The following is a 52,342-nucleotide window of genomic DNA, read 5'->3' on the forward strand; positions in this document are numbered from 1 at the left end:
CCCAAATCGAAGCACTACTGGGCTGGACACCGGAAAGCTGGCAGAGTGTGGAAGATTGGGCCACCCGCATGCACCCGGATGACCAGGGCTGGGTCGTGGATTTCTGTGTCGCTCAATCCAAGTCAGGCATTGATCACGAAGCTGACTATCGGGCACTGCACAAAGATGGTCACTACGTCTGGATTCGGGATGTGGTGCATGTTTCCCGCGATGAGAATGGAGAGGTCGAAGCGCTGATCGGTTTCATGTTCGACATCAGCGAGCGCAAGAAAACCGAAGAAAAAGTCGTGGCCTTGCAAAAAAAGCTCGAGGAATATTCATTCCAGGACGGCCTCACCGGCGTAGCGAATCGCCGAATGTTTGATTCATTCATGGACGAGGCCTGGCATAGTGCCCTGAGAAACCATCAACCTCTCTCGGTGCTGCTTTTGGATATCGATAACTTCAAGCAATACAACGATCTTCATGGTCACTTGCAAGGGGATGAGTGCCTTAAACGTATAGCCAAAGTGCTCATGGGTGCTGCAACGCGTTCTAAGGACTTTGTTGCCCGTTTTGGTGGCGAGGAGTTTGTCATCATTCTGCCGGAAACCAATCCTGCGGCAGCACTGAAAGTTGCCGAGCGGTGCCACCAACATCTCCTGCGAGAACAGATTGCCCATGGGAACAATAGCGCAAGCCAGCTGGTCACGCTAAGCATCGGCGTCGGCACAATCACACCGGCCCGAAATGATTCACTCAATGACTTTCTGGAGCTTGTGGATCAGCGCCTGTACGAGGCGAAACACCAAGGCAGGAACCGCATCGTGGCAGCTTGAGGCTATCACTCCGCCAAGGTAGGAGTCAGTGTCTAATTCCTTGTAACACCGGGATACGCCTTCCTCGCCTCTGGCCGCCGGAGGCTTGCGAAGGCGTCAATCTCCCACGGCCGCATGGCCATCAGCAAGCTGACTCCGAAACGCTGTTCTAATGGCAGAGCCAGGTCTTCCTCATGGCAATGACGAAACTCAAGGGCCAGACGTTTCAGTTTCTGTTGCACGGATTCGTTCGATTGGGGCGACAGCATACCGCTTACAAAAAGCCGCATCTCACCCGGCTGGTGGAATCGACATTTCAGGAAATCCTGCTGAACTTCCGTTTCAAAAAACCGCTGGATTGGCCCCCGGGGTTGCCAGGCGAAGTCGTGGCTGACCAGTAATTTGATTCGGTTACCGGGCAACAACTCCACCAGTCCCATGCGATCAAGCCGGGCCAGATAGCGGATTAACTCCGGCTCCTCTATCTGATAGTTCTGGAGTATCTCGCCAAACTGCCAGCGGTTCATGGCACACACCGCCACCAGCAACAGGCGCAGGTCAGACACCAGCTCCCGTTCCTGTTCTTCGCTCAGCTGTTCAACCCGGGGCTCGGGGGCCAGCTTGCGGACCAGATCGGTGATCTCCATCCCCATCAGTCCACATACCTGGTCCAGGCGCTTCAAGGAGAACTGACGATCTGAAAACAACCGTTTCACACTCGCCTCTGACAACGCCAGCGCCTGTGCCACATCCTGGTAGGTCAGCCCGTGTGCCCTGAGTTGGCGTTTCAATTCACTGACAATCGCGCTGGTTTGCGCCATAACCGTCCCCTTTCTTACCAGCCACTCAGCCAAACGTATCAATATACAATACCCAATGTATAGGGCAGTACTACCTTTATAGAAAACCTCGCCCGCCCTCCCTGGTTCACGCACAGTGGAGCCGTTCCAACAACAACGTCATCAGGAGTTAATCATGGACAGCGAACTCAAAAGCAATTCCGCCGGGTGGGTATTCTTTGTGAAGGTCTCCTTTGCTATCGCGCTTTTTGCGGCCGCCGCCGGCGTGGTGCTGGCACCGGTGGATCTGGTGCTCAAAGGCTACATGGCCATCAGCGCCCTGTTTCTTGTCAGCACCACCATCACGCTTTCAAAAACCATCCGCGACGAACACGAGCACCAGCGCATCGTCAACCGCATCTCCGAGGCACGCACCCATCAACTGCTGAAAGAATACGGGGAGTAACACCATGAGCATCTGGCGCAAACTGGACACCCTGTTCCGGGCATCGGCCCAGGAGCCGGTAGCAAAACTGGTGGATGCCAACGGTATCCGGATATTCGAACAGGAGCTGCGCGATGCAGAACAGGCCATCGCCCGCTCCAAGCGGGAACTCGCCTGCCTGATGGCGGAAAAAACCCGGCTGGCCAGGGACAACGAACACCTGAGGGCCACCATCGATAAACGGGAGCATCAGGTAACCGAAGCGCTGGAGAAGAACGAGGAAGAGCTGGCGCTGGAGCTGGCCAACCTGATCGCCGAAGATGAACCACTTCTTGAGCGCCAGCAACAGCAGCACGACAAACTGCAGCAGCAGGAAAACCGGTTGCGCAAACAGCTGCGGGACTCTGGCCGGGCGCTCAAGCATTTCCACAGTGAACTCCGGCTGGCCAGGGCCAACCGCCACGCAGAGCAGGTTAACCGCCAACTCCGCGGACACGCACGGGGGCTGAGCAGTCACATGGAAGACCTCAATCAATCCGTTTCCCGCATTCAGGCAAGACAGGCCGAAGCGGAGGATATCGAGGCGGCGTTGACAGAGCTGGACCGGGAACAGGAGGACGAAACCCTGGACTCGAAACTGAAAGCCGCCGGCATCAGCAACGGAAAGAGCAGTGGCGAACAGGTTCTCGCGAGGATTCGTTCGCGGTCCTCTGCAAACGCCAAAGGATGACCTCACCTCGCCACCGACAAGAACCCTATAAGCAGAAGCTCATCACTTCTGCTTATAGCTAACCTTCAATAAAATTCATTTGCCTCATCATTGCCCGCTTCCTAGGATGGAGACATCCAAAAACCAGAACAAGAACCTGTCTCCGGGATGAAGCGCCATGACGTTCAGATCTGTCCTAATCGCCAACCGCGGTGAAATCGCCATTCGCATTGCCCGCGCCTGCGGCGAGCTAAACATACGAACCGTCAGCGTGTTTGCTGAGGACGATTCAAACGGCCTGCATACCCGCCAGTCAGACGAATCCGTGCCCCTGAAAGGCCGTGGTGTGAAAGCCTATCTGGACATGGAACAACTGATTACCGTGGCCAAGGCCCACGAGTGCGACGCCATTCACCCCGGTTACGGATTTCTGGCGGAAAACGCCGAGTTCGCTCGCCAATGTGAGCAGGCAGGGTTGGTGTTCATCGGACCGGCGCCGGATGTGCTGGAATTGTTCGGTAATAAATCCTCTGCCAGGGCCCTGGCAGAGCGCTGTCAGGTGCCCTTGGTCAACGGTATCAACAGCCCGGTTAGCCAAGAGGCGGCAGAAGCCTTTCTGGCCCAGCATGGCACCCTGATGCTCAAGGCGGTTGCCGGTGGCGGCGGGCGCGGCATTCGCGCGGTGACCAGCAAGGGCGAGTTGGAACAAGCCTTCAGCCGCTGCCGATCTGAAGCACAAGCTGCCTTTGGCAATGGTGATCTGTATGTTGAACAACTGATTGCCCGCGCCCGCCATATTGAAATCCAGATTCTTGGGGATGGCACCGGCGCCGTCTCCCACCTGTGGGAACGGGACTGCAGCATCCAGCGGCGCAACCAGAAACTCATCGAACTGGCCCCGAGTCCGGGCCTCGACCCGGTGCTCCGGGACGAAATGATCAACTGTGCCCTGGTCATGGCAAAAGCGGTCAACTACCGAGGGCTCGGCACCTTCGAGTTTCTGGTGGACGAAGATCAACCCGGTCGGTTCTACTTCATGGAAGCCAACCCGAGGGTTCAGGTAGAGCATACCGTCACCGAGGAAGTCACCGGCATTGACCTGGTCCAGACCCAGCTGAAGCTTCTATCTGGCCAAACCTTATCTGAACTGGCCCTGGACACCCCGCCGGCCGTGCGCGGCGTGGCCATTCAGGCCCGGATCAACGCCGAAACCCTTCGTTCCGATGGCACCACCATGCCCGCAGCGGGCACGCTCACGGCCTATGAGCCGCCAACAGGGCCCGGCTTGCGGGTGGATGGTTCAGGTTATACGGGCTACGCCATCAATCCCGCCTATGACTCCCTGCTCGCGAAGCTGATCGCCCACGGCCCGGACTACCCATCGGCTCTTCGACGGCTTTATCGTGCTCTGTGTGAATTCCGACTGGACGGCGTGGCCAACAACATCGGACTGCTACAAAACCTGCTGCACCACCCGGCCGTCAAAGCCTGGCAAGTCAACACTCGATTCGTGGAAAACCAGCTTTCAGAGCTTGCCCCCTCAAAGTCTGAAGGCAAGCACCCGAGGCGTCACTTCGACAGAACAGAAGCGACGCACGACACAAAACTGAACACACCATCATTACCTGCCGGTGCCATCAGCATCGCAGCGCCCAGTGCAGGCACGCTCGTGAGTGTTGAGGTCCGGGAAGGCGACACCATTGCAGCGGGCCAAACCGTTGCCGTTCTCGAAGCGATGAAGATGGAATTCATCGTGCAAGCCGTGCAATCCGGTATCGTTCAAACCCTCCTCGCGGTGTCAGGCTCAACGGTAACTGAGGGTGAAGCTTTGCTGATCCTGGAACCCTCAGAGGTCAGCGATGACACCATTCAAACCGAGCAGACCATCGACCTCGATTACATCCGGGCTGATCTGGCGGAGGTCTTCCAGCGCCACGATGCGTTAACCGATGAGCATCGTCCCGACGCGGTCGCAAAGCGCCGCCGTACCAGTCAGCGAACCGCCCGGGAGAACGTCGAGGATCTGCTCGACCCAGACAGCTACAACGAATACGGGGCACTGGCGCTGGCTGCCCAACGGCGTCGCCGGTCGGTGGATACACTGATTGAACTAAGCCCCGCGGACGGGCTGATCACCGCCATCGGCACCGTCAACGCCGAGCGCTTCGGCGCCGCAGCCGCCGGTTGCGCCACAATGGCTTACGATTACACCGTGTTTGCCGGCACCCAGGGACTGGCAAACCACCGGAAAACGGACCGACTACTTGCCCTGGCAGAACAGTGGCGAATTCCGCTGGTGCTGTTTGCCGAGGGTGGCGGCGGTCGCCCATCCGATACCGACACTAACGGCGTGTCACACCTGGATTGTCATAGCTTTGTCAGCATGGCTCGGCTCTCGGGCAAGGTGCCAACCGTCGGGATTGTTTCCGGCCGTTGCTTTGCCGGCAACGCGGCCCTGCTGGGATGTTGCGACACCATTATCGCTACCCGGAATGCCAACCTGGGCATGGCCGGCCCGGCAATGATAGAAGGCGGCGGTCTGGGTCGATATGCCCCCGAGGAGATCGGGCCGGTCTCCGTGATGGGCCCCAATGGCGTGATTGATGTGGTGGTCGAAGACGAGGCCGAAGCTGTCGCCGTGGCCAAGCAGTATCTGTCTTATTTCCAGGGCTCCCTCGCGGAATGGACCTGCGCAGATCAGCGCAGGCTTCGCCATCTGATTCCCGAGAACCGCATGCGCGTTTACGACATCCGGGAAGTCATCCAAACGCTCGCTGATGACGACAGCGTTCTGGAGCTCCGCCGCCAATTCGCGCCTGGGTTAATTACCGCGTTCATTCGAATTGAGGGCCGCCCCATGGGCCTGATAGCCAACAACCCCATGCATCTGGGAGGCGCCGTCGATGCCGCAGCGGGCGATAAGGCAAGCCGTTTTATGGAACTCTGTAACGCTCATAACCTGCCTATTCTGTCGTTGTGTGATACCCCGGGGTTTATGGTTGGGCCAGAGGCGGAAACACAGGCAACCGTGCGTCGCGTCTCCAACATGTTCCTGGCCGCAGCCAAACTATCGGTGCCCTTCTACACCGTGGTTCTGCGCAAGGCTTACGGACTTGGCGCACAAGCCATGGCCGCCGGCAGCCTGCTGACGCCCTTTTTCACGGCCGCGTGGCCAAGCGGAGAATTCGGCCCCATGGGACTGGAAGGGGCGGTACGCCTGGGATTTGCCAAGGAGCTGGCAGCCCAACCAGATGATGCGGCTCGAGAAAAGATGTTCGACTACCTGGTCGCCAAGGCTTACGAACAGGGCAAAGCCATCAACGTCGCCAGTTATCTGGAAATCGATGCGGTCATAGATCCGTTGGAAACTCGGGCCTGGCTGGTGCGAGGGCTCTCGGCTGCAGGGCATTAATGACCAACGCCACGAAGGCACAGAGAAGCAGCTGAGCGCAACTTTATAACACCTCAGTACGGCATTCAGCCGCAAAACTCGCGCTAACCGCTCAGAACCGACTTCTTCCCCGCAGCAGCACCTGCAGGTCATCAATGCTGTCATCGCCATCCAGGGGAAACGCCAGGTCGAAGTGCAGCATTCTCTGCACTTCAACTCTGCTGGATGCCAGCCTCAAACCAACCCCAATATCCCTCAGCACACCGCTGTCCGGCCCGTTACTCTGGCCGTCAGAAAACCAGGCGCGGCCAGCATCAACGAACACCACCCCGCCCATCCGAAACAACTTGAAAGGATGCCAGTCGGGGAAGTACCGGCGCTCGAGTGTCCACAAAACCCTGCGGTCACCTTGCTGGTATTCGCTGGGATAGCCACGCAGCCCGTTTTCACCTCCTATCAACAGTTGTTGGTCGGCGGTCAGGTTGCGAGCGGCGGTAAAGGCAAGACTCGTGTACCAGCCGTTCCAACGAACGGACCCACCGTGAAAGTACTCCAGGCTGAGGGTGCCAAGGAGGTTTTCGACGCGGTCTTGATCAAGCCGATAGGTGCCGCTCTGATTCAGGCCATAGCTGGCGTAGTTGGTTTCCGTCGCCAGCAACGAGTCCTGAAAACTCATGTTCAGGACAACCCGATCTTCCGTTGCCCCCAACCCGGTGCCTGAATAACCCAATTCCGTGCGCCACAAGAAACCATCCCGAACGTCTTCAACCCGCTGTAAACGGGTCAGGTTGGTCATCTCGCGAAAACGGTTCTGGCGGTAATCAAAACCAATCCATGGATAGCTCAGGGTTCGATCATCCGGCAACACATCCAGAGCAGGCTGATCAGGTAACGGCTGAAATCCGAACGCCTCGTAGCGATAACCCGCGAGCAGGCGAAGTTGCCGCTCGTTGCGCTCAGCCAGGCGCCAGCCGCCATCAACACTGAAATACTCCCGGCTACGGCGGTAATCGGCAATGGCTTCTGCCCCCACGTAGCGGGATTCCTCCCGGACATCATCCACTACAGCCAAGCCAAAGCGCCAGTTGGTGCGCTCGCTAAAAAATGGCCGTTCCAGATAGGCGCTCCGCCCCCTCCCATCACTGCGGTCATCGTAGGAAAAACCCGCCTGCCAGTGAGAGCCAGCGACATTGGGATCGTCCACAAACAAACTGGTCTCGGAGCGATCCGGATCCTTGGTGTAGGAAATTCCCAGGCTCTTGCCGGAACCCAGGAAGTTCGGATCGGAGATGCCCGCATTGGTGGTATTCTCGCCACCGGATCTGGTCAACCCCAGGGTTGGCAGTAGTGTCCAGGTATCCCGCGCCAGAACACTCACCTCCACCTCATCCCCACAAAGGCGGGTAACCCCCACCCAGGCCGCTGTCAGATATTCCCGCTGCCGCAAGACCCGCTCAGACTCTTCCAAGAGCGCTTGCGAATAAAGATCACCCTCAACAAATATCAACTGAGACCGTAAGGCAGATTCCCAGGTCGATGTGTTGAGCGCATTAAGCGTGCGGTACAGGAAATTGTCCTGCTTTGGGTCGGTGGTATCGAAAATCGGACGCTGGATAATACGAATACTGCCAATTCGGGCGCCGGCAGGAATCACCAGATCACTCTGGCGCGCCAACTGATCACGAGGCTTGTCCAGATCAATCGTTTCCGGCTGAACATTGCTGACAACGCACGACTCGTCGGGCAGCTCTGCCCCCAACACAGACCCCGACAGGATCATTCCGGACACCAACAGACTGTTCCGGCACACCATCGCTGTTTTGCTTCCTGCCCAAACTGTCATATTCCGCCAACGACACCGCCAACCTGGCGCAAATTAATAAAAGGATTCATCCAAAGCTATGACAGGATAGAACAACAATCACAAAAAGAGGCCAGACCATGATTGGTTTTCCCATCGCCCTGATCTTTGCCAACGGCTTCGAATGGTACGCCCACAAGTACATCCTGCATGGCACGCCCAGGCCTGGGCAGCCGCGCTACAGCCCCATCCCCAAATCCATGAAGAGCCACTGGCAGCACCACAAAATCGTGCGCACCACCGATTACCAGGATGATGGTTACGCGGAAGGCCTGAGCAACTGGCGCACCCGGGATGAAGTTATTTCTTTGCTCAAGCTCACCGCCATTACCTCCCTGGCGATGCCGGTGGCCCCGTTTTTTACCCTGGGCACCTACTATGCTGCTGCTCGTTATTTTTACGTGCACCGGCGCTCTCACCTGGAACCGGAGTGGGGTAAAAAAGCGATTCCCTGGCACTACGACCATCACATGAACACCAACCAGGATGCCAACTGGTGCGTAACACGCCCCTGGTTCGACTACATCATGGGCACCCGGGTAATCGCCAACGAGGCCATGGCCGAGTCTAACCCGCTGGGCATTCGTTTACCCGAGATCGTTGAAAAGCCACTGAACCAAGCCTGCCGAAGGCTCTTTCCAAAGAGCTTCGAAAGGTTGAATCAAGGGCAGCTCGTTTAACTCTTTGTGGCCAATCTCCGGATATCGTCGTACTCCCGAACCTTAATTGCGGTTCGGGAGTTTTCGGCCCCGGTAAACTCGATTAGCTCATTCACCATCGCCTCGGCAACTGTCTCCGCCTCGATGGCCCGATACTTATGCAGTGGTCCAATCAATGCGCGGTTGGCCAGCGGCATTACGGCCATCCCCAACGCTTCACCGGTACGGTGTTCCTTCCTGTCGCCCAGCAACAAGCTTGGGTGGTAAATGGCAAGATAATCGAACCCAAGACCTCGCACCGCATCCTCCAGCTCGCCTTTCACGCGATTGTAGAAAACCGTGGACCGAGACGAGGCCCCGATGGCAGACATTAGGATCAATCGGTTCACGCCCGCCGCCTTGGCTAGTTTGGCCGCCCTATAGGCGTAATCGTAATCCACCTTACGGAAGGCTTCTTGCGAGCCCGCTTTCTTGATCGTGGTTCCCAGGCAGCAGATCAGGGCATCAACCTTGAAAATAGCAGCACGGGACTCCAGGGTCTCAAAGTCGACCACATGCTCCGCCAGCTTCGGGCTATCAATACCCAGTGAACGGCGCACCGGCACCACCACGGATGATACCCCCGAGCGCTTCAGCAGCTTTTCCACCACCAGGCGACCGGTCAGGCCTGTGGCTCCCAATACCAGAACGTTCATGACACACCCCTGAAAATTGATTAGGCTCACCGTAACACCTGAATCCACTTTGTGCAGTTAAATGGAAGCCCATGCTGAAAATCTCCAACGCCGTTGAACTGGCGGACTGGGAAATTGAAATCACCCAGATACGCGCGCAAGGCGCCGGCGGGCAAAACGTCAACAAGGTGGCATCCGCCGTTCACCTCCGCTTCGACATCCTCAACTCCAGCTTGCCGCCTTTCTACAAGGAACGGCTGATGGCATTATCAGATCAGCGCATCAGTAAAGACGGCATCATCGTGATCAAAGCCCAGTCTTTCCGAACTCTTGAACTGAACAAGGAGGATGCGCTGGAGCGACTGAAAGAGCTCATTCAGGAAGCGGTAAAACAAAAGAAGGCCCGGCGCCCAACCAAGCCTACCAAGGGGTCGCAAAGGCGGCGAGTGGACAGCAAAACGAAAAAGGGCAAAACCAAGGCACTCAGGGGAAAAGTTCAGCTTTGACAGCCTGTTTTACCCACAACATCTGTGGATAACTTTGTTAGGAACGAAAGGATAGGCAGTGCAAACCCTTTAACCACAAGGGCTGGTGGAATGCGTAGGTTATTTGATCAACCGGTTCATCCGCCCGCTTTAAGTGATCAATTTATCCACAGCACAGCAACGGAAGAGCGATGGCATTGCCCTACTTTATTGGCTGCCCTCAATGGCAAGATCCGAACTGGAACAACCAACTGCCACCCGGCGGCACGCCCCTGGCGCGATATGCCCGTGTATTCAACACCGTTGAGGGCAACACCACCTTTTACGCCAGCCCCAGCCGAGAACAGTGTCAGCTATGGCGGCAGCAGGTTCCGGACAACTTTAGATTCCTGTTCAAACTGCCCAAAGCCATCACCCACGAACGTTTCCTGAACGGCGCCGGCGATGAACTGGACGCCTTTCTGTCGCTGATTGAGCCGCTGAATGATGTGCTTGGCCCCATGTTGCTGCAACTCCCAGCGGGCTTCGGCCCGGAGCGGCTGGATCAACTCTGGCGCTTTCTGGATACCGCACCGGGGTTTCTGGACTGGACCGTAGAAGTTCGGCACCCTGCGTTTTTTGCCAAGGGTGAGGAGGAGCGGGCCCTGAATCAAGGCTTACGGGCCCGCAAGCTTGCCCGGGTTGTACTGGATAGCCGGGCTCTGTTCTCCGCAGCGCCCGGCTGTGAATCAACCGTCGATGCCCAGCGCAAGAAGCCCCGGGTTCCGGTGCATATCCTGCCCAGCGATGCTCCGCCGGTGATTCGCTACATAGGGCACCCAAACCTGGAGGCCAACCGGGCATTTCTTACACCCTGGGTCCAGCGAGTGGCAACCTGGGTAGCGGCTGGCATTCAGCCCTATGTCTTCATGCACATGCCCGACAACGGCCACGCCGTGGCACTGGCCTCACTCTGGACCGAGCTTCTGCGGGAAAAGCTTCCGGAGCTGGAGCCTCTGCCAGTGAACGTTTCAACGCCGCAAATCGGGCTGTTCTGACCAAACGCCGACTATGCAGCTACCGCAGTGTCCAGAGCCGGCTCACCAAGGGGTGGCTCGTCCGCCAGCAGCACATCCCGGAACGAGAGGTAATAAGCACCGGTAAGCACTGCCCCCCAAACTATGGCCGCAAGAATCATCGCCACTACCCAGAAACTCATTGATGCCGTTGACGCACTGATCGTGAACAGGGGGAAGAAAAAGAGCTGGCTCAGCGCCATCACATTCACGGCGAAGAAAATCAGCACGAACAGGTTCTTGAAACTCGCCCGAAAACTGTGACCAATCGCCGCAAAGACGCCTTCACGAGCAATCACGATCAACGGCACGACATAGCAGAAGAGCGCAGCGAACAGGGTCACAGCCGCCACCACCGAGAGGAACACGAACAGGGCACGCAACATGAAGTTTTGGGTTCCCAAGCCGAAACTCATGGCGTCACCGTAGTAGCCGGTGCCGAAAAGCGCACGCTCAAGATCTGCTGTACCCACAATCCAGTAACCCACCAATGCCATAGCCAAGGCGACCAAAGCCATCATCAGCAACATAAGCACAAGGTGAACGATACTGTGCCCCCCAAACGCAGCAAACAAACTGGTGAATCGAGGACGCCCTTCAGCTGCAGAGTGAAAAACGGCGATCATCCCGGCGTTCAGTACCAGTGTCAGAACCGCGATCGCAGAAACGATCAGAACCATCGTAAAAAGACTGCCTCGAAACATCAGCTCGAACGAAACCAGCTGAATCAGCACTGGCGCAACAATCACCAGCAGGTATGCCGGCAGAATCACACCCCAGTTGTCACGGAGCAGTTTTATAGACCCTGAAATCCAGTTCAGTGGCGGCCCCGCTTTTACTTTGCGCGGTGAAACAGAAACGGGTTGGTAGGAATTACTTTCATCGTGAGTTTGCACAGCAGGAAGTCCTTAATTTGCTTTCCAGAAATGATGACCAGCAAGCTGATCTGTCCAAGGCTCGGCACCCTAACAGATCATGTCCTTGATCTGTGTCCAATATCGCCCCGTGCACGCGTGAGACATTGTCCATTCCCGCCGTCTGCATGTATGGGACAGCGCAAATCCACTATGCTTCACTCAAACAACACGTTATCCGACTACAAGGAGAAGAATATGTTCAGCCTGGAAAATCGAGTCGCTCTGGTGACCGGCGGCGAGCATGGTATCGGTAAAGGTATTGCTGAGGTGCTGCACAAAGCCGGCGCCAAGATCGTGATTGGCGGTATTGATGAAGCAGCCGGCCAGCAAGTAGCCAAGGAACTTGGTGGGCTGTTTATCAAACTGGATGTTACCCGACAGAGCGACTGCCAGGACGCCATTGCCGAGATTGAAAAGCAGTACGGGCAGCTGGACATATTGTGCTCAAACGCCGGCATTTTCCCGCAGGCCAACCTGGATGAGATGACCGAAGCCCAGTGGGATCAGGTACACAACGTCAACCTGAAAGGCACGTTCTTCATCGTACAGGCCGCCATGACACACATGAAGAAACGGAGTTACGGCCGCATCGTGCTGACATCCTCCATCACCGGCCCGGTCACTGGCTTCCCGGGCTGGAGCCATTACGGTGCCAGCAAGGCAGGCCAACTGGGGTTCATGCGCAGCGCTGCCCTGGAAGTGGCCAATAGCGGCATCACCATCAACGCGGTGATGCCCGGTAACGTGCTGACAGAAGGTCTTCAGGCGCAGGGAGAGGAATACCTCAACCAGATGCGTGCCGCCATTCCCACCCATACATTGGGAACCCCGGAAGACATCGGCCACGCCGCCTGCTTCCTGGCCTCCGAGGAGGCCCGCTACATCACCGGACAGCAAATCATTGTTGATGGTGGGCAGGTGCTGCCGGAATCTCCGGATGCGATTCCGGGTTGACGTTCGAGGCACACAACGCCGACAACTCTGATTGCCTGACATAAAGCCCATCGGGAGTCCCCGGCGGATTCCCGGTGCACCATAAGCGCGCTCCCCCCCCCAAAACCGCACCGATTCCACGCAAATCTGCTACTCCGTGCCTCCCTTAGCACCAGGGTTTGTGCACTTTGCACAAGCCCAGAATGGTGGGTGCCCACTTTTATGCCCGCAAACCACAAATGGCATAAACGTTGCGAACACCCCGAGAGTTAATAGACAACTCGGAGTGAACCTCATGGCAACCCAAACAAGCTCACAAGAACAGGACTACCCGCTTGGCCCGGTACCACTGGATAAACGAAAAAGTGTCTGGTCTATGGGATTGGTGCTTCTCGGCTTTACCTTCTTCACCGCCACCATGTGGGCCGGCGGCAGTGTCGGGGTCGCCTTTGACTTTCCTACCATGTTGATGGTGCTCGCCGCCGGTAATTTGCTGCTAGGAATTTATGCCGCCATGCTTGGCTATATCGCGGCAAAAACCGGGTTGAACACCGCCTTGATGAGCCGGTTTACCTTTGGTGAGCTGGGCAGCAAACTCTCCGACTTCATTCTTGGCTTCACCCAGATTGGCTGGTACGCCTGGGGAACGGCCACCATGGCGATACTTCTGGTCAAGCTGACAGGCATGCCCGAGGGCATGACCACGCCTTTGATGATTCTGTTCGGTTTTGCTTTCTGCGTAACGGCATTTATCGGCTATCGGGGTCTGGAATGGCTATCTCGGGTGGCGGTACCCGCCATGATCATTCTGGTCGCCGTGAGTATGACGATTGCCACATCGGATGCCGGCGGGCTTAGCGGTTTGCTGTCCATCACGCCAGCCAGCGAGATGACAGTAGCGGCTGCCATTACCCTGGTATTCGGCACCTTTGTCAGTGGCGGAACACAGGCCACCAACTGGACCCGCTTCGCCAAATCAGGCAAAACGGCCGTCATTGCCACACTATTGGCATTCTTCCTGGGTAACGGCCTGATGACCCTGATCGGCGCCTTTGGTGCCCTGGTTTATCAACAGGCAGACATTGTCGACATTATGGTGGCGCAAGGACTGGCAACGCTGGGTATCCTGATGCTGTTCCTTAACCTGTGGACCACCCAGGACAACACCGTCTATAACTTTGCCGTGGCCGGCTGCAACCTGGTCCGCACCCGCCGCCGAAAACTGGTCACTGTTGTGGGCGCCGGCATAGGCACGGTTCTGGCCGTGATGGGCATGTATCAGTGGCTGATTCCCTTTCTTGTACTGCTGGGTACGTTTATCCCGCCCATCGGCGGTGTCATCATGGCCAGTTACTTTATTGGCTATAAACGCCAATACCCGGATCTGGCTACCGCATCACTACCTGCGTTCAACATACCAGGCCTTGCCGCTTACGCAATCGGCTCCGCCGCTGCCTATAGCTCACCCTGGATTGCACCAATCGTCGGCGTACTCGTAGCCGCTTTGAGTTACAGCGTGATTCTGGTGGTCGGCCAGGCAGTACGTGAACGGCGGGCACTGGTTATGGGAACCGCCTGATGGCACTCCGCTGCAACGACATTCCGGAACTTCCGGGGCTCGACGCAATTCGGCTGCGAGGTGGCAGTGCAGCCGCCACCAACCCGGTACGCTGGCCCTACCTCGCGGAGAATCGCTCCTTCAAAGACTGGGTTAAAGGTGGCGAACTGGTATTTGTAACCGGCATCAGCCGCCATCGCAGCCCACAGAATCTGGCGGAATGCCTCTACGAGGGCAAACAGTGCAACGTAGCCGGGCTGGTGGTTCTTACCGGGGATGCGTACATTGGTCAGCTACCCAAAACACTGTGCGCACTGGCCGACGATCTGGCACTGCCATTGTTTGAGCAGCCCTATTCTTTGCCGATGGTTGAAGTGACTGAAGTCATCGGCAGGGCTATTGTGATGTCAGAACATACCGGCACTGAATCATTTGATGCCGACAACCTGGCCAGCTCGACCGACCTCATAGAGGCGTGGATCCAGTGCCTCGGTAACCAAAGCGCCATGGCAAAGTTGCTGGGCTGCCATCGGAATACCATTCGCAACCGAATAAACCAACTCACCGACAGCCTATCGCGGGAAACTGACAAAGCAGACGTTTTCAAATCCAGGCTATTGGCCCATCTGCTTTTAAAGCCTGCACCATCTGCGCAGCAGAATCAGGAGACGAAATGACCGAATCACTGAATGCTATCGTTAATGCCCGCTTACCGGGCAAGGATGGCCTGCATAAACTCACCATTGCCGATGGTCGTTTTACAGACATACACCCAGTACCTGTACAAACTCCCGCCGGAAACAACGAACTTGATGCTGCCGGCAACCTGGTTACCCCGGCATTCGTTGAGCCTCACATTCACCTTGATGCTGCCATGACCGCAGGTGAACCAAGATGGAACCAGAGCGGGACCCTGTTTGAAGGCATCGAGTGTTGGGCCGAGCGCAAGGCGATGTTGTCCCGTGAAGATGTCATCAACCGGGCCACCGAAGCCCTCAAACTGTTTGCTGCCCACGGTATTCAGTATGTTCGTACGCATGTCGACGTTACCGACCCCAGCCTGACAGCCCTCAAAGCCATGCTGGAAGTTCGCGAGCAGACAGCCGGATTTGTTGATCTTCAAATCGTGGCGTTTCCACAGGAGGGCATTCTCTCCTTCAGGAATGGTCGAGAACTGATGGAAGAGGCTGTGCGGTTGGGCGCCGATGTGGTGGGCGGCATCCCCCACTTCGAGTTCACCCGGGATTACGGCGTTGAGTCAGTGCGCTGGCTGATGGAACTGGCCCACAAGAACGACCGACTGGTGGACGTGCACTGCGATGAAATCGACGACTCGGAATCCCGGTTTCTGGAGGTGCTCGCCGCCGAAGCCCTGCGCCTGGACTACGGCTCAAGGGTAACGGCCAGCCACACCTGTGCCATGGGTTCGTACAACGATGCCTATTGCAGCCGCCTGTTCCGCCTGCTGAAAAAATCCGGCCTGCGGTTCCTGTCCATGCCTACCGAAAGCCTTCACCTGCAAGGCCGTTTCGACGGCTACCCGAAACGCCGCGGCCTGACCCGCGTACCGGAACTGCTCGACGCTGGCCTGAAAGTCGCCTTCGGCCAGGATTCCATCCGCGACCCCTGGTACCCCATCGGCAATGGCAACATGCTGCGCACTCTTGATGTCGGTCTGCATGCCTGCCACATGCTCGGTATGAGCCAGATCGAGCGATCCCTGGAACTGATTACCGACAACGGTGCCGCTGCGCTGGATCTGAAAGAGTACGGTATCGCCAAAGGACTGCCGGCACGGTGCATTGTTCAGCAGGGTCAAACGCCTTATGAGGTTTTGATGGGACAACAACCGGTACTGGCGACTATTCGGGATGGGAAATTGCTGATCAAGAGGGATATCATCAAGTACGATACTGACCTGTGCCTTTGAGGAGAATGCCAATGATTGACGAGGATACCCTGACCGCCCTGAAAACCGCGTTCACCTTCATGCCCCAGCCGGTCGAGATCAACCGCTATGAATACGGCGACGATGCCGACCGCATACTGGCTCAGGTGAACTTCGTGCGTGAGGTTCTGGTCAGCCATGGCATTGACCCGGAGGAAGTGGCCGGTGAAATTAATCCGGACACTTCCCCCAACTCCTGTTACTGAGGGTAGTATGCCAAGGCTGTTTTTCGGGCTTGAGATTCCCGAGGCCATCAAGACAAGCCTCCTGCAAGTCAAAACACAGGTGGCGGGAGCCCGTTGGCAAAGCCGCGGGCAACTGCACCTGACCCTGGCGTTCATCGGCCAGGTAGAAGAGCAGCAAGTCGCCCTGGCCTGTGACCTGGCAAGGGGCGTCACCCAATCGCCCTTTGAGTTTAATGTGCAGGGGCTGGGCTGCTTCGGTTCCCCGGAGAAACCCAAGATCTTATGGGCTGGCGTATCGCCTGAGTATGAGCTCAGAGAACTCCAGATCAACCTGGCAAACAAGTTGACCGCCAATGGGTTCACACTCGAAAACCCGAACTTCAAACCACACATCACACTAAGCCGTTTTCGGCACCCGGCCGGGCCGGTTTCCTCGCTGCTTGAGAGCCACCAAGGCACCGCGTTTGGATTGATGCCGGTTCAAGACTTCGTACTTTATGAGAGCACGCCAGGGCCAAGAGGCTCCGTTTATACCGTTGTTAAGCGGTTTGCATTGCAACCCTGACGCTCTTACTGCCCTCAGCGCCGGGGCCTGACCAGAAACCAACTGGCCAGCACCAGCGCCCCAAACAGGGTATAGACCAGAATAAAAACCCAGTCCGGCGCGTTGTAGTACAGAATGGTTTCCAGCCAGTGCTGAATGAACGAACCCTCATAACCACCCTGCCCGGCCTTCGCCCGCAATTCCATTTCCCAGATCGTCAGTGGGCACAGCACGCCAAGCCAGGCCTGAAGCACGACAATAACAATGACCACAAGATGGCTCAGCCGGAACCAGATATTTCGAACCCAATTCCACTGGCGAAAGTAGCCGACCAGGGTAGCCACCAGGCCAAGAATGACGAACGCCACCAGTAAGGTATGGAAGAGCAGTAATAAGTCTGCGAAGATCTGGAACCAATTGGCATCCATAGGCGCCCCGGTTTCTGCGAATGGCCTCAAAGGTCTAGGTTGTCATAACAACAGGACTCTAGAATACCCTTCTGAAAAGCATCATCCGAGGATGAATCCATGATGGATGTCGTCAATCTGTATAACCGGCTTAGCCGTCTGCCTATGGGCAAAACCCTGTTCAGCCGCGCGGTCTGCCAGACCGCACCGTACTTCTCCAGCATTTCACCAACGGTGGAGACCCTTGCCCCGGGCCTTTGCGTGGTCACCATGAAAAAACGCCGAAAGGTCACCAATCACCTGAAAACCGTTCATGCGATTGCCATGTGCAACATGGCCGAACTGGCCGGTGGCCTGTTAACCGACGCTTCCATTCCCAAAGGCGCACGCTGGATTCCCTCGGGCATGACCGTCCGATACCTCAAAAAAGCCAAGACCGATCTGATAGCCACCGCCGATGGCTCCGGCATTGACTGGTCGCAGGAAGGAACCATACAAGTGCCCGTCTCTGTGACGGACACAAACGGTGCTGAAGTATTTCATGCGCTGATTGACATGAACGTCAAACTGTCAGCCTAATGGCGTGTATGGCTCAGACAATAACCGGAACAAGGATGCAAACATGGGAAGCCCAAAGCTGGTCGGCATTGTGCTATTGGTGGTAGGCGTTGTCCTGCTCTACTTTGGCTACCAGTCCAGCCAGGCTGTTGGCAATCAGGTTGCTGAAGCGCTGACAGGACGCTTTACCGATGAAACCATGTGGCACCTGATAGGTGGTGCAGCGGCAACTGCAGCCGGAGCCTTTCTGACGTTTATGAAGAAATAGCGAATTCCTTAGTCAGGAATACCCTTCCAGACTCCCTGGTTGGATAGGCCGGCACTGTGACAGCGGTGCCGAACAACCTAGTGTGTATTACCTAATTCCCTCCCATAAACTTCTTACGCCTGCTTACCAAGCCAATCCAAGAACAACATCGCTTCCGTGAGCGCAGTAACCCATGGACATCTATTGATACAACGGAGTGTTGTTCTATGCGCACTATTGCAAGAAAGAAAACCCTTACCCTTCTGTTCTCCCTCGTTCTGATCGCCGCCTGTACCGCAACCATCAAGCCCGAGTGGACCGCCCTGTATAACCACAAAGCCAACGTCGAACCTGATCGCCTGACCTGGCTGGAGGATCTTTCGGTCAACAGTTTTGGTGATGTGATGGTTGCTGGTACAACCATTCGCACCGGTCTCGCCAATCGAGTGCAGGATATTCTGCTTGTCCGTTATTCCGATAACGGCCAGCGACTCTGGGCGGTCGATTTCGATCTGGCCACCGGTGATTACCGCAGTGACGACAGCGCCCTTGCCATGGTTATTGATGGCCAGGACAACGTGTACATCCTCGCCAATCAGTTCAAGGTTCTCGATGAAAATACGTCGTCCGCCGGCGCCTGGCTGATCAGTGCTGATGCCAATGGCAACGAACGCTGGCGCTATAAGCTCAGTGACAGCAGCGAAATGCGCGCGTTGGCTCTTAACAATGACAAGCTTTACGTAACCGGGCCCAACACCCAGGTATTCAACCTGGAAGGCACGCCGCTTCTGGGCGTCGAGCATCCGGAGCATACCGCGCACTCGGTAACCGCCAGTGCCAACGGTAATTTCGTCATTGCCAGCGGCCAGGCTGTCAGCCTGTTCAACGCAAACGGAGAGCAACTTTGGCAGCAAACCGGTGTAACCGGTGAGTACCCGGCCGGCGAAGTCATCTTCACCATGAATGGCGACATCGTGGCCACCAATCTGTTGGCAGACAACGGCGGTGCTCGCATCACCCGCTACACGCCGGCAGGCGACAAGCTATGGACCAGAACCTTCGGCGCGGCTTACAAGAGTTACGGCTTGCCCGGACCAGCCCTGGTGTTTGAGGACTATCGTGGCGACCTGCTGCTGACGTCTTCCAACTCTGATGGTCACCGTATCGTTAAACTCGACAGTGCCGGCAGGACCGTCTGGAATAAAACATCGCGCAACGGGATTATTAAAGATGCGGCCTTGAAAGGATCTGACCTGTTTGTCGTCGGTGGCGGCTTCAACGCCAAGTACGAAAGCGATGGCAGCCGCGTGGCGGAATCAAGAGTAGACCGGAATGTGCAGATTACCACCGGCAGCGTTGCCATTGATGGCAACAAGCTTTACGCCGGCTACAGTGCCGAGAGCAACGGTAGCTTTGCACTCCACCTGTCACAGTATCTTGATCGGTAAGGCCATCGGGGCCAGGATAGCCGGCTGGCACACAGCCGGCTATCACGAAAGGCTTTGGCGGTTACGATATGGACACACGGCAGCTAGCTCAGCTGGCCGGAATAAACCTGCCGTAGCCCATCTCCCGCCCTAACTCGGGAACCAACTGTTCGTCATCCACCGCCAGCTTGCCGTTGATCAGCACGGTTTTCACGATTCCGGGGTTTCGGTTAACCAGGCGTTGAAGGTCGAAATTCTCCATGTCGCCCCAGTGCACCTGCTCGAGATTTTGATCAAACCCTGATGGATCCAGCACCACCAGATCCGCCCGGTCACCCTCGCGGATTTTGCCCGCGTCAATGCCAAACCAGTCGGCCTGGTCGCCGGTCAGGCGATGCACCGCCTGCTCCATGGTCATGATCGAGTCGCCTTCCTCGATGGATTCGTGCACCAATTTCAACATGCGTAGCGGCAGGTTGTAGAACGCCATATTGCGGATATGAGCGCCGGCGTCGCTGAAGGTAATCAGCGAGCGAGGGTCTTTGACGATGCGCTTGAGCACCTGTTTCCGGTGGTTACCCACGGTGGTGTACCAGCGGATCTTCTTACCGAATTCCACCACCAGATCCAGGAACAGATCGACCACGTGTACACCACGGGCCTTGGCCACTTCCTCGAAGTTCTTGCCGATCAGGGATTGATCCGGGCAGTCGATGATCATGGCGTCACCAAAGTCTCGCTGCCACACCCTTGGGCTCAGTTTTTCGCCATAGAACTTACGGAACTTACGCCGGTACGCTTCGTCTTTCAGGAGTTCGTTGCGCTCAACCGCGTCTTTCAGGTCCAGGGCCATTTCGCCGGCGCCGAACTCTTCAAAAAACACCACATCGATGCCGTCGGCATACACGGTGAACGGCGTGGGCAACACCTGCCAGCGGAAATCCCCTCGCAACGCATTGGTAAACACAGAGGTCAGGCGGGTCAGGTTGGTGAGGTAGGCACTGCCTTTAAGATCCATCTGGCTGATCAACGTGGTCTTCAGGGGCCGGCGCAACCAACCCAGGCATTCGCGCACATACTGCAGAATCTGTAGCGGCGTGGCGGCATTCGGCGCCCCCTGATGCACCCGGTTGTACTGGCGCACCAGCTTATTCAGGCGCGCCACCTCTTTCCATTTGGCGTAGGTGCTGGGCAAACTCTTGGACCACTCCCGGTCGCCGTCTACTTTGTCCCATTTAAGGCACATGGTAGACAGCCCCAGGAAGCCTTCATCCAGGGCCTCTTTGAGTAACCGTTCCATGGTTTGCATTTCTTCTTCGGTGGGCTGAATCGCCAGGTCGGTAGCCCGGCTGAGCCCCATCACCCCCACTCGCAGGTCGCTGTGCCCCAGAAAACTGATCACGTTGGGACCCAGTGGCACTTGCTGGATATGCTCAACCCATTGCTTTGGGGTCGACCAGGTTTTGTGTTCCTTCAGAATCGGCAGCACCCGCTCCCGTGGTACGGTTTCCACCCGGGTAAAAATATCCGATGCGTCCTCATATTCGCTACAAATCATGCTCAGGGAACAACTGCCCACCAGCACCGTGGTCACACCATGGCGCACCGATTCCGACAGGCTGGGGCTGACCAGCAGCTCGGCATCGTAATGGGTATGGGTATCCAGGAATCCCGGCGTCACCCACTTGCCAGAGGCATCAATCACGCGGTCAGCCTCAGCATGATCGATGGCTTCACCAGTGACCCTGGCAACACGGCCATCCTTGATCGCCAGATTGCGGATGGAAGACGGGGCGCCGGTGCCGTCAAAGTACCGGCCACCTTCAATGATGAAGTCGTACTGAGCCATAGCGGTGTTCCCTTTCACTGATCTTGTTATTGTCAGGGCAGTAGCCAGACACCAATGTACCGCAGTGTCTGGTCCGGAACTACTCAGGATAGCTCAGTAACACACGATTACTTCGCCATCAAACCAACATAGGCTGCGGTGAAGGCGGTTTCCTGGAAGGCTTTCAAACCGGTCTCCTCAAAATGAATCGGCAGTGGGTTGGCGGCCAGCGTAGATTTGATCAACGCAGGAGGGAGCAATCTGACTTCCAGATCCGGGTCTGCAATCAGCTGTATCGTCGCCTCCAGTTTGAAACTGATGGCACCGCCAGCAAACTTGCCTTTGGGCATGCGTTCCTTGATTGCAACACGGGTAACCCCATGCTCGGCCATCAGCTCCGCGAACGCCGCCTGGAACTGCTTCAGGTCTTCGCGAGTGTGGTTTTTAACCAGCGATAGCCTGCGCACTTTGCATTCCGGCAAGCTGATCAGCCCCCGATCCAGTTTCAGCAAACACAGCACTGCGTCGCTCGCGGTAAGTTCAACGCCACAAATAATCATAATATTGCTCTCTTTGCTCGCCGCACCTTCAGCCACAGCACTTTTTGAACTTCAGACCACTACCGCAACTGCACGGGTCGTTACGAGACGGCGTTTTCGTGGTGACGACAGTCGCAACCTTGTTCAGAAGTACCGTCAGCTCGGCGATGGATTCAACCGCTCCCTCGCGGTCGTCTACCGTGATGTTGGCGTGCAGCCCGGCCTCGGCCACCTGGGCTTCGATCTCTTGCTTGCGTGCCTCACTGGTTACCACCAGCGTTAGCGGAAATTTCTTGCTGCCGCTTTTCTGACTGGCCTTGGTTTTGAACCCGCCGTAATCGGTATGGTGCTGGCGAGCATCTTGCCGGCCTTTATAAAAGAACTTGTCTGACATGCTGACATCCTGATGAACGGAAGAGAGCCCGGAAGCCTGGAGAACGCCTGCAGCCGCTGGGCGGAGACGTTTTAGCACGCTTGTGGCGCCGAATATATAGGCAGAAGCGGAAGTCACTCAGTTAAAGCGGCAAATCCAGTGAAGAAGCCCTGCGGACGCTGTGTGAATGCATCAGCCCAAGAGCCGCTCTTTCGCCTCATTGATGCGTGCCGCCAGATAGTTACTACCTCCACGGTCCGGATGCATTTTCTGCATCATCCGGCGGTGGGCCTGGACAATCTCTTCCTCACTAGCGCCGGGCTCCAGGCCAAGGATATCCAGCGCTTCGGCCTCGGTAAGCGGGCCGCCCGCCCGGGAGGGTTCACCGGATTCACCGCCAGCGGGATCGCCCTGATCATCCGCCCGCCAGGAGTCGCCAAACCGGCGGTCCAGGTAGGTTTCCAGCAATCGGGCAGAGTCTTCATCTTCAGCCCGGCAAAATCGTAACAACTCCAGAAACTCGCTCTCGCTCAGATCCGACAGCGCTCGCCCAGCCATCGGCCCTTTCAGAACCTTGCCGCTCATGGACCCGGAATCGTGGTCCAGACTCATCTCCAGGATATCGCTACTCACCCGGGATTGATTTCCGGTTTTCGCCTGGGCACCGCCGGGCAGGTTGCCGGCCAGCAATGAAGGCAACACCCGGCGCAACAATGGATAAAGGAAGGCCAGTAACGCGAAAAGAAAGTGCAGTCGGCCGGTAACCGCCATCACCAACACCAACCCGATCCCGGCAATCAACGCCAGTTTGATAACCGCCGGTTTGCGTTGACTGGCCGGCTGGCTGCGCAGCCAGACCCACGCAACAACCGTTAAAACAATAACCAACAGCGTTAGTGGCACTCAGATACCCCGGGATTGGTCAGTGGATTCAGCAAGCGCTATCGGATTTGCTGGGTCAGGCGCTTCACTTCCGGAGAGCTACGGCTGGAAAAATCCTCCAGGGCTTTTGCTCCCCCGGAAGCATAGACCGCAACGGCCGCCATAAGATCCTTAAGCACCTGCGGGCTGTTCCGGTCGAAAGGCACATAGGCGCCACCAGACAACTTGCTGACCTGCTGGAAAACGGCTTTGGCATGAGGGTCGTGCCCTTCATGGAACATGAATACCGGCGTTCGCAACAGGCCCAGCTCGCCTGCGCTGTGGCAAAGCTCATCCACAGACTCCTCGCAACAATCTCCGATAAACACCACGGCTTTGACCGCTTTGGCCCGAGTTTCCTTCACTGCATGGGTCAGCACCCGGCCGATCTGGGTACGGCCACCCAGGCAGGACACGCCGTTCATCAAGTTCAGCAGCTGGCCAGTTTCATTCACAAACCCGGTCGCCTTGAACTCACCAAAGCCACGGTAATAACACAGCTGAATGGCCAGGCCTCCCAAATCCTTGGTGGCCATAAACAGTTCACTCTGTAAGTGGCAGGCCTGGTCCCAGGTTGCTTCACGGCTGGCGGTGGCATCCAGGGCGAAAATCAGACGGCCCTGGCCACCTCCCTTCGCGGGCAGCGTGCGAACCTGGTGGATAAACTGGTCGATGGCCTGTTTATCGGATTTGGTACGTAGCTCTTTGTCAGTCATCAGCGTCCGCCACCTCCCATGCAAAACTAGAACGAGCTGGACATCACCTCTTGCAGATCACGCTTGAGTTCTTCCGCCGGGGTAATCCACAACTCACCCTCCCCACCGGGGAAGACGCCCACTTCCAGGCCGTCTCGGGTTAAACCCGGCACCCATTTTTTGAAGAAGTCCGGTAGCGACACCGCTTTCGGTGAAAGGTCACCGGAATCCTTGGCGTAATCCGCCGCGAACTCAGTTCCCGGCCAAACCGGTAGATACCCAACACCGTCCTCTTCCGAAACAATTTTCAGAAACTGATTGTCGGCATTGATCAAAATCCAGATTTCGCGCTCCTCGGCGACGGCATCCAGAAAGTAGTCGTACCGTTCCTCGCCATCCATCTCAAGAATCTGGGCCAAGGGGTTATCGCTCATGAGAACTCCATTATAGGGAACCAATCCCGGTTTCACCGCCCGAAGCGGCCATGCGTAAACTGAAGCCTATCAGGAAAGACAACAAGTTGCCTGAACAGGCGCTATGGTTAGTGTACAGCCCGAACGATGGCAGGCCCTATGCTACTCCGCGAATCCAGTGCCCAAACCAGAAATCGCCCCGTAACAGCGCAAGTAGTTGCGACAGCCATACTGTTATTCCCGCTCACGTTGCCCGGCCCGGCCAACGCTACCAGCAGTCTCTACCTGCAGTATCGTCATTACCAGCCATACAGCTGGCCCGTTAACGAGCCCGCCGCCAAAGACGTCAGCCGTTCCCAGCGCGGGCTGGGCTGGCAACACAAGGGCACAACCTCCTCCTTGGGCCTCGACTACGATTACCAGCCGCTGCGCATACGCACTGGCACTCCGGCCCATAACGGCCACCTGCACCGGCTGACATTCGGGGGCGAGTGGCAACACAACCTTTATCACCTGGAGACTCAAGTGGGCGTCGCAGGCACCTCCAATATGTTCAAACATCAGGACTTCCACCGCCAGGTACTCAATGGCCGCCTCGCTGTATTCAGAGCCTGGCACGAGGGCTCAGACCTGAGCGTGGGTGTTGGCGGTGATCATCGCTTCGGTTCGTTCCGCTGGCTGCCGCGGTTGAGATGGGCGCAGTCCACAGATAACGGCCACTGGTTGATGGATTTGCCCGTTTTGCTGCAATGGCAAAACGCCAATCATCGCTGGACCATCCGGATGGAGCGCGCGGGCGACCGGTGGGCCACACTCGACAAGTCCCGCGAGGTTGAAAGCGCGCTGTATCTTCGGGAATGGCGGGCGGAACTGAGCTACCGGCTCGACTTTGGCCATGATTCTTGGCCGGCGGTTGTGCTGGGGTTTGGCGCCAGTGTCGATACCCGCGTTCGATACCAGGATCTGGACGCGGGTACCCGGGATATTCGCCTCGGCGATAGTGTCTTCGGCCGAGTTATGCTCAGCTGGTAGGCATTAAAGCTTTGCCAGGGCATCAACCACCGGCGTGTCGCCTGAAACCACATCGAACACCCGGTTATCGGTGTTATCCGAGTCCAGCACGGCCAGCAGCACCCGGGCCACATCCTGGCGGGGAATCTCTGCGAAAGAGGCCAGTCGTTCACTCACCGCTACCTTGCCGGTGCCGTCTTCGTTGGTCAGTCGCCCAGGCCGCACAATGGTGTAATTCAGGCCGCTGTTCTTCAGGTGTTCATCGGCATTTCGCTTGGCCCGAAGATAGTGCTGGAGTTTCTCCGGCCCCTTCTCGGGCTCTTCGGCACGCATACTGCTCACCATGATAAAACGCTTTATCCCCATGGCCTTGGCCGTATCCACCAGGCGGATAGCACCGTCCTGATCCACATCGATGGTTTTATCCGGGCCGGTGTGGGGGCCAGAACCCGCCGTGAAGATGACTGCATCGCAGCCGCGCATGGCCTCGCTGCAGTCGTGCTCCAGATCCCCCAATACGGTTTCGGTGGCACCCAGCTTCTGCAGTTCCGGCCCCTGATCAGGATGCCGAACCAACGCACGGGCCTCGTGATCGCTGTTTGCCATCTCCTGCAACAGGTGTTGCCCGATTTGCCCGTTGGCTCCGGCTATAAACACATGCATGTAGACCTCCTGTTTCGCTGTTCAGCGTATGTATCCTTTATAGCTGAGTGCACACCCAACGCAATTCAAGGCAGTAAAACGCTTTTGCTTTGAAGCATCATTAAAAATGAATAACACCAGAAGTGAACCAAAAAGCCACTTACACACTATTCTACTACCCGAATATTCTTTTTAACGGGAACGGAGCTTCCGCATGATTACAGTCCACCACCTCAACAATTCCCGCTCACAACGGGTTCTCTGGATGCTCGAAGAACTGGGCGTGCCTTACGAAATCCAGCGTTACGAGCGCGATGCTGAAACCATGCTGGCCCCCGCCAGCCTGAAGAAGGTACACCCGCTGGGAAAATCGCCGGTGATTACCGACGGTGATCTGGTGGTGGCAGAATCCGGCGCCATCATTGAATACCTGGCCCACACCTACGGCAAAGACACCATGCTGCCCCAAAACGGCGGCCAACAATGGTTGGATTACACCTACTGGATGCATTACGCCGAAGGCTCACTGATGCCGCCGCTGGTTATGCGCCTGGTGTTCGAAAAGGTCAAAACCAGCCCGATGCCGTTTTTCATCCGGCCGGTGGCGAAAGGCATCGCCGACAAGACAAACCAGATATTCATCGGCCCTATGATCAAAACCCATCTGGACTTTGTGGAAGCACACCTGGCGAAGAACACCTGGTTCCTGGGGGACGAACTGAGCGCAGCCGATATCCAGATGAGCTTCCCGCTGGAAGCCTCAGTGGCACGCGGTATTGTGGGTGCAAGCCGCCCCCATATCTCTGCCTGGGTGGCGCGAGTACATGCCCGGCCGGCGTACCAGCAGGCCCTTGAGAAAGGCGGCGAGTACGACTTCGCCTGAGGATAGCGGCGAGGGCCAGCGGCCCTCGCCTTAACAAATAAGGGCCGGTGCTCAGCCCGCCAGCGCAGCCCGCACTTTCTTGCTCAACTGCCCCATATCCACCCGGCCCGTCACTTTCGGGCGCAGCTCGTTCATCACATTCCCCATATCCTGCATACCCTGGGCACCCGTTGTGCTGATCGCCTCAGCAATCAGCCCGTCCAGCTCTTCCTCGGATAACGCTGCGGGCATGAACTCCTCAATAATCACCATTTCCGCCCGTTCCTTGTCCGCCAGCTCACCCCGGCCGGCGTCATCGTACTGGCTGGCGGCGTCCCGGCGCTGTTTTAGCATCTTGTCCAACACCTTCAGCACATCGTCGTCACTCAGCTCACGGCGCTCATCAATTTCAATCTGCTTGATGGCAGACTGGGCCATACGCAGAGTAACCAGCCGGTCCTTGTCTTTGCTGCGCATTGCGTCTTTCACCGCATTGCCGAGCTGTTCCTTGAGAGATGCTTGTGCCATGGTTGGGCTCCTGTTTGAAGGAAAAAAGAGTGTGGGCATAATATCAAAGAACCAGCCCTGGGCCCTCAAAACCAACTCGACAACCACAGCCTTGGAGTTTCAATGCCCTATCAGTTCGAAGATCTCAAAAACGCGTTTCCCACCGAGTGGCGGGATTACATTGAACACAGTTTTGTGCAGCAGCTGGGCAATGGTTCGCTCGCGCCGGAAGCTTTCCAGCATTACCTGAAACAGGACTACCTGTTCCTGATCCAGTTTGCCCGGGCCTATGCCCTGGCGGCTTACAAAAGCCCAACCCTGGCTGACCTGTTGCAAGCCAAAGACGGGTTGCTGGCCATTCTGGATACCGAGCTGGGGTTACACATCAGCTATTGCAAAGAGTGGGGAATCTCAGAGCAGGAGCTGAACAACCTGCCCGAAGCCCGCGCCACCCTCGCCTACACCCGCTACGTGCTGGATACAGGCAATCGCGGCGACCTGCTGGACCTGCACGTGGCCCTGTCACCCTGCATGGTCGGCTACGGCGAGATCGCCAACTGGCTGAACCAGAGCGCAGAAACCCTGCGTGGCGAAGCCAACCCCTACGATGCCTGGATCGCCATGTACGAAAGTGACGAATTCCAGGGCGCCATGCAAGCGGAAATCCGCTGGCTGGATGAACGCCTGGCCGACGTCACCCCTAGCCGGTTTGAACAACTGTCCCATATCTTCCGGGATGCCACCCGCCTGGAAATCGACTTCTGGGATATGGGACTGAACCTGAGTGACTAGGTTTGCGCCCACTACTCCACCGTGACGGTGATTTTCTCAGACATCACAGGCGGCTCATGGGGAATATGCAGGTGATCACCAACCAAAAGCTGGAGTGTGTATTCCCCCGGCTCTAACTCCAGAGTGGTCTGGGTTTGGCCTCCCCCAAAATGAATATGCCGTTCATCCGCTGGGATCGGTTTGTCCATCGGGGGCAGGTCATCCACATTAACCAGCAGATGGTGGTGCCCGGTTTTCTCGCGCTCCACGCCCGCCGGCGCAACACCCAGGCCCTCCAGGCCAAACCTTACCGTCACCGGAGAGCTCACCGTTTGCCCGTCGAGCGGCGTCACAAAATACACCGCCGCCCCGTCAGGCGCGGGCGTTGCCCCATGGGCACCGGCGACCAGCGAAGCGGCAAGGATCAAACCGAACGTGACACGCTGTGTCCTGATCATGGCGTTCATAACCTATTCCTTCAGTGAGTGAACCACTTCCTAAGAGTAGGCTAATTTTCCGGGTAGGGAAAAACTCAACCAGCCTACCTCTTAAACCAGCAGTACACCCGCATGGGAGGAATGTTCAGCAGTTCCAGCGAACAGCTGGCATGGGCCCCCATGATCGGATCCATAACCCCGGCCACTTCCCGGCGGAACTGATAAGCGATAAACCGCCCACCTTCGGCCAGGTTGTCATTCACTGCCTCTGCCACGCGCTTGGCGGCCGCCGCCGGCATCTTCGAGAATGGAATGCCGGAGATAATCACATCCGGTTGTTCCATGTCATAAAAACCCAGGATGTCAGCGAGATCCTCAGCACTGCCCAGATGGTTGTTAAAGCGGGAGTCGGTGATGTCAGCAAGCAAGTCGTGGAAGAAGGGGCTCAGCTCAATTGACAGCAACCGTGCGTCCGCCCCCATATGACGAAGGAATGTGCGCGTGGTGCCGCCGGTACCGGGCCCCAGCTCCACTACCCGTCTGGCCACTGGCAGATCAGAAACCTCAACAATTCGTTGCTCCAGAAATCTCGAACTGGGTATGACGGAGCCAACCTGACGCGGCTCCCGCAGAAATCCACGAAAGAATGCCGCAGGGTTTGTTCTCCGGCCTGAAGCGACATTCGGCTCACCACTTCCCCCATCCATAGCATGGCTCCCATATGGCCACCTGAACTGTTCTTCGAGTATAGCAGTGAGATTCCCATCCGATGCATTGGATAAAAGGTTGGCAAAGAGCGGCGTTATCATTGCTGGCAGCGAATCTCACCGAAAAATAAATCTTTTCAGGATTTGAAAAACTTTGCTATGCAACCACCATTAATTAGCGTACTGTCTATTTCGTTGGAAACATTTAGCAAAGCATTTCACGAATAAGACCTTTTGTGTTGTTAAACATCTTGTCCTGTTTTTGGTCCTGCACGTTTTTTATTTCCCGCATATCGCTGATCAAAGATCACAACGATCTTTTGATTGCATCTTATTGATTAAATTCAGGATAATTATTATGTCTACCATTAAAGGCAACGTTAAGTTTTTCAATGAAGCAAAAGGTTTTGGCTTTATTACTCGTGAAGGCGGCGCAGACGTTTTCGTTCACTACAGCTCTATTCAGGGCGGCGGGTTCAAGACTCTGGCCGAAGGCCAGGAAGTTGAATTCACAGTGACCGACGGCCAGAAAGGCCCGCAGGCAGAAAACGTTATTGGCCTGTAAATAACAGCCAATACGTAATAAAAAAGGCAGCCTCGGCTGCCTTTTTTGCTGTACTAAACCGGACATATTAACTTTGACAGCCTGCCCGGGTTATCGCGAGATCATCAACTACTCTTCAGATTGATCTGCTTAGTGCCGGTAGAGGTCAGTTGCCCACTTTTACCTTTACCCACATGCTCAACACGCCCACCAGACTTTAAAAAGGCAGCAGTTTGCGCCTCAATCTCGGCAGAAGTTAAAGTAGCTTTCACGGCTTTTTTACTCATGATATTTTCCACATTATGTCTTGGCTTATTCGCCGGTATCAGCACCCCAGTCTATCTGAAATTAAAAAATAATGTTGGACTGATTAATTAAATGGGATTTGCACAGGCACCTGACACGTATAATATGATTCAAACCGGCGAGCCCAACCCATGACCATCAACCGTGAACGCCTTGCTGCCCTTGCCGCAGAACCCCATTGCCATGGGGGAAGGTATCGAAACCTGGAGCCGGTGCCCCGCCACGGCCTGGGGGATTTCCTGCGCTGGCAACTGGCGCCAGGTCGCCGCTTCCCGCAGGGTAAACGCTTCACGCTGCTGCGCCCGGATAGCCACTTGCTGGCAAAGCCACCCCGAAAACCACAATTGGTCTGGCTGGGGCACTCGTCTTTCCTGTTCCAGTATCAGGGCCTGAACGTGCTGACCGACCCGGTGTTGTCAGACCGTGCCAGCCCTTTCCAGTTGATCGGGCCAAAGCGGCACACACCGCCGGCCCTGACCGTGGCAGACATGCCGCCTATCCACCTGGTATTGATCTCACACAATCACTACGACCACCTGGACGAAGCAACCGTGCGCCAGTTGCACCGGCGCTTCGGGACACACCTGCGCTTTTGTATTCCCATGGGCTTACGCCCCTGGTTTGAAAAACGCGGCATCCATAACCTGGTGGAACTGGGTTGGTGGCAGTCTGAGCGAATAGCCGACGATCAGGAGGTGTTCTGCCTGCCCGCCCAGCACTTCAGCGGCCGCACCGCGACGGACACCAACACTACGCTCTGGTGTAGCTGGCTTCTGGAAATCGACGGTTTCCGTCTCTATTTCGCCGGGGACACCGGCTACGGCGGGATATTCAGGCGTATCGGCGAACTGTTCTCGCCCGTTGATCTGGCACTGCTACCTATCGGCGCTTACGACCCGCGCTGGTTCATGGCTCCGGTGCACGTGGCACCGGAAGAGGCGGTCAGGATTCATCAGGACATTGGCGCCCGCCAATCCGTCGCCATGCATTGGGGCACCTTCGTACTCACTGATGAGCCCATGGATGAGCCACCACGGCGGCTGCGGCTGGCGCTGGAAAGACAGGGTTTGGGTGACTCGGAGTTTCGGGTAATGCAACATGGAGAAGTCTGGTCGCCAACGTAGTCCCCTCTATGAACCGGCGTCAGCCCTCTGGCGTTTCCGTTCAGCATTCAGCAACGCCCGCTTTCTCTCCAGGCCCCAGCGATACCCGCCAAGCCCGCCATCACCCCGCAACACCCTGTGACAGGGAATCAGTACGCCTATCCGGTTTTTGCCGCAGGCAGAGGCCACGGCCCGCACCGCTTTGGGCTTGTCGATCTTCGCGGCCAATTCGCTGTAGCTAAGCACATCGCCTTCCCGAATGCTCAACAGAAATTGCCACACCTTCATCTGAAAAGCCGTCCCTCGCATATCCAGCGGCAGGTCCGGCCTCGGGGCGCCTTGGCTGATGTGTTCATCCAAAGCCTCCACCCAGGCATCAAGCTCCGGGGCATTCCGTGCCGGTGACGCCCTCACTTCGGCCTTGGGAAACTCTGCTTTCAGACCACTCACCAACGAGGACTCACTGTCACCAAACTGGACAAAGCAGACCCCCTTGTCCGTTGCCGCCATGGCCATCAAGCCGAGAGAGGTGGGTCGGCAGGCGTAGACGATGACCTCACCCTCACCCCCAGCCCGATAGGCCCTTGGCGGCATTCCAATATTGCGGTGCGCTTCCCCATAAACCCGGCTGACGGAACCAAACCCAGAGGCAAAGATCGCATCCGTGACCTTATCGCCATCTTTCAGGGATTGCTTGAAGCAGCGCATCCGTACCGCGTCCTGATAGGCTTTGGGAGAAACGCCAAACGCTTCCTTGAATTGCCTTTGTAACCGCGAGGGAGAAAGCCCAACAATAGCCGCCAAGCCTGCCAGTGTCAGCGGCTCGTCTGCGTGGGTTTCAATATAACGTGCGATTCTTACCAGTCGGGTCATTCGTGAATCCCCCTCCTGGCGATCATCCCCGGATTCCAAGGCAGCCCGCATCTCCTGCTCCACTGGCAACGGCATGTCATTCCCCTATATTCGCCAAGCACGGGGTTATTACAACGGACATTGCCAGGCGTTTCCATCCGATTCTTGCCCTGTTACTCCTTGCCAAGCCTGCCGACGTCTACTGGCCAGTCCTCTCGCATCGGGAAACAACAAAAATCAGGCTCTTGGGATCGGCATCTCCTGCCGTTGGTGCCAGCATCCGGGAAACGCCTAAACCCGCATCACTGAATAACCGGCTCCAGTCGTCCAGTGTCCGAACATAAAGAGGAGACGGTTCGCCGAAATCGCCGGGCAAGTCGGCCCAGGTGCCTTCCCGCCAACCGCTCTTGGCCACCTCGTTTCCGCTGAACATCATCGGGTGCAGTGTCTGGATAATCAACACGCCGCCTGGGGTCAGCATTTGAGGGACAGACATAACGCACTGGCGCACAGTTTCGTCGCCAAACAGTGAAAAGTTGCAGACGACCAGGTCAAATATTCCAAGCCCCAACTTGGTAAGATCAGCCTGATCTCCAACCACATAATGCCCCTTGCGATGCTCTTGGGCGTATTCGATCAGCTCGCGGGATGCATCCACGCCGACGACGCGATAACCGGACCCGGTCAGTAAATCCACCAACCAGCCCTCTCCGCATCCCACATCCAGGACCCGAGAGTTCGGCTGAACATGGCCATTGATTGCGGCAAGCAAAGCGTCACGCGACGCCACGCCTGGCGCACGGATTCCGTGATCCCGAACGGCATCAATCCAGGCCCTCCCGTTCTCATCCCATGCCTGGATAATCAACTTTTCAGGGTGTTCTTGGTTCCTCTCGATGGCCATGGGGTTCTCCCGGACACTATAAATGCACCATTCTGGCCGGCGCCTTGGCTCTCACCAAACCTCAGGCTCGCCAGTAATCCTTACTGCTCTCATCCATCGGAAAGAAATGCTCAATCCGCAGATTCTGCGCAGTAACATCCAAAGGCGTGCCGATGGTTGCGATGGTGGAAAAGATTCTGAGCTGTTGGTCACCCAGATTCAGGGTAAAAGGAATCGCCGGGTAATCCAGGTTTTCCACCACGTGGCTCTTCCAGTTCTGCGGAACGCCGGGAACCGTCAGCGCCTTTTCCAGCAAACGATTGGGCTGGTCCCTATAAGGGCCTGAAAGATGTTCCTGGTAGACACGTTGCAGCATGTGGCAGGCCATGGCTTCCCAATCGCCCACGAATGGCTTGATGCCTGTACTATCCAGCAGTGATAACAAAAAGTTTGGCGGGGCTGGAAACTGAGCGCCCAGCTCGACCATGCGCACCATCATCTCCTGCATGGCTTGGTTGGCCATCACCAAATAGTATTCGTGGTCGAACACCACCGCCGGGTAAGGCAAATGCGACTGCAACAGGTGTTCAAGCGCCTCCCTGATCATCGCCATGCCAGGCGCACTCAAATCCTGATCGGAGTATACCTGGCTGTAACCCGCTGCGGACAACAGGCGGTTAGTTCCCGCCAGGTCCGTTTGCAGCATCTGCGCAAGATGCAGAACCATACCCTTGCTGGGCTGACTTCGCCCGGTTTCCAGAAAGCTGATGTGTTTTGCCGACACTTCGCAGGCAAGGGCAAAATCCATCTGACTCAGGCGCTTACCCTGCCGCATTTCTCTGAACAGCGTACCGAAGGCACTCATGTGTGGCCCCGTCAATTCCAAGTGTTCAGCCATTATCTTAGCCGAGTGCAGGCTAAACCATTACCTCACAGGTAATTGAGCCTATCACCGCCCGGGTAGAAGCTTCGTAGTGTAGTCAAAAAAATACGAAACCCGATTGAGGTGACCCTATGAAGAACTTTCTCCGTCAATTCAGTGTGAAACAAATCGTCCTGGGCGATGTACTTCTCTCCGCCCCCCTGGCGTTGGCATTGATTCTGGCCGCAGAGCCGATTGCCCAATGGGCGGGAGGCCCCGGCGCAACCTTCTATCTGGTGGTAGGGGTGGTGTTATTGCTCTGGTGCGTGGAAATGACCGCCATGGCCATCAACGAACGGTGGATGGAAAAATACCTTAGCCTTATGATTGCTGTCGATGTCACCTGGGGCTTGCTGTCCCTTGCCCTGATGGTGTGGTTTGCGGAAACCCTGCAGCCCCTGGGCTGGCTGCTATTCACACTGAATGTGCTGATTCCGCTGGACATGGCGTGGATGAAACGGGTTGCAGGGGGCAAACCTCAACAGCCGGCTTACCGATAATGACGCACTCTCCCAACTGACAGCGTGTGGCTGAGCGCATCCCGCCAGCCACATAACTCTCAGTCGTGAAGGCAATCCATCAATGATGCCCACCCGGCCCGTGGGCATGGCCGTGCGCTAATTCTTCCGCATCGGCGGCGCGAACTTCAACGACTTCGATCTCAAAGGTCAGGGTTTTACCGGCCATCGGATGGTTGGTGTCCACATCAGCGAACTTATGGCCGACCTTGGTGACAACTACATGGCGCCGGCCCTGTTCGGTTTGCACCTGGGCGACCATGCCCGCCTTCCAGCGTTTGGCCCCCATCAAATGCTTGATCGGCACGCGCTGCACCGCATCGGCCCGGCGCGGGCCGTAGGCTTTATCCGGTGTAACGGTAACACTGAAGGTATCACCGGCCTCACGCCCCTCCAGCGCTTCTTCCAGGCCTCGAATAATACCGCCATGCCCGTGTAAGTAGGCGTTTGGCTGGCCGCCACGAGAGGTTTCAACAACCTTGCCTTGTTCATCACTTACATTGTAGTGAAACAGGACTACTTGGTTCTTTTCGATCGGCATGTGATTCTCCGCCTTGATGTAAAGCACGCCATTATAGCCGGCTGTATCCCCAACTCCACGGAAGACATCCGAACATCACACCTCATTCGCTTTCCGATACAGCCCCCGATAATCAAATATCCGTTCCTGCACCTGCCAATAATGCTTCTGCTTGCGGGCAATGACAAAATCCGGTGCCGGCAACAAAGCTTGCACCTCAAGTACCTCCTCCGCCTTGCCGAAGGTTTTCGGAGCCTGGCCGTTAGCAAATCTGCGGCCGAACAGTTTGTTAAACACGTTGCGCTGTGCCGGCTTGCTGAAATCAAACGACTCGCCAAGCTCCTCCCCATCCTCACCGTGGTAGGTCATCTTCAGCTTGCTTCCGCCAACGCCCAGGGTGATCCCGGCGCAACGAATCACCATGGAATCCTTGAGCTTCAGAGCATCTCGAAGCTGATCGTCCGGGTCGATAATGGCTTTATGACAGTGCCCGCAATTTCTGGCCGCAATGTCATTCTCGCCACCACAGTGGGGGCACTCCTTGAAGCGAAAACGGTAGTCGCATTGCCAGGCGCGCGCGCCCTCCCCCTCCGCGGGCTCCAGCAGCCCCTGGCAACGGCGCCCATAGTGCTCAATCACCCGGCCTTCGCTGTCGGTTTTGCCCCAGAAGATGTTGGCAAACCCGCAGCCCGGGCAGAACACCTGCACCGGTTCACTGTCTGGATTCGGCTTCGGCTCCCCAACCTCCGGGTGATGCAGATTCACGTGGTTGCCGGCGTAATCCATCACCAGGCAGTCCTTTTTGCCGTCGTCCAGGCGAAGACCACGGCCCACCATCTGCTGATACAGGCTCACCGACTGTGTAGGCCGAAGAATGGCGATCAGGTCCACATGGGGTGCATCAAAGCCTGTGGTAAGCACAGACACATTCACCAGGTACTTTAGCTGCCGCTGCTTGAAGCGCTGTATCAGCAGGTCCCGATCTTTCTGGTCGGTGGCGCCTGTCACCAGGGCGGTCTGGTTCTCCGGCAAGTAGCCGGTGATCTCCCGCGCATGCTCCACCGTTGCCGCGAAGACCATCACCCCCTGACGTTCAGCGGCCAGCTCCACCACCTGATCAATAATGGCGCGGGTCACCCGCTTGTGTTTGCTCAGCAGCTGGTTGATGTCTTTCTCGGCGTATTCACCAAAGCGGTTCTGAGCCAGCGACGAGAAATCGTATTGCGCCACCGCGGCGTTCACCAACTCCGGCCGGGTGAGATAGCCACGATTGATCATATAGCTCAACGGCAGTTCGTAGATGCAGTGCTGGAAGGGCTTGTCCTCTTCACTACGAACAAAGCCCCGGTAGTGATAGCGATAGATCCAGCCCATGGCCAGGCGATAGGGCGTGGCGGTCAGCCCGAGCACCTTCAGGGAGTCGTTCTGCTGCTTTAGTAGCTCAATGATTTGTTGATACTGGCTGGCTTCCTCACCGCTGACCCGGTGGCATTCGTCAATGATCACCAACGAGTACTCATCCCGGAACTGATCCAGGTTCGCCGCTACCGACTGCACACTGGCAAAGGTGACCTGATGATGACTTTCCTTGCGCTTAAGCCCGGCGGAGTAGATGCCACCGGCTAACCCATGCCCCTCGTATTTGGAATGGTTCTGCTCCACCAGCTCTTTGACGTGTGTGAGCACCAGGATCTTCCGGCGGGCAAGACGGGCCAACTCCGCAATCACCAGGCTTTTGCCGGCGCCGGTTGGCAGCACGATGACGGCAGATTCGTCCGACTTGCGAAAATGATCCAGCGTGGCGTCGACAGCTTCCTGCTGGTAGGGGCGAAGGTGTGTGAGCAAAAGACTTAAACCTCTTTACTGCATTTATTCAGTATCGATTCAAAAATACCCCAATAACCTCCCAAGAGTCAGCGCACCAATCCATACAAACAAAGACAACGCCGCCCCACTCGCACAGAAAAAGGCATTTTCGCCATCAGAGGCAGGTTCTCCACATCCCGGCGCTTCAATACCTTACCCAGTACCAAAGCATTCGATACACCCATAACCACCAGCGTGATCTTGGCCTGGAACAACGACGAACCCGCGTAGTCCACGGCTGCCGTGGCGAATAGCAGCAGCAAGGAAGACTCCGGTACACCGCATTCGACTTAAAAATAAGTAACCGAAGGTTATTTACAGGCCGAAAGCGCCAGCGTATATTAAGTAACCATAGTTCACTTAAATGGAGAAGAGCATGTCATACGTGGTTATCACCGGCGCCAGCGCCGGCATTGGTGAGTGTTTCGCTCGGGCACTGGCATCTGAAAAACAGAACCTGATTCTCGTCGCCCGCCGGGAAGAACGTCTCAACACGTTGGCCTCCGAGTTGAAGCAACAGCACGGGATAGAGGCCATTGTTCTGAAAGCTGATCTGGCAGACCAGGCAGGCGCCGATGCACTGGCCCAGCAACTGAACGCTGGCGGCTGGGCGCTCACCGGCCTGATCAACAACGCCGGGTTTGGCGACCGTGGTGCTTTTACTGACCTGGGGCTTGAACGGCAACTGGCTATGATCCAGGTGAACGTTACCTCCCTCGTCTCCCTCACCTGGCAGTTATTGCCGGTGCTGCGCAGGCAGCCCGGCAGCTTTGTAATTAACGTGGCGTCTCTGGCAGCGTTTCAGGCCGGGCCCAATATGGCCATCTACTACGCCACCAAAGCCTTCGTACTCTCCTTCTCCGAGGCACTGCATGAGGAGCTGAGGGGCGCAGGCGTTGCCGTCAGTACGTTGTGCCCGGGCGCTACAGAGTCAGAATTTGCCCAGGAAGCCCACATGACCAACACCAAACTGTTCAAATCCGGCACCATGACCGCTGAAGCGGTGGTCAAGAAATCCCTTGCCCAGCGCCGAAAAGCCATCGTGATTCCCGGGCTGCGTAACCTGCTGATGGTATGGTCTGGTAAACTCTCGCCCCGGGCCGTCACACGGCGCCTGGCCGGCTGGCTGCAAGCCTGAACCCGGCCAACAAGCGAGTGATATGAGGTGGTTTTGAAGCACAGACTATGCGGTGGTAAACAGCGCGCCCGTTCTGAGTCGGATAAGGCGCTGCGCGAACAACAGATACTCAATGCGGCGGAAGGCCTGTTCCTGGAGCATCGGTTCCATGGCCTCACGCTGGCAGACGTAGCCCGGGAAACCGGGGTCACCAAAGCCGCCCTGTACCGTTATTTCCGCAGCAAGGAGCTGTTGTTCATTGCGGTGTACCGCCGCGCCATGTCGGACTGGGTGTCAGAAGTGGAAGCCGCCGGCCCGGCCGGTTTTCCGGAGCAGTTTGTCGATCAGATTCTGGCTCATCCCGTATTCTGCGGACTGACCGCTATACTACACATTGCTCTGGAAACCGGCCTGAGTGAAGACGAGGCCCGGGAGTTCAAACTCTTCCTGCTGACCCAAACCCGCCGCATCAGCGCGATTATCGGGGCAGCTACCGGCCAGGAAGAAGCCGCCTGCCAGCGGTACCTGATGCAATGCCAACAGGCGCTGATCGGCACTTGGCACATGTGTCACCCCCCGGAGCCAGCCCGCAAGGCCATGCAGAAAGAACCGCTAACCGTGTTCCAACTGGAGTTTTCAGACACCCTACGGCAACACCTGGGCATTTTGACCGAGGCTTTTATTTCATAACAGAACGCTGAGAGTCCAATTGATGACCACCCACCTGCCCTTTTCCCAAGCCTGCGAAAACAACAAAGGCCCCATACTGGAAAGACTGCGCGAGGTCTTCAATGCACCGGGTACCGTGCTGGAAATAGGCACTGGCACCGGCCAGCACGCTGAGCATTTCGCAGCAGCCCTGCCTCACTTACACTGGCAGCCAACGGACCACCCCACGGCCGCGCACCTGGCAGTTGCCCGGCTGGAACAGGCTGCGCTGCCAAACATACTCCCCATGCGAAAGCTGGACGTGGGCAACACCCCATGGCCTACACTGGAATTCCGATGGGTATTCTCCGCCAACACCGCCCACATCATGGCCTGGACAGAAGTGGAACAAATGTTCCAGGGCATCGCCGCAAGCCTGCGTGATGACGGCGCGTTTTGCCTGTATGGGCCGTTCAGGCACCAGGGCGAGTTCACCAGTGAAAGCAATCGGGCGTTTGACCAGTCACTCAGATCTCAGGCTCAACACATGGGCATCCGCGATATCGAGGATTTGTCTGCGCTGGCCAAGGCGGTGGGTTTGGTACTGCGGGAAGATTATGCAATGCCGGCGAACAACGAGATGCTGGTGTTTGTTCCAGTGCATTCGACCGGTACAAGACCGACAGACTGAGAATCAGGGGTTGTATCCGCGAATATAGGAACCCGGGTTATATCGCCGATTGTCTCGCGGTCAGTGGCTTGCCTTACTCACGACTTTCGGCGTTGCCGATTTACCGCGTTTACCAGCGAGGATACGATCTGCATCTAGTGAAGCAATCGGTACCCGGGTATCCCTCGGCACGTCACCACTCAGTTGCAGCTCAAGGTAGCGCAACGCACAGACCCGCAGGAAGGATGTGAAATTGCCGAGATCATGGCCGGCATCAATGGACTCGTGGTAAAGCCGGGTGATCATCTGCGGCAGATTCATACCATCGCGCTCGGCCAGCTCCGACAGCACCTGCCAAAAGGCGTTTTCCATTCGCACACTGGTGACCATGCCGTCAATTCGCAGGGAGTGGGTGCGACTAACCCAAAGCTCCGAATCGGCGTTAATAAAAAGCTTGCACATAACGGCCTCCCCGAATGTGGTTGATGGCGCTTGGGGGTACTGAGGGGCCAGCGCCCTGGCCCCTGCTGCGTTACTGATCCAGCAACTTGAAGAACTGCGCAAGCCAGGCCGGATGGGCAGGCCACGCAGGTGCTGTTACCAGATTAGCATCGGTGACCGCCTGATCAACTTCGATACTGGCGAAGGTGCCACCTGCGAGCTCAACCTCCGGTTGGCAGGCCGGATAGGCAGAGCATTTACGGCCCTCCAGAACCCCTGCTGCGGCCAGCAACTGAGCACCGTGGCAGATCGCCGCCACCGGCTTGTTGGCTTCAAAGAAATGGCGAACCAGCTTCTGCACATCCTGGTTAAGCCGCAGGTACTCCGGAGCACGGCCGCCGGGCACCACCAGCGCGTCGTAATCTGCCGGATTCAGTCCGTCAAAATCCGCATTCAAGGCGAACCGGTGACCGGGCTTTTCAGTGTAGGTCTGGTCACCCTCGAAATCATGAATCGCCGTGGCGACCGTGTCGCCAGCCTTTTTGTCCGGGCAGACGGCGTGAACCGTATGGCCAACGGCCTGCAGTGCCTGGAACGGCACCATGGTTTCGTAGTCTTCGGTGAAATCACCGGTAATCATCAGAATTTTCTTCCCGCTCATGGCTGTCTCCTTGTGTTTGTCTTGCCAGGTCAGGAAACATTAGCAGCGGTGGTGTCGGGGCGGGTATTAAAGGGTTACTACAGGTCTTAAAGGGGCAATCACAGCTTCAGCATCAGGTTCCTCGCACCAAACGCTAACCTAATTCTATGGACTGACCAGGGCGTGGTCCAGAACTAACGTACATCGGGATAGCGCGGCTTCTTAACGGATTCGCATTCCTCAAAGGCATACCCCCTGGTACCACCGCCCTTGATCTGGTACTTGCCGAAACACGCCATACTCTCCCTATACCGCTGCATCTCCGCTTCATAATTGGCCAGACGCTGCTCCCGGGTCAGGCGCCCCTGACCCGGCTTCACCTCCTCCGGCAGGGAAGACACATTCTGCTGCGCGGGTACTTGCTCTGACTCCTCCAAGCGCTCTTTTTCCCGTCGCTGCTCACCCAACTCTCCTGCTACGCGTCGCAACGACTCAGCACGAGCTTCAGCCTGGCGCTGTTCTTCAGCAGAAGGTATGCGAACTGAAAGGTCGACAGACTCTCCTGACTGCTTGTGTTGTTCCGGAATGCGGTCTCCGAAGTGAACGTTGCCAGCATCATCTACCCATTTATAAACTTCAGCAGAGGCTGGTGGCAAAGGGGAGATAAAGAACACGCAAAGCGGTAACATCGTCCTGCGAAACCACATAACAAAGTTCCTTTTTTGGCTTCTTGATATCTACACCATAGCAAAAGGGAGATTGTTTAGCGTAACGCCCGCCTACCAGATTAGCGGCCGCAAAGACCTGGACAAATCGAATTCCAATTGCTGCCGCAACCCCATCGCCTCCGGAGCCACAAGCAACCAGCCCAACGCGCCCAGATTGACCAGCACCGCCAGCCAGAACACAAACTGATAACTGCCTTTCCGCGTTTTGTGCCGGAAAACCTGCTGCGCCATGAGTGCACCGGGCCAGCCACAGCAGAGCTCAAAGAAGTGCAGCGTTTTCTCAGCGGTGCGCTGGGCTCCTCGCTGGGCAGCCTTTTTGTCAATCCAGTACATGACAAACAAAACCAGACTCGCCCCGCCGTAGATGGCCGGAATCGAGACCGGCAGATAACCTTGATAGAACAGGCCAGCGAGCACACTGAAAAACGCCAGTACAACAGCGGCCGCCACCCAGACTCCCTGCGCAATGCTGGCACCCACCTTTGCTGCCCCAACATATTGGAACCGACCAGCCCTCAAACGGCCCTGGTCATCTTTCGTGGTGCTGAATGTCACCTTGCGATTAGCAACCGGCCGGCCCCGGCCTGCATAACTGCTGATGTGAGCAAACACACGCTCACCGCCACCCTCCGGCGAGATAAAACCAAAACCCTTGGCGTCATTCCAGGCAGTGAGCATTCCTTTCTGATTCAACGCGCTCACAAATACCGCCCACCAGCCCCAATCGCGACCACAATCAGCCCAAGAATCAGGTTAGTACCCACCAGCTTTCGAATCTGCCCCACCTGGCGCCCGCCCTCCTGGGGGTCCTGATTGGCCACTGCCTGTTTCAGCCGCCGGAAGGGGGCAAAGTAAACATGGGCGTAGATCAGGATCATCGCAATCCCCAGCACCTGCATCACGTGGATATGCCAACCGGCACCAGCCATGCCGCCGAACACACTGAAAATCATCCAGTACCCGGTGACCAACAACAGAACCACCGCCGCCCATACCCACTGGAAAAACCGAGACAAAGTGGCACACCACAACGCGCCTCGCTGGGAGGCATCAATCACCTCAACCACCGCCGGGCGCATAGCCATGTAGGCGAAAAACATACCGCCAACCCAGATTACGGCAGATAGGACATGCAGTGCGATGGCCAGACCCATAAAGCAACTCCTGGATGAGAAATTCGAGTGATAAGTATAAGTTTAGCCCTCGCGAAACAACCCTAAAACAACGGAAGCAGTTGAGGACGATCGAGCCCGCCTATAGAGCATCAAGCTCTGCCCGGATAGTCTGATAAATTTCCTGGTTCCGGGATTCCAAAAACACTGCAAACTCAAAAGCGTTAAAGCCATGATAGTCCTTCCCCGGACTATCAATCGGCAGGCTTGGATCCGCCCCCAACTCCAGAAGGGCGCGGAGATAACCCACATCGGCGTAAAGCACGGCCTCATGCACTGGTGCCAGCCCGTTGTGGTAGCCGTTCAACGGCTCTCCCCTTGCGGCAAAGTGTCGAAGTAACGCATAGCCACGGCGTGTCATGATGGACTCAGCATCGTGCCTATCCAACGAGGCGCCTACAAATTGACCAAAGGTTGCGAACAGCCACCCATCGCCGTCATCGCTTTACCGCAGCGTTCATAGGGCCAGTCGAAATTGGTGAGAAGCCAGTAGGCCACTGCAGGCCGGATAGCCAGACTATTGAAATCCGAAGGGCTCCAGGGCAATTCTTCGGGGTCAAGAAGCGCTATAACTGTCAGCCCCCAGGCATCGGAACCGAAAGCCCAGGAGCGATAGAACATCGGGAACAGCGTCAGGGCAATCACCAAACACCCACCGCATAGGGTGAGCGCCTTTTTGTGGCCCAGGAAATATTTGATAAGCACTTTGCTCCTCCTTGAGCTTTGTGTGTTTCGGGGGATCGCCAGATATCTCTGACAAGAGCGCCTTGCGATTAACGGTATCGACTAATCAAACGCCCCAAGGTACCAACCTGAGAAGAAAAACAAAAAAGTAAGAACCACACACGCTGTAAAGGGCACAACAACCCACAATTTCAATGATAGAGGTAATGGTTCTTTTTCATCCCCCATTCTCGATTTAATTCGAGGCCCTATTCCTGGAATGTGTCGGAAAACCACGAAAGCATACACGTACACCACCCTCATCCAGCGACCGATGGGCCCGTTTCCCCATATACTGCGAGCTTCATCCAGCTGCTTACCGGGCGTCGCTACTCGACGCTCCACCTCCTCGGTTTTACGAAAAAAAAGCGTGACCATAAGAAACACCAAAACAACACCGAGGAGCATACAAGCGGCCCCTATGATTGCCGCTAATTCAGCCAAGAGCTCTTCACTCATGGATAACCTCTCTCAGCTTTGCTCCGATGGTCTCGCCACCTACCCCGCCAGCATATCCACCGCCTGCTGCCCCTAGGCCACCCGCGATAACCGCACAGGCCACCCCCCCTATACCAGCTGTCGTAACTCCGAACGATAAGCATGTAGCCCCCGCTAAACCACCTCCAATAACACCGCCCAGCATTGAACCCGTCAACTTCCCTCCCTCCTGGTAAGCAACAATCTGACACGCCCTCTCGTCACCCTCAGTGCAAGCCTCACGAATTTTCATCGCCGACATGGATACATCCAGAGTGACCCCAAGATAGCCCACATTCCGGACATACTTCGCCCCCCTAGCCACCCGCTCATAATGCGTTGCATACCCGGGTATGCCACCAACCCCAGCCGTCTTCCAATTATGCACAATGCTCTTCGAGGACAGCCCCAAAGCCCGCTTCAAATTCGTATCATCATCCAGTGACATCCCCTTGCGGGCCACACTTCCCAAAGCAAAATCCAGTTTCTTGAAAAGCGCCCGCCGCTTCTCGAAAAACTCCGGGTGGTTAAGGTGCCCATGCCTCCGGTAAGTTTCCTGATGAAGCCGCTCGATGTTCTTCAAAGTCGACTCAATGCTACTAATCTGCTTGGAAACCATCACGGCGCCTGCACCCAACCCTGCAGAACCGGTCGAGGTGATGGCTTCCAATAAATCGTAGTATTTGACAAGAAACTGCGCTTCATCCTGCTCCAGTGACCTAACCTGCGCATTGATCTGCGCTGCCACCTCCATCAACTCGACTTCTTTTTGAGTGCATTCCATACCCTCTGGGTCACCCAGCACAATCATCTCACCGGGCATCAGCTGCCCGCCCAGGCCTGGATTCAATCGATCAAAATGATCTGGCTTTGCCGAAGCGTCTCCGTACAAAGCGCTCAATAGCTCCGTCTTGCTTATCGGCGTCTGAACGACATGGTAACCCGGCTCTACCGCAGGCTGAGACTGATCCTTTGTTGGGGATGAGATTGGAATTGATGGCGTCATACTGGATGCAGCCGCCCCACCTGCTAAGGCATTGTTCGAGCCATTACCGACACCGCTGGCACTTTGTGATTCCGGAACAGTGCTGCCAGAGTGATTAGCACGAGAGGCCGCTTGCGAAGCTGGCTTTGACGGCGACGGTGAGATACCCGAAAACGGCGTGGGCGTGAAGGTATCACCAATCACAACGCTACCACTGCCAATAGTGACACCCCCACACGAAATTGCACTACCAGTCACCGCAGCAGGAATACCGTTGATAAGCACGGTTGCCGAACCTGCAGCGATGGCTCGCGGGTGGGGAGGGTGTTTTGGCTTGGAGTGCGGGGCGAGAGGATCACCCACGCGGGCAATAGGTTTGCCGTCAATCAGCACATCGGGGGAACCGGCAACAACCGGGGTGGGTGGGAATCCTTCATGATCTGTACCCAAGTCACCCAGCAACACAACTTTCTTGCTCATTCCTTTGCTCCTTCCTTGAAGAGTCATCCATCGATTTCAGGGGCCGTCACTGGCACCGCACGCCATATGGTAAACAAAGACTCACGAAGACCCAACCCAAAAGTTGGTACAGACAGATACCGTTTGATAGGTGTATAAGTTTGAATCCGTTGGCCTTCCGGTACAAGATTCCCACACTATGCTCAGGGCCGTGGCCTGCACTCAAATGAGAGACCTCATTAACGTGGCAAAACCGAAACGCATCTACCTAGCCGGCCCAGAGGTGTTCTTCCCGGAGGAAGAACACCAGGCCATCGTGGCCGAGAAAAAACGCCTGCTCCGGGACGCCGGATTCGAGGGCGTCGACCCGCTGGACACAGCGCTCGAGTTTTCGGATGAGGAGGCAAAACACGAGCGTGGCCACCGGATATACCAGGCCAACCGCGAACTGATGGACAGCTGCAACGCCATCATTGCCAACCTCACACCGTTTCGCGGTATCAGCGCCGATCCGGGTACTGTGTTCGAGGTGGGTTACATGATCGGCCAGGGCAAGCTCGCCTTCGGGTTCACCCTGGACAGCCGGCTTTATCAGCAACGGGCAGGTGCAACCGGCCAGGACGAACTGGGCCACACCATTGAGGATTTTGAGCTGAGCGATAACCTGATGATCGAGGGGGGAATCCGCGAATCCGGTGGCCGGCTATTCGTGGCACAGCAATCAGGCGAACACCGCTTTTTCTCGGCGGAGGTGTTTAGCCGCTGCGTAAGGGCGCTAGCCCAACTCCGAACCTGCTGATCCCTCGACGGCTTGAAAGCCTCTGACAGAGGTCATCCACAGGGAAACTCAACAGTACTCACATCCGCCACAAAAAACGGAAAATACTGGTCCGTATCAAAATGATTGCCAGCTTCCACATGAGTCGGCAAACGAAACCCGCCGAACAGCCGGAATTCAGAGAGATAACCACCAAACGGCTGTAACCGGTACTTCTTCTGGGGGTTGGCGTTACTCCACCGCTGAAAACTGACTTCAACGGGCTGGCCGTCTGCCGACACGTTGAGATCCACAGACTGTGACAGGCCGCGATACTCCACGGTAACCCGCACCTTGTCAGTATCCAGGCCCTCCCAGGTGACACCCGGGCCCGGCAACAGCGCCGCAGGCGTCCAGAAAACGGCTTCGGCGACATAGCGGCCGAACGCCGAACGAGTATGGTCCGGATCGCCGCCAAAGCGGGCAACAGGCAGCAAGCCCATCAACCAGAACCGAGTCCACTGTTGGCTGTCAGAGCCGGAAAGCCGCATCAGGCCGCGCCGCGCACGCATCTTCCAGACAAATCCAGAAGGCATGGCCAACACCTGGGTTGCCTCGAAATCCAGATAATTGGGATTGCTCCTGTCACCCATGCCGAAACGCCCCGCCATCCGGATGCGGGCGACCGTCGCAAGCGGCGTACCCGGTGCAATGGTATACAGAAAATAGCGCCGTGCCGGCTCGGGAAGATCTGCAACCATCTCGGCGGCAAAGACCGGGGGCAGTGTGGGCTGCAGGCCCACCAGCTCGCATATGGCTTTGCGGTCTGCACGGTGGTCCAGCAGCCGCCAGGCCGACAAAACCAGCCCGGCCAGAATAAGAACCCCCAGCAAAATCACCGGATAACCTCCTCAACCGGCCGCCGGAGAGAGCGCGGCATCTGCGGGCCGTGGCCAATCCGCACGATAAGATCCGGACGCCGGCCACCAATGCCAATGGCGCGGGCAAACTCCGGGCGCAGTGTTGCCACCTCCACGGGCTGGTTAATAAACGCCGTACGCAGGCCCAGAGCAGCAGCCTGAAGGGCCAGGCGCTGGTAACACCGGCCTGCCTCAATCCAGTGGGGAATGTCATCGCCCTCTGAATAGATGACGGCAATGGCAGAAGAACTGTCAATGTGCCGTCGATCCTTCTTGTTCTGGTTATTTGCAGAAAACGAACCCTTCATCGCCAGCAATCCAAGCCAGCGGGGCACGGCCGGATTGCCCATAACCGGCCCGTACAACCCATCGCCGGAAAGCACCGCCTCCTTGCCGTTAAACCGAATCCAGGCCTTCAGCTCCCGAGCCCATTCAGGGTCTGCGAATTGGGCATCGTTGCCCTTGGCGACATAGTCTGCAACCAGCGTTTTTTGATCGGCATCGGTCATCAGCAGCACTGACACGCCATCACCCTGCCCCGCTACCTGAAGCTGCTCCAGCACTTCAGCCGCAAGTGGCACACCGTCGTACTCTGAACGGCTGCACTGGCGCAGGGGAATCGCCTCGAAAAGTGAAGACCGCACGGCCATAGCCTCTTCAAAATCAATCGCCACCCCGGATGTTGATACATCAAACTGGCAATGCCCCTTTAGCCCGGCCGCTTGCGCTGCCAGCAGCAGATTCTCTGTGGCGCATCCCAGGCTGGCGTAAAGGTGGTGATCGTCTGGATCCACCGCCGGGCAACGCCTGGACAGATCAGGCAACACCCGTATGCGGTTGGGGTCCAACTCGAATATCCAGGGCTGGGTATTGTGACTGGAGGCCGCTAAGGTGGCGTACCGCACCAACTCCCGATAGTCCTGAGGTGAGGCGCCAGGCGCACTGTGGCACCAGGTTTCGTTAACCCTATCTGAGTAGTTCATAGCGCCTCCAGCTCGAGCTCTCACAGCTCGCTGACAGACATCCATAACAAGAAGAAAACAGCTCCCAAAATCACCACGGCACCATGAACCACCAGATTCCTCCTGGTAGTTGGAGCAGGCTTTGGCGGGAAGCTGAAGTAATCCTCACCAAACAACCCAACACCGCAGCTTTCACAGTAATACTTCGAGTAAGAAACACGCAACGCAGATGGCTCAAACTTTTTTCGGCAGCTGTAACAACTGGGTTTAATCATGTCGGGTCCAGGTACGTTTAAGATTTAATCAGGTCAATCCGTTCATTGATCTGCCAATCATTGTCGGTGATGGCTACACCACCCTTAGCAGTGACCTGTACTGTGTCACTGAGGCCAATACCCCACTCCCCCGGCAGGCGAAGACACAGAGGGAGGTGGAAAACCATGTTTTCCTCAAAGCGGCGGGTGAGACCGCGGGCGATGTAGCCGGTGCCTTCAACCCAGCTGGGAGGGAACTGCGCTCCTACTGAGTAGCCGAATACGCCAGAGAAAAATACTCGATCGGCATAGGGTGCCAGGGCCGCCTCGGCAGCCTGTGCTGCATCATCAAAGGTATTACCCGGGCACATAGTTTCTTTCAGGGCGGCATAGACGCTTTGGCACACTTCCGCGATCTGGTGCATCTGAGCCGTGGCTCTGCCCGCTACGGCGGTGCGCATCATCGGTGCGGTATAGCGCTGATAAGCGGAACCAAATTCAAGGAAAACCGGATCCCCTGCCTCAATAACGGTGCGTTTATGATTGACGTGTATCACGCTGCTGCGCTGACCGCAGGTCACGATCGGCTGCAGGCTCATGAACTCGCTGCCCGCCGCGAGCAGTGCACGTGCACCCTCGGCAGCCACCTCGTTGTCGGTAATGCCGGGCTCGATGATAGCTTCTGCAGCTCGTAGACCGATTGCGGTGATGCGTGCGCTCTCGCGCAGGCAGTTCAGCTCGGCTTCGCTTTTGACCAGACGCTGACTATCCAGCAATGCGCCGCCATCATGGTGAAAGCGTGCCTTGCCCAGACGATTTAACAGGGGTTGAATGATGGCGTAGCGCAAACCGGCAGAATTCGCATCCAGGCCTATGTACTGGCAGGGTGACAGCAAGGCCAGCAAAGGCTCGATGACTTCACTGATATCCTCCCAGCGGTAACCAATGATTTCGTCCACCCTGGCGGTAACAACAGCCGGCCCAGTCTCAATCGACGGTACCTGCAGGACAACACGTTCCGCCGTGACCAACAACGCGGTATGCACGGAAACCTCAAAGGTGTGATAGCCGGTCAGGTAAAAAATATCGGCAGGATCGGTCAACAGCAGAGCATCAAGTCCGGCTTCAGTCATCAGGGCCCGGGTACGTGCTAAACGGAGACTTAATTCATCTTCCGGAAAGGGTAACTCGCTGCCTTCCAGGGTGTTGGCTAAAGCCTGGCGGTACGTGTGGAAATCCATAGTAGTCTCCAGAATCAATAAGGGACTACCTGAGTGTAGGCATAAAACGCTCTGCCCCTAAACCAGGATAATCGTTGAAAGGGCTTGAGGCCTCCCGAGGACTGCCAATTACACCCTAAGTCTACCGAATCCCCTTCGATTGCAGCCACTGGCTGATCTGCGCCTGGTTCATGGCACCGCTCTGACGAGCCACTTCCCGGCCGTTCTGGAACAGGATCATTGTGGGTATGCTGCGAATGCCAAACTGCCCGGCAGGCCCCGGTGACTGTTCGGTGTTCAGCTTGGCAAAGCGCACTTTACCCTGCCAGGCTTTCGCCGCCTGCTCGAACTGTGGCGCCATCGCTTTGCAGGGGCCACACCAACTGGCCCAGAAATCCACCAGTACCGGCACATCGCTGCGCCCGGTGTGTGCCGCAAACGACTGCTCCGTAAGATCCAGCACCTGGTCTGGCCAGAGAGCTTGTTTGCACGCACCGCAGTTGCCACCGGCAGACAGCTTGTCGGCCGGTACGCGATTCACTTTGTGGCAATGGGGACACACCAGGTGTCGAATGTCAGTCATGATTGGTCGGCCTCTGATTTGTCAGATGGTTGAATTAATCGGGTCAAATGGACATGAATCAAGCGGCGAGCGCCCCGGTTGGGCCGATGTACCGGCCGTGGCCAACAACCACCTGTATGAGATCAAATCACCGCTGATTCTTCAGCCTGGGCCGGCGGCGCTGACGGATGGGCTAGATGCGTTGTGTGAGATTATTGATCGGGCCTACTGACACCGCATAGTCGATCGCCGCACACACCGCGGCAACCTGCGCGGCATTGCATTGCTCCGTGGTTACTCGGCCGCTGTCTGGGTACACCTCGGTGGTGGTCCGGTAGCGGGCGTTGGTCATGCTGGTGCAAAGGCCAAGCTGCGCCAGCGGATACTGAATCACGCCCCGGGCGACCGCCGGTGAGCCGATGATCTCGCCTTTGTCATCCGCCGGCGCGATATGGGTGATCTTTTCCACCGCCTCGATCACCGCCTGCTGGAATTCAGGCTGCGGGTTCTCGGTGTCATCCACCAGGTAGAAGCCGTCCGGAATGTCACCCGGCTCAAACGGTTTGCCATCGCGGGCCGCAATCGCTGGCCGGAACTCGGTTTCGTCGGTATCGGTGGTTTCGTGCAGGTCGACATGCAGCAGTATTGGCTCAGCTATCGAAGCGACCAGTTGCATGAGCGCCGCGGACTCCCCTGCCTGGCCGTCATCACGGAATGAGCGGTTGGGATCAATCGCGTTCGCGTTCCAGCGATGGATGCGTTCGTAAGCCCAGGGGCTGACGCAAGGCGCAACCAGTAGGTTCACACGGCCCGCATAATCCAGTGCATGTTGTTCAACGAACTGCAGCGCTCCATGGACACCGCTGGTTTCATAGCCATGCACGCCGCCCGTAATCAGCACCACCGGCTGATCGGCACGCCAGTTGCGGCTGCGGATCGCCATCAGCGGATAAACGTCCGGGCCATATTCCAGACAGCCATACTCATGCACATCAAAGCGCGAACGCAGCCGCTCGATCACGCTCAACACGTCAGACTCGTAACTGCGTTGACGGGTCTGCTGTGACAGCCACTGGGCACGTTCCACATCACCCCACGGAATGCCGGGCGTACCGATTGGATAGGCCGCTGAAGCGGTGCTCATATCGCAAGGCTCCTTCGCTCAGTTACTCGCGCGCACCTCACGCCTGCGCATAGACATGGTATCGATCCTGGGAAAACAAATCTGACCCAATTTTCCACACCTCCAAATCACTTCTCAAAGTCACGGTTATCGTATATGATAACAAAAAGACAAAGGAGCGCCCATGGATTGGGAAATAGAATTCTACGGGAAAGTAGATGAAGAACTGGCAAAGCTGCCGCCCAAGATTCAAGCCAGAATGATTCGGCTGATGGAATTGATGGAGAAGCATGGGGCAAACCTTGGGGAGCCACACACAAAGTCGCTGGGTGGCGAATTATTTGAGATCCGCGCAAAAGCCAAAGAAGGAATAGGTAGAGGCATTTTCTGCTACATGCAGGGCAAGCGAATTATCATTCTGCATGTCTTTGTAAAGAAGGATCAAAAAATACCAAAGAAAGACCTGGAGCTCGCCAACGAGCGATTGAAGGAGGTCAAAAAATCGTGAATTTCAAACAGTTTAAGCAAAAGGCACTGGAAAATCCCGAGATCCGCCGGGAGTACGATTCACTTCAAGACGAATTCAGCCTGATCGATCAGCTGATTACGATGAGAACCAAAGCTGGCCTCACCCAGGAGGACGTTGCGAAGAAACTCGGAACTAACAAAAGCAACATATCCAGACTAGAGCGCGGCCGAAGCAATCCGAGCTGGGGAACACTCAGCAAATATGCTGCAGCCTGCGGTTTTCGGGTCAAGCTGGAAGCAGTTGAAAACGACCGAGCTTCGGGTGCATCTCAATAGACCTGTGTAATTGCTGTTACCAGATAAGCGGCTGCAACGACTTCGACAAATCAAACCCCAGCGATTCCGGTTATCCTACCGACAGCGCACATTCAATCAGTGTGCGTTCCGGAGATGCCGTTCAAAAGCTCGGCATTTGTAGGGTACGTCTCAAGCAGCTCAACCAGCTTTCTCGTGCCCTCCAGCGGTTTGAGGCCGCCAAGCGCCCGGCGCAACGCTCTTATTTTGTCTAAATATTTCGGATCTAACAGCAGCTCTTCACGGCGGGTACTGCTTTTCGAAATATCCAGCGCGGGGAAGATTCGCTGGCTCGCAACGTCTCTTGATAAAACCAGCTCCATGTTCCCCGTGCCTTTGAATTCCTCAAAGATAACCTGGTCCATACGGCTGCCGGTATCCACCAGAACGGTGGCCAAAATGGTCAGCGAGCCGCCATTCTCAAGGTTTCGTGCAGCGCCAAACAACCTCCGCGGCATCTCCATCGCTCGCGCATCAATCCCGCCAGACATAGTACGACCGCTGCTCTTTCGCTCCGCATTGCACACACGCGAAAGCCTGTACGCTTTTCCCACCGCCTGGCAAATATCTTTTAAAATCGTCGGTTTTCCAGCCCCCGGCGATGCACCAATCAAACCTCGCTGCCCCATGCCAATCGGCGTGATCAGATCCACGGCTCGCACCGTGAGCTTTTCTGAACCTGACTCTAAGCGAATCGCCGGCGCTGACGGATGAGCTGGATGCGCTGCATGGGATTATTGATCGGGTGCGAACAAACGCCGAGACCCTATTGCGTAAACCGCTGAAGGTTGCCACCCATTCCACGTGAAGCCTGCCACCCGGACCGGAGCAAGGCTGCCACCCATCGGAGCGTAGCGACGCGG

The 52,342-nt window shown here is 56.6% G+C and carries 65 protein-coding genes (1 of these 65 cut by a window edge); 28 read left to right on the plus strand and 37 right to left on the minus strand.

Translation table 11 applies throughout. The annotated features are described in order from the left end of the window. Nucleotides 1-818 carry the 3' portion of a sensor domain-containing diguanylate cyclase gene (locus ABIE59_RS07195; RefSeq protein ID WP_354445600.1) on the plus strand. 121 nt of this gene lie to the left of the window's left edge, so the window shows 818 of its 939 coding nt (coding positions 122-939); its start codon lies off the left edge, out of view; it ends in the stop codon at nt 816-818. A gap of 32 nt (nt 819-850) precedes the next feature. On the opposite strand, the gene ABIE59_RS07200 is transcribed toward ABIE59_RS07195, so the two are convergent. Further along, on the minus strand, nt 851-1,618 hold the full coding sequence (locus ABIE59_RS07200) for a helix-turn-helix domain-containing protein (RefSeq protein ID WP_106694901.1): 768 nt from the start codon (nt 1,616-1,618) through the stop codon (nt 851-853). A 154-nt stretch (nt 1,619-1,772) separates the two neighbouring features. Here ABIE59_RS07200 and ABIE59_RS07205 point away from each other — a divergent pair, with 154 nt between their 5' ends. From ABIE59_RS07205 to ABIE59_RS07215, 3 genes are all read left to right on the plus strand, one after another. Next, nucleotides 1,773-2,042, plus strand: coding sequence for a YiaA/YiaB family inner membrane protein (locus ABIE59_RS07205; RefSeq protein ID WP_058092198.1), 270 nt, complete (start codon nt 1,773-1,775; stop codon nt 2,040-2,042). 4 nt (nt 2,043-2,046) lie between these two features. Then, complete coding sequence (locus ABIE59_RS07210) at nt 2,047-2,751, plus strand: PspA/IM30 family protein (protein WP_106694900.1); 705 nt, start codon at nt 2,047-2,049, stop codon at nt 2,749-2,751. Nucleotides 2,752-2,908: 157 nt separating this feature from the next. Continuing rightward, nucleotides 2,909-6,142, plus strand: coding sequence for a carboxyl transferase domain-containing protein (locus ABIE59_RS07215; RefSeq protein ID WP_354445603.1), 3,234 nt, complete (start codon nt 2,909-2,911; stop codon nt 6,140-6,142). A 91-nt stretch (nt 6,143-6,233) separates the two neighbouring features. Here the strand turns inward: ABIE59_RS07215 and ABIE59_RS07220 are convergent, their stop codons facing one another. Further along, nucleotides 6,234-7,901, minus strand: coding sequence for a BamA/TamA family outer membrane protein (locus tag ABIE59_RS07220; RefSeq protein ID WP_354445703.1), 1,668 nt, complete (start codon nt 7,899-7,901; stop codon nt 6,234-6,236). Between the two features lie 161 nt (nt 7,902-8,062). Here ABIE59_RS07220 and ABIE59_RS07225 point away from each other — a divergent pair, with 161 nt between their 5' ends. After that, a complete protein-coding gene (locus tag ABIE59_RS07225; protein ID WP_354445605.1) occupies nt 8,063-8,662 on the plus strand; it encodes a sterol desaturase family protein in 600 nt (199 codons plus the stop codon). On the opposite strand, the gene ABIE59_RS07230 is transcribed toward ABIE59_RS07225, so the two are convergent. Further along, entirely contained in the window at nt 8,659-9,336 is a 678-nt protein-coding gene (locus tag ABIE59_RS07230) for an NAD(P)H-binding protein (RefSeq protein WP_354445607.1), read from the minus strand. The two genes, ABIE59_RS07225 and ABIE59_RS07230, sit on opposite strands and share 4 nt — an antisense overlap. Before the next feature lie 71 nt (nt 9,337-9,407). Here ABIE59_RS07230 and arfB point away from each other — a divergent pair, with 71 nt between their 5' ends. Both arfB and ABIE59_RS07240 read left to right on the plus strand, forming a co-directional pair. Beyond that, the gene (gene arfB / locus ABIE59_RS07235; protein ID WP_106694891.1) at nt 9,408-9,821 is read left to right on the plus strand and encodes an alternative ribosome rescue aminoacyl-tRNA hydrolase ArfB; all 414 of its coding nucleotides are present in this window, start codon (nt 9,408-9,410) and stop codon (nt 9,819-9,821) included. Between the two features lie 170 nt (nt 9,822-9,991). Continuing rightward, nucleotides 9,992-10,837 (plus strand): DUF72 domain-containing protein, encoded by an 846-nt coding sequence (locus ABIE59_RS07240; protein ID WP_354445609.1) that lies wholly within the window; start codon nt 9,992-9,994, stop codon nt 10,835-10,837. 11 nt (nt 10,838-10,848) lie between these two features. Here ABIE59_RS07240 and ABIE59_RS07245 read toward each other — a convergent pair whose 3' ends face one another. Beyond that, complete coding sequence (locus ABIE59_RS07245) at nt 10,849-11,589, minus strand: hypothetical protein (RefSeq protein WP_354445611.1); 741 nt, start codon at nt 11,587-11,589, stop codon at nt 10,849-10,851. Nucleotides 11,590-11,967: 378 nt separating this feature from the next. Between ABIE59_RS07245 and fabG the strand changes: the two genes are divergently transcribed. From fabG to thpR, 6 genes are all read left to right on the plus strand, one after another. Further along, nucleotides 11,968-12,726 (plus strand): 3-oxoacyl-ACP reductase FabG, encoded by a 759-nt coding sequence (gene fabG / locus ABIE59_RS07250; RefSeq protein ID WP_354445613.1) that lies wholly within the window; start codon nt 11,968-11,970, stop codon nt 12,724-12,726. A 274-nt stretch (nt 12,727-13,000) separates the two neighbouring features. Beyond that, nucleotides 13,001-14,284 carry a cytosine permease gene (codB, locus tag ABIE59_RS07255; RefSeq protein ID WP_286922313.1) on the plus strand — a complete coding sequence of 428 codons (1,284 nt, stop codon included), beginning with the start codon at nt 13,001-13,003 and terminating at the stop codon, nt 14,282-14,284. Continuing rightward, the gene (locus ABIE59_RS07260; RefSeq protein WP_354445616.1) at nt 14,284-14,940 is read left to right on the plus strand and encodes a PucR family transcriptional regulator; all 657 of its coding nucleotides are present in this window, start codon (nt 14,284-14,286) and stop codon (nt 14,938-14,940) included. Before codB ends, ABIE59_RS07260 begins: the two co-directional genes overlap by 1 nt. Then, nucleotides 14,937-16,193 (plus strand): cytosine deaminase, encoded by a 1,257-nt coding sequence (gene codA, locus ABIE59_RS07265; RefSeq protein WP_286922312.1) that lies wholly within the window; start codon nt 14,937-14,939, stop codon nt 16,191-16,193. The genes ABIE59_RS07260 and codA overlap by 4 nt, the downstream gene beginning before the upstream one ends. An 11-nt stretch (nt 16,194-16,204) precedes the next feature. Beyond that, nucleotides 16,205-16,417: a hypothetical protein gene (locus tag ABIE59_RS07270; protein WP_044383963.1), complete on the plus strand. Its 213-nt coding sequence runs from the start codon at nt 16,205-16,207 to the stop codon at nt 16,415-16,417. Between the two features lie 7 nt (nt 16,418-16,424). Beyond that, nucleotides 16,425-16,961 carry an RNA 2',3'-cyclic phosphodiesterase gene (gene thpR / locus ABIE59_RS07275; RefSeq protein WP_354445618.1) on the plus strand — a complete coding sequence of 179 codons (537 nt, stop codon included), beginning with the start codon at nt 16,425-16,427 and terminating at the stop codon, nt 16,959-16,961. A gap of 14 nt (nt 16,962-16,975) precedes the next feature. On the opposite strand, the gene ABIE59_RS07280 is transcribed toward thpR, so the two are convergent. Continuing rightward, entirely contained in the window at nt 16,976-17,368 is a 393-nt protein-coding gene (locus ABIE59_RS07280) for a DUF2784 domain-containing protein (protein WP_354445620.1), read from the minus strand. A gap of 99 nt (nt 17,369-17,467) precedes the next feature. Between ABIE59_RS07280 and ABIE59_RS07285 the strand changes: the two genes are divergently transcribed. The 3 genes from ABIE59_RS07285 (at nt 17,468) to ABIE59_RS07295 (ending at nt 19,600) form a co-directional block, all read left to right on the plus strand. Then, nucleotides 17,468-17,926: a hotdog fold domain-containing protein gene (locus ABIE59_RS07285; RefSeq protein ID WP_354445622.1), complete on the plus strand. Its 459-nt coding sequence runs from the start codon at nt 17,468-17,470 to the stop codon at nt 17,924-17,926. A gap of 43 nt (nt 17,927-17,969) precedes the next feature. Then, nucleotides 17,970-18,173, plus strand: a complete 204-nt coding sequence (locus ABIE59_RS07290) for a DUF3185 family protein (RefSeq protein WP_354445624.1) — start codon at nt 17,970-17,972, stop codon at nt 18,171-18,173. Nucleotides 18,174-18,379: 206 nt separating this feature from the next. Then, nucleotides 18,380-19,600: an outer membrane protein assembly factor BamB family protein gene (locus ABIE59_RS07295; RefSeq protein WP_354445626.1), complete on the plus strand. Its 1,221-nt coding sequence runs from the start codon at nt 18,380-18,382 to the stop codon at nt 19,598-19,600. A gap of 88 nt (nt 19,601-19,688) precedes the next feature. Here ABIE59_RS07295 and ABIE59_RS07300 read toward each other — a convergent pair whose 3' ends face one another. The 6 genes from ABIE59_RS07300 to ABIE59_RS07325 form a co-directional block, all read right to left on the minus strand. Continuing rightward, nucleotides 19,689-21,428, minus strand: a complete 1,740-nt coding sequence (locus ABIE59_RS07300) for an N-acyl-D-amino-acid deacylase family protein (protein WP_354445628.1) — start codon at nt 21,426-21,428, stop codon at nt 19,689-19,691. Nucleotides 21,429-21,535: 107 nt separating this feature from the next. Beyond that, nucleotides 21,536-21,967, minus strand: a complete 432-nt coding sequence (locus ABIE59_RS07305) for a DUF3010 family protein (protein WP_354445630.1) — start codon at nt 21,965-21,967, stop codon at nt 21,536-21,538. Nucleotides 21,968-21,995: 28 nt separating this feature from the next. Then, a complete protein-coding gene (locus ABIE59_RS07310) occupies nt 21,996-22,340 on the minus strand; it encodes a PBPRA1643 family SWIM/SEC-C metal-binding motif protein (RefSeq protein WP_058092218.1) in 345 nt (114 codons plus the stop codon). A 171-nt stretch (nt 22,341-22,511) separates the two neighbouring features. After that, the gene (locus ABIE59_RS07315) at nt 22,512-23,222 is read right to left on the minus strand and encodes a DnaJ domain-containing protein (RefSeq protein WP_354445632.1); all 711 of its coding nucleotides are present in this window, start codon (nt 23,220-23,222) and stop codon (nt 22,512-22,514) included. Nucleotides 23,223-23,260: 38 nt separating this feature from the next. After that, nucleotides 23,261-23,956 carry a VWA domain-containing protein gene (locus ABIE59_RS07320; RefSeq protein WP_342630945.1) on the minus strand — a complete coding sequence of 232 codons (696 nt, stop codon included), beginning with the start codon at nt 23,954-23,956 and terminating at the stop codon, nt 23,261-23,263. Nucleotides 23,957-23,982: 26 nt separating this feature from the next. Continuing rightward, nucleotides 23,983-24,369, minus strand: a complete 387-nt coding sequence (locus ABIE59_RS07325) for a DUF2750 domain-containing protein (protein WP_152438819.1) — start codon at nt 24,367-24,369, stop codon at nt 23,983-23,985. Nucleotides 24,370-24,507: 138 nt separating this feature from the next. Here ABIE59_RS07325 and ABIE59_RS07330 point away from each other — a divergent pair, with 138 nt between their 5' ends. Then, entirely contained in the window at nt 24,508-25,380 is an 873-nt protein-coding gene (locus tag ABIE59_RS07330; RefSeq protein WP_354445633.1) for a hypothetical protein, read from the plus strand. Between the two features lie 3 nt (nt 25,381-25,383). Here ABIE59_RS07330 and ABIE59_RS07335 read toward each other — a convergent pair whose 3' ends face one another. After that, nucleotides 25,384-26,022: an SDR family oxidoreductase gene (locus tag ABIE59_RS07335; protein ID WP_152438821.1), complete on the minus strand. Its 639-nt coding sequence runs from the start codon at nt 26,020-26,022 to the stop codon at nt 25,384-25,386. Nucleotides 26,023-26,215: 193 nt separating this feature from the next. Here ABIE59_RS07335 and ABIE59_RS07340 point away from each other — a divergent pair, with 193 nt between their 5' ends. Then, nucleotides 26,216-26,884, plus strand: a complete 669-nt coding sequence (locus ABIE59_RS07340; RefSeq protein WP_342630948.1) for a glutathione S-transferase — start codon at nt 26,216-26,218, stop codon at nt 26,882-26,884. A gap of 51 nt (nt 26,885-26,935) precedes the next feature. Here ABIE59_RS07340 and ABIE59_RS07345 read toward each other — a convergent pair whose 3' ends face one another. After that, nucleotides 26,936-27,391 carry a GatB/YqeY domain-containing protein gene (locus ABIE59_RS07345; RefSeq protein ID WP_138437060.1) on the minus strand — a complete coding sequence of 152 codons (456 nt, stop codon included), beginning with the start codon at nt 27,389-27,391 and terminating at the stop codon, nt 26,936-26,938. Nucleotides 27,392-27,493: 102 nt separating this feature from the next. Between ABIE59_RS07345 and tenA the strand changes: the two genes are divergently transcribed. Beyond that, nucleotides 27,494-28,162: a thiaminase II gene (gene tenA, locus ABIE59_RS07350; protein ID WP_354445635.1), complete on the plus strand. Its 669-nt coding sequence runs from the start codon at nt 27,494-27,496 to the stop codon at nt 28,160-28,162. Nucleotides 28,163-28,173: 11 nt separating this feature from the next. On the opposite strand, the gene ABIE59_RS07355 is transcribed toward tenA, so the two are convergent. Together ABIE59_RS07355 and ABIE59_RS07360 are read right to left on the minus strand one after the other, a co-directional pair. Further along, a complete protein-coding gene (locus tag ABIE59_RS07355) occupies nt 28,174-28,608 on the minus strand; it encodes a DUF4399 domain-containing protein (protein WP_354445637.1) in 435 nt (144 codons plus the stop codon). A 74-nt stretch (nt 28,609-28,682) separates the two neighbouring features. Further along, a complete protein-coding gene (locus ABIE59_RS07360) occupies nt 28,683-29,285 on the minus strand; it encodes a class I SAM-dependent methyltransferase (RefSeq protein WP_354445639.1) in 603 nt (200 codons plus the stop codon). A 358-nt stretch (nt 29,286-29,643) separates the two neighbouring features. On the opposite strand from ABIE59_RS07360, the gene ABIE59_RS07365 reads away from it, so the two are divergent. Beyond that, entirely contained in the window at nt 29,644-29,850 is a 207-nt protein-coding gene (locus ABIE59_RS07365) for a cold-shock protein (RefSeq protein ID WP_022987913.1), read from the plus strand. 104 nt (nt 29,851-29,954) lie between these two features. Here ABIE59_RS07365 and ABIE59_RS07370 read toward each other — a convergent pair whose 3' ends face one another. Next, nucleotides 29,955-30,116: a PFL_1563 family small protein gene (locus ABIE59_RS07370; protein ID WP_354445641.1), complete on the minus strand. Its 162-nt coding sequence runs from the start codon at nt 30,114-30,116 to the stop codon at nt 29,955-29,957. Between the two features lie 150 nt (nt 30,117-30,266). Here ABIE59_RS07370 and ABIE59_RS07375 point away from each other — a divergent pair, with 150 nt between their 5' ends. Continuing rightward, nucleotides 30,267-31,259, plus strand: a complete 993-nt coding sequence (locus ABIE59_RS07375; protein WP_354445643.1) for an MBL fold metallo-hydrolase — start codon at nt 30,267-30,269, stop codon at nt 31,257-31,259. A gap of 6 nt (nt 31,260-31,265) precedes the next feature. On the opposite strand, the gene ABIE59_RS07380 is transcribed toward ABIE59_RS07375, so the two are convergent. The 3 genes from ABIE59_RS07380 to ABIE59_RS07390 all read right to left on the minus strand — a co-directional run bounded on the left by ABIE59_RS07380 (nt 31,266) and on the right by ABIE59_RS07390 (nt 33,871). Beyond that, nucleotides 31,266-32,186, minus strand: a complete 921-nt coding sequence (locus ABIE59_RS07380; protein WP_342630955.1) for a bifunctional transcriptional activator/DNA repair enzyme AdaA — start codon at nt 32,184-32,186, stop codon at nt 31,266-31,268. 103 nt (nt 32,187-32,289) lie between these two features. Next, nucleotides 32,290-32,994 (minus strand): class I SAM-dependent methyltransferase, encoded by a 705-nt coding sequence (locus ABIE59_RS07385; protein ID WP_354445646.1) that lies wholly within the window; start codon nt 32,992-32,994, stop codon nt 32,290-32,292. 61 nt (nt 32,995-33,055) lie between these two features. Then, nucleotides 33,056-33,871, minus strand: a complete 816-nt coding sequence (locus tag ABIE59_RS07390) for a helix-turn-helix domain-containing protein (RefSeq protein ID WP_354445648.1) — start codon at nt 33,869-33,871, stop codon at nt 33,056-33,058. A gap of 116 nt (nt 33,872-33,987) precedes the next feature. Here ABIE59_RS07390 and ABIE59_RS07395 point away from each other — a divergent pair, with 116 nt between their 5' ends. Further along, the gene (locus ABIE59_RS07395) at nt 33,988-34,395 is read left to right on the plus strand and encodes a hypothetical protein (RefSeq protein ID WP_354445650.1); all 408 of its coding nucleotides are present in this window, start codon (nt 33,988-33,990) and stop codon (nt 34,393-34,395) included. Nucleotides 34,396-34,474: 79 nt separating this feature from the next. Here the strand turns inward: ABIE59_RS07395 and ABIE59_RS07400 are convergent, their stop codons facing one another. The 3 genes from ABIE59_RS07400 to ABIE59_RS07410 all read right to left on the minus strand — a co-directional run bounded on the left by ABIE59_RS07400 (nt 34,475) and on the right by ABIE59_RS07410 (nt 37,062). Continuing rightward, nucleotides 34,475-34,954 (minus strand): FKBP-type peptidyl-prolyl cis-trans isomerase, encoded by a 480-nt coding sequence (locus tag ABIE59_RS07400; protein WP_354445652.1) that lies wholly within the window; start codon nt 34,952-34,954, stop codon nt 34,475-34,477. 75 nt (nt 34,955-35,029) lie between these two features. Next, entirely contained in the window at nt 35,030-36,778 is a 1,749-nt protein-coding gene (gene radD, locus ABIE59_RS07405; RefSeq protein WP_354445654.1) for a DNA repair helicase RadD, read from the minus strand. Between the two features lie 68 nt (nt 36,779-36,846). Then, nucleotides 36,847-37,062: a hypothetical protein gene (locus ABIE59_RS07410; RefSeq protein ID WP_354445656.1), complete on the minus strand. Its 216-nt coding sequence runs from the start codon at nt 37,060-37,062 to the stop codon at nt 36,847-36,849. A 113-nt stretch (nt 37,063-37,175) separates the two neighbouring features. Between ABIE59_RS07410 and ABIE59_RS07415 the strand changes: the two genes are divergently transcribed. Genes ABIE59_RS07415 through ABIE59_RS07425 form a run of 3 tightly spaced genes read left to right on the plus strand, consistent with a single transcriptional unit; the run spans nt 37,176 to nt 39,255 of the window. Further along, nucleotides 37,176-37,937 carry an SDR family NAD(P)-dependent oxidoreductase gene (locus tag ABIE59_RS07415; protein ID WP_354445658.1) on the plus strand — a complete coding sequence of 254 codons (762 nt, stop codon included), beginning with the start codon at nt 37,176-37,178 and terminating at the stop codon, nt 37,935-37,937. 27 nt (nt 37,938-37,964) lie between these two features. After that, on the plus strand, nt 37,965-38,606 hold the full coding sequence (locus ABIE59_RS07420; RefSeq protein WP_354445660.1) for a TetR/AcrR family transcriptional regulator: 642 nt from the start codon (nt 37,965-37,967) through the stop codon (nt 38,604-38,606). 22 nt (nt 38,607-38,628) lie between these two features. Then, the gene (locus tag ABIE59_RS07425; RefSeq protein ID WP_354445662.1) at nt 38,629-39,255 is read left to right on the plus strand and encodes a DUF938 domain-containing protein; all 627 of its coding nucleotides are present in this window, start codon (nt 38,629-38,631) and stop codon (nt 39,253-39,255) included. Nucleotides 39,256-39,315: 60 nt separating this feature from the next. Here the strand turns inward: ABIE59_RS07425 and ABIE59_RS07430 are convergent, their stop codons facing one another. The 9 genes from ABIE59_RS07430 to ABIE59_RS07470 all read right to left on the minus strand — a co-directional run bounded on the left by ABIE59_RS07430 (nt 39,316) and on the right by ABIE59_RS07470 (nt 44,880). Then, nucleotides 39,316-39,696: a ribbon-helix-helix domain-containing protein gene (locus ABIE59_RS07430; RefSeq protein WP_058092303.1), complete on the minus strand. Its 381-nt coding sequence runs from the start codon at nt 39,694-39,696 to the stop codon at nt 39,316-39,318. Nucleotides 39,697-39,766: 70 nt separating this feature from the next. Beyond that, a complete protein-coding gene (locus tag ABIE59_RS07435) occupies nt 39,767-40,336 on the minus strand; it encodes a DJ-1/PfpI family protein (RefSeq protein ID WP_061333663.1) in 570 nt (189 codons plus the stop codon). Between the two features lie 173 nt (nt 40,337-40,509). Next, complete coding sequence (locus ABIE59_RS07440) at nt 40,510-41,022, minus strand: DUF4124 domain-containing protein (RefSeq protein WP_354445665.1); 513 nt, start codon at nt 41,020-41,022, stop codon at nt 40,510-40,512. Between the two features lie 72 nt (nt 41,023-41,094). Then, the gene (locus ABIE59_RS07445) at nt 41,095-41,745 is read right to left on the minus strand and encodes a DUF1294 domain-containing protein (RefSeq protein ID WP_354445667.1); all 651 of its coding nucleotides are present in this window, start codon (nt 41,743-41,745) and stop codon (nt 41,095-41,097) included. Beyond that, entirely contained in the window at nt 41,742-42,197 is a 456-nt protein-coding gene (locus ABIE59_RS07450) for a CopD family protein (protein WP_354445669.1), read from the minus strand. Before ABIE59_RS07450 ends, ABIE59_RS07445 begins: the two co-directional genes overlap by 4 nt. Nucleotides 42,198-42,297: 100 nt before the next feature. Beyond that, on the minus strand, nt 42,298-42,576 hold the full coding sequence (locus tag ABIE59_RS07455; RefSeq protein WP_354445671.1) for a hypothetical protein: 279 nt from the start codon (nt 42,574-42,576) through the stop codon (nt 42,298-42,300). A 35-nt stretch (nt 42,577-42,611) separates the two neighbouring features. Continuing rightward, entirely contained in the window at nt 42,612-42,920 is a 309-nt protein-coding gene (locus ABIE59_RS07460) for a hypothetical protein (protein ID WP_354445673.1), read from the minus strand. 81 nt (nt 42,921-43,001) lie between these two features. Further along, nucleotides 43,002-43,397: a hypothetical protein gene (locus ABIE59_RS07465; RefSeq protein ID WP_354445675.1), complete on the minus strand. Its 396-nt coding sequence runs from the start codon at nt 43,395-43,397 to the stop codon at nt 43,002-43,004. Then, nucleotides 43,390-44,880 carry a type VI secretion system PAAR protein gene (locus ABIE59_RS07470; protein WP_354445677.1) on the minus strand — a complete coding sequence of 497 codons (1,491 nt, stop codon included), beginning with the start codon at nt 44,878-44,880 and terminating at the stop codon, nt 43,390-43,392. The genes ABIE59_RS07465 and ABIE59_RS07470 overlap by 8 nt, the downstream gene beginning before the upstream one ends. Before the next feature lie 223 nt (nt 44,881-45,103). On the opposite strand from ABIE59_RS07470, the gene ABIE59_RS07475 reads away from it, so the two are divergent. Then, nucleotides 45,104-45,658, plus strand: a complete 555-nt coding sequence (locus ABIE59_RS07475) for a nucleoside 2-deoxyribosyltransferase (protein WP_354445679.1) — start codon at nt 45,104-45,106, stop codon at nt 45,656-45,658. A gap of 32 nt (nt 45,659-45,690) precedes the next feature. Here the strand turns inward: ABIE59_RS07475 and ABIE59_RS07480 are convergent, their stop codons facing one another. From ABIE59_RS07480 to ABIE59_RS07500, 5 genes are all read right to left on the minus strand, one after another. Further along, nucleotides 45,691-46,515, minus strand: coding sequence for a DUF6544 family protein (locus ABIE59_RS07480; protein WP_354445681.1), 825 nt, complete (start codon nt 46,513-46,515; stop codon nt 45,691-45,693). Next, a complete protein-coding gene (locus ABIE59_RS07485) occupies nt 46,512-47,519 on the minus strand; it encodes an Acg family FMN-binding oxidoreductase (protein ID WP_354445683.1) in 1,008 nt (335 codons plus the stop codon). Before ABIE59_RS07485 ends, ABIE59_RS07480 begins: the two co-directional genes overlap by 4 nt. Before the next feature lie 271 nt (nt 47,520-47,790). After that, nucleotides 47,791-48,993, minus strand: coding sequence for a M24 family metallopeptidase (locus ABIE59_RS07490; protein WP_354445685.1), 1,203 nt, complete (start codon nt 48,991-48,993; stop codon nt 47,791-47,793). Nucleotides 48,994-49,114: 121 nt separating this feature from the next. Continuing rightward, complete coding sequence (trxC, locus tag ABIE59_RS07495) at nt 49,115-49,555, minus strand: thioredoxin TrxC (RefSeq protein WP_061333637.1); 441 nt, start codon at nt 49,553-49,555, stop codon at nt 49,115-49,117. A 172-nt stretch (nt 49,556-49,727) separates the two neighbouring features. Beyond that, a complete protein-coding gene (locus ABIE59_RS07500) occupies nt 49,728-50,678 on the minus strand; it encodes a M14 family metallopeptidase (RefSeq protein ID WP_354445687.1) in 951 nt (316 codons plus the stop codon). A 163-nt stretch (nt 50,679-50,841) separates the two neighbouring features. On the opposite strand from ABIE59_RS07500, the gene ABIE59_RS07505 reads away from it, so the two are divergent. Both ABIE59_RS07505 and ABIE59_RS07510 read left to right on the plus strand, forming a co-directional pair. Continuing rightward, complete coding sequence (locus tag ABIE59_RS07505) at nt 50,842-51,165, plus strand: type II toxin-antitoxin system RelE/ParE family toxin (RefSeq protein WP_354445689.1); 324 nt, start codon at nt 50,842-50,844, stop codon at nt 51,163-51,165. Then, on the plus strand, nt 51,162-51,461 hold the full coding sequence (locus ABIE59_RS07510) for a helix-turn-helix domain-containing protein (RefSeq protein WP_354445691.1): 300 nt from the start codon (nt 51,162-51,164) through the stop codon (nt 51,459-51,461). The genes ABIE59_RS07505 and ABIE59_RS07510 overlap by 4 nt, the downstream gene beginning before the upstream one ends. A gap of 92 nt (nt 51,462-51,553) precedes the next feature. Here the strand turns inward: ABIE59_RS07510 and ABIE59_RS07515 are convergent, their stop codons facing one another. Next, nucleotides 51,554-52,132 (minus strand): hypothetical protein, encoded by a 579-nt coding sequence (locus tag ABIE59_RS07515; RefSeq protein ID WP_354445693.1) that lies wholly within the window; start codon nt 52,130-52,132, stop codon nt 51,554-51,556. Between the last annotated feature and the right edge of the window lie 210 nt (nt 52,133-52,342).

It is taken from the genome of Marinobacter sp. MBR-99 (assembly GCF_040547575.1).
Classification (GTDB): domain Bacteria; phylum Pseudomonadota; class Gammaproteobacteria; order Pseudomonadales; family Oleiphilaceae; genus Marinobacter.

What these genes read in the sequence shown, in the direction of transcription:
- ABIE59_RS07200 (WP_106694901.1), bottom strand. Translation starts at nt 1,618, where the DNA reads ATGGCGCAAACCAGCGCGATTGTCAGTGAATTGAAACGCCAACTCAGG.
- ABIE59_RS07205 (WP_058092198.1), top strand. Translation starts at nt 1,773, where the DNA reads ATGGACAGCGAACTCAAAAGCAATTCCGCCGGGTGGGTATTCTTTGTG.
- ABIE59_RS07210 (WP_106694900.1), top strand. Translation starts at nt 2,047, where the DNA reads ATGAGCATCTGGCGCAAACTGGACACCCTGTTCCGGGCATCGGCCCAG.
- ABIE59_RS07215 (WP_354445603.1), top strand. Translation starts at nt 2,909, where the DNA reads ATGACGTTCAGATCTGTCCTAATCGCCAACCGCGGTGAAATCGCCATT.
- ABIE59_RS07220 (WP_354445703.1), bottom strand. Translation starts at nt 7,901, where the DNA reads ATGATCCTGTCGGGGTCTGTGTTGGGGGCAGAGCTGCCCGACGAGTCG.
- ABIE59_RS07225 (WP_354445605.1), top strand. Translation starts at nt 8,063, where the DNA reads ATGATTGGTTTTCCCATCGCCCTGATCTTTGCCAACGGCTTCGAATGG.
- ABIE59_RS07230 (WP_354445607.1), bottom strand. Translation starts at nt 9,336, where the DNA reads ATGAACGTTCTGGTATTGGGAGCCACAGGCCTGACCGGTCGCCTGGTG.
- arfB (WP_106694891.1), top strand. Translation starts at nt 9,408, where the DNA reads ATGCTGAAAATCTCCAACGCCGTTGAACTGGCGGACTGGGAAATTGAA.
- ABIE59_RS07240 (WP_354445609.1), top strand. Translation starts at nt 9,992, where the DNA reads ATGGCATTGCCCTACTTTATTGGCTGCCCTCAATGGCAAGATCCGAAC.
- fabG (WP_354445613.1), top strand. Translation starts at nt 11,968, where the DNA reads ATGTTCAGCCTGGAAAATCGAGTCGCTCTGGTGACCGGCGGCGAGCAT.
- codB (WP_286922313.1), top strand. Translation starts at nt 13,001, where the DNA reads ATGGCAACCCAAACAAGCTCACAAGAACAGGACTACCCGCTTGGCCCG.
- ABIE59_RS07260 (WP_354445616.1), top strand. Translation starts at nt 14,284, where the DNA reads ATGGCACTCCGCTGCAACGACATTCCGGAACTTCCGGGGCTCGACGCA.
- codA (WP_286922312.1), top strand. Translation starts at nt 14,937, where the DNA reads ATGACCGAATCACTGAATGCTATCGTTAATGCCCGCTTACCGGGCAAG.
- ABIE59_RS07270 (WP_044383963.1), top strand. Translation starts at nt 16,205, where the DNA reads ATGATTGACGAGGATACCCTGACCGCCCTGAAAACCGCGTTCACCTTC.
- thpR (WP_354445618.1), top strand. Translation starts at nt 16,425, where the DNA reads ATGCCAAGGCTGTTTTTCGGGCTTGAGATTCCCGAGGCCATCAAGACA.
- ABIE59_RS07280 (WP_354445620.1), bottom strand. Translation starts at nt 17,368, where the DNA reads ATGGATGCCAATTGGTTCCAGATCTTCGCAGACTTATTACTGCTCTTC.
- ABIE59_RS07285 (WP_354445622.1), top strand. Translation starts at nt 17,468, where the DNA reads ATGATGGATGTCGTCAATCTGTATAACCGGCTTAGCCGTCTGCCTATG.
- ABIE59_RS07290 (WP_354445624.1), top strand. Translation starts at nt 17,970, where the DNA reads ATGGGAAGCCCAAAGCTGGTCGGCATTGTGCTATTGGTGGTAGGCGTT.
- ABIE59_RS07295 (WP_354445626.1), top strand. Translation starts at nt 18,380, where the DNA reads ATGCGCACTATTGCAAGAAAGAAAACCCTTACCCTTCTGTTCTCCCTC.
- ABIE59_RS07300 (WP_354445628.1), bottom strand. Translation starts at nt 21,428, where the DNA reads ATGGCTCAGTACGACTTCATCATTGAAGGTGGCCGGTACTTTGACGGC.
- ABIE59_RS07305 (WP_354445630.1), bottom strand. Translation starts at nt 21,967, where the DNA reads ATGATTATTTGTGGCGTTGAACTTACCGCGAGCGACGCAGTGCTGTGT.
- ABIE59_RS07310 (WP_058092218.1), bottom strand. Translation starts at nt 22,340, where the DNA reads ATGTCAGACAAGTTCTTTTATAAAGGCCGGCAAGATGCTCGCCAGCAC.
- ABIE59_RS07320 (WP_342630945.1), bottom strand. Translation starts at nt 23,956, where the DNA reads ATGACTGACAAAGAGCTACGTACCAAATCCGATAAACAGGCCATCGAC.
- ABIE59_RS07325 (WP_152438819.1), bottom strand. Translation starts at nt 24,369, where the DNA reads ATGAGCGATAACCCCTTGGCCCAGATTCTTGAGATGGATGGCGAGGAA.
- ABIE59_RS07330 (WP_354445633.1), top strand. Translation starts at nt 24,508, where the DNA reads ATGCTACTCCGCGAATCCAGTGCCCAAACCAGAAATCGCCCCGTAACA.
- ABIE59_RS07335 (WP_152438821.1), bottom strand. Translation starts at nt 26,022, where the DNA reads ATGCATGTGTTTATAGCCGGAGCCAACGGGCAAATCGGGCAACACCTG.
- ABIE59_RS07340 (WP_342630948.1), top strand. Translation starts at nt 26,216, where the DNA reads ATGATTACAGTCCACCACCTCAACAATTCCCGCTCACAACGGGTTCTC.
- ABIE59_RS07345 (WP_138437060.1), bottom strand. Translation starts at nt 27,391, where the DNA reads ATGGCACAAGCATCTCTCAAGGAACAGCTCGGCAATGCGGTGAAAGAC.
- tenA (WP_354445635.1), top strand. Translation starts at nt 27,494, where the DNA reads ATGCCCTATCAGTTCGAAGATCTCAAAAACGCGTTTCCCACCGAGTGG.
- ABIE59_RS07355 (WP_354445637.1), bottom strand. Translation starts at nt 28,608, where the DNA reads ATGAACGCCATGATCAGGACACAGCGTGTCACGTTCGGTTTGATCCTT.
- ABIE59_RS07360 (WP_354445639.1), bottom strand. Translation starts at nt 29,285, where the DNA reads ATGGATGGGGGAAGTGGTGAGCCGAATGTCGCTTCAGGCCGGAGAACA.
- ABIE59_RS07365 (WP_022987913.1), top strand. Translation starts at nt 29,644, where the DNA reads ATGTCTACCATTAAAGGCAACGTTAAGTTTTTCAATGAAGCAAAAGGT.
- ABIE59_RS07370 (WP_354445641.1), bottom strand. Translation starts at nt 30,116, where the DNA reads ATGAGTAAAAAAGCCGTGAAAGCTACTTTAACTTCTGCCGAGATTGAG.
- ABIE59_RS07375 (WP_354445643.1), top strand. Translation starts at nt 30,267, where the DNA reads ATGACCATCAACCGTGAACGCCTTGCTGCCCTTGCCGCAGAACCCCAT.
- ABIE59_RS07380 (WP_342630955.1), bottom strand. Translation starts at nt 32,186, where the DNA reads ATGCCGTTGCCAGTGGAGCAGGAGATGCGGGCTGCCTTGGAATCCGGG.
- ABIE59_RS07385 (WP_354445646.1), bottom strand. Translation starts at nt 32,994, where the DNA reads ATGGCCATCGAGAGGAACCAAGAACACCCTGAAAAGTTGATTATCCAG.
- ABIE59_RS07390 (WP_354445648.1), bottom strand. Translation starts at nt 33,871, where the DNA reads ATGGCTGAACACTTGGAATTGACGGGGCCACACATGAGTGCCTTCGGT.
- ABIE59_RS07395 (WP_354445650.1), top strand. Translation starts at nt 33,988, where the DNA reads ATGAAGAACTTTCTCCGTCAATTCAGTGTGAAACAAATCGTCCTGGGC.
- ABIE59_RS07400 (WP_354445652.1), bottom strand. Translation starts at nt 34,954, where the DNA reads ATGCCGATCGAAAAGAACCAAGTAGTCCTGTTTCACTACAATGTAAGT.
- ABIE59_RS07415 (WP_354445658.1), top strand. Translation starts at nt 37,176, where the DNA reads ATGTCATACGTGGTTATCACCGGCGCCAGCGCCGGCATTGGTGAGTGT.
- ABIE59_RS07425 (WP_354445662.1), top strand. Translation starts at nt 38,629, where the DNA reads ATGACCACCCACCTGCCCTTTTCCCAAGCCTGCGAAAACAACAAAGGC.
- ABIE59_RS07430 (WP_058092303.1), bottom strand. Translation starts at nt 39,696, where the DNA reads ATGTGCAAGCTTTTTATTAACGCCGATTCGGAGCTTTGGGTTAGTCGC.
- ABIE59_RS07435 (WP_061333663.1), bottom strand. Translation starts at nt 40,336, where the DNA reads ATGAGCGGGAAGAAAATTCTGATGATTACCGGTGATTTCACCGAAGAC.
- ABIE59_RS07440 (WP_354445665.1), bottom strand. Translation starts at nt 41,022, where the DNA reads ATGTGGTTTCGCAGGACGATGTTACCGCTTTGCGTGTTCTTTATCTCC.
- ABIE59_RS07450 (WP_354445669.1), bottom strand. Translation starts at nt 42,197, where the DNA reads ATGGGTCTGGCCATCGCACTGCATGTCCTATCTGCCGTAATCTGGGTT.
- ABIE59_RS07455 (WP_354445671.1), bottom strand. Translation starts at nt 42,576, where the DNA reads ATGACACGCCGTGGCTATGCGTTACTTCGACACTTTGCCGCAAGGGGA.
- ABIE59_RS07465 (WP_354445675.1), bottom strand. Translation starts at nt 43,397, where the DNA reads ATGAGTGAAGAGCTCTTGGCTGAATTAGCGGCAATCATAGGGGCCGCT.
- ABIE59_RS07470 (WP_354445677.1), bottom strand. Translation starts at nt 44,880, where the DNA reads ATGAGCAAGAAAGTTGTGTTGCTGGGTGACTTGGGTACAGATCATGAA.
- ABIE59_RS07485 (WP_354445683.1), bottom strand. Translation starts at nt 47,519, where the DNA reads ATGAACTACTCAGATAGGGTTAACGAAACCTGGTGCCACAGTGCGCCT.
- ABIE59_RS07490 (WP_354445685.1), bottom strand. Translation starts at nt 48,993, where the DNA reads ATGGATTTCCACACGTACCGCCAGGCTTTAGCCAACACCCTGGAAGGC.
- trxC (WP_061333637.1), bottom strand. Translation starts at nt 49,555, where the DNA reads ATGACTGACATTCGACACCTGGTGTGTCCCCATTGCCACAAAGTGAAT.
- ABIE59_RS07500 (WP_354445687.1), bottom strand. Translation starts at nt 50,678, where the DNA reads ATGAGCACCGCTTCAGCGGCCTATCCAATCGGTACGCCCGGCATTCCG.
- ABIE59_RS07505 (WP_354445689.1), top strand. Translation starts at nt 50,842, where the DNA reads ATGGATTGGGAAATAGAATTCTACGGGAAAGTAGATGAAGAACTGGCA.